Genomic DNA, 54332 nt, shown 5'->3' with positions numbered 1-54332 from the left:
TATGGGCTCCGCCCAGCGCCAGGATTGTTGGGGATGTCGGCATGCGGATATGGTAACCTTGGTTGATAGTTGGCTGCGCACACTAGGTTTCTGCGCGTCGCCCCGCAATCGGCGCCGCGATTCGGGACATGCGGATATCAAATCTCTTCTGGACCAGTGGTTCTGTTTCGCTCCAGCCCTGGTGGGACAAAGAAAGAACATATCCAGATATTGATTGTTTTTCAGCTGCTTGCCGCCCCTTGCCAAATGAGAACAAAAAAGGTACAAAACAAGCAGGGATCACGGATTGTCCGGCCTTCATTGACGACCAAGGGGTGATGTATCATGGCTCAGAATTCTTTGCGGCTTGTAGAGGATAAGGCAGTGGACAAATCAAAGGCTCTGGACGCGGCGCTGTCGCAAATCGAGCGCGCTTTCGGCAAGGGCTCGATCATGCGGCTCGGCGCCAACGAGCAGGTGGTCGAGATCGAAACCGTGCCGACCGGCTCGCTCGGTCTCGATATCGCGCTCGGCGTCGGCGGCCTGCCGCGCGGCCGCATCATCGAGATTTACGGGCCGGAAAGCTCGGGCAAGACGACGCTGGCGCTGCACACGGTGGCGGAAGCCCAGAAGAAGGGCGGTATCTGCGCCTTCGTCGATGCCGAGCACGCGCTCGATCCGGTTTATGCTCGCAAGCTTGGCGTCGACCTCGAGAACCTTTTGATCTCGCAGCCCGACACCGGTGAGCAGGCGCTGGAAATCTGCGACACGCTGGTGCGTTCGGGCGCCATCGACGTGCTGGTCGTCGACTCGGTGGCGGCGCTGACGCCGCGCGCTGAAATCGAAGGCGAGATGGGCGATTCGCTGCCCGGTCTTCAGGCTCGCCTGATGAGCCAGGCGCTGCGCAAGCTGACCGCCTCGATCTCGCGCTCCAACACAATGGTCATCTTCATCAACCAGATCCGCATGAAGATCGGCGTCATGTTCGGCTCGCCCGAGACGACCACCGGCGGCAACGCGCTGAAATTCTACGCCTCGGTGCGCCTCGACATCCGCCGCATCGGCTCGGTCAAGGACCGCGACGAGGTCGTCGGCAACCAGACCCGCGTCAAGGTGGTGAAGAACAAGCTGGCCCCGCCCTTCAAGGTGGTCGAGTTCGACATCATGTATGGTGAGGGCGTGTCGAAGACCGGCGAGCTGATCGATCTCGGCGTCAAAGCCGGCGTCATCGAGAAGTCGGGCGCCTGGTTCTCCTACAATTCGCAGCGCCTCGGCCAAGGTCGCGAGAACGCAAAACTGTTCCTGCGCGACAATCCCGATACGGCGCGTGAGGTCGAACTTGCATTGCGCCAGAATGCCGGGCTGATCGCCGAGAAATTCCTCGAGAATGGCGGCTCCGAAGGCGGCGACGACGGTTTCGAGGACGAAGCCGGCGCCTTGTAGGGCCGGTTCGTTGCAGGAAGACCGCGCAGCAGTTTCCTGTTCGGGATTGGGCGAAAGCTATTCGTCGGCTTAGCCGGAGTTCGGCCACAATCCTTGTTTATCGTCTTATGCTTATGTAAGCGAGTTCTTGAGTATTGCGTACCCGAACCGCCGGCCTTCGCGCCGGCGGTTTTGCATTTTGCGGGCGGCGCCGGGCCGTCGCTCGCCGGCGGATTGACCTAAAGCGCGTCGCGTCGAAACGGATTCACGCGACGCGCTTTAGGTCGTTGCTTGATGCATGTCGTTGTCGCAAAACCGAGGTCACTTTTGCGCGACATGCATTAACTCCGTGTTTCTGGACAGGCTCAAGAGCTACGGCTAAAAGGCCCATCTATCTTCTGGAAACACCAAAGCCCATCAGCCGCCGGCGACGCCGGCGGTTCTCGCGAAAAGGCAGTACGCAATGAGTGGCGTGAACGATATCCGGTCGACATTTCTCGACTACTTCCGCAAGGAGGGCCACGAGATCGTCGCCTCCAGCCCGTTAGTGCCGCGCAACGATCCGACACTGATGTTCACAAACGCAGGCATGGTGCAGTTCAAGAACGTCTTCACCGGCCTGGAGAAGCGTCCCTACTCGCGAGCGTCCACCGCGCAGAAGAGCGTGCGTGCAGGCGGCAAGCACAACGACCTCGACAATGTCGGCTATACCGCGCGCCATCTCACCTTCTTCGAGATGCTCGGCAATTTCTCGTTCGGCGACTATTTCAAGGAGCGCGCGATCGAGCTTGCCTGGAACCTGATCACCAAGGGTTTCGGGCTGAAGAAGGACAAGCTGCTCGTCACCGTCTATCACACCGACGACGAGGCGGCCGGTTACTGGAAGAAGATCGCCGGCTTCTCCGACGACCGCATCATCCGCATCCCGACCTCGGACAATTTCTGGGCGATGGGCGACACCGGCCCGTGCGGTCCGTGCTCGGAAATCTTCATCGATCGCGGCGAGCATATCTGGGGCGGCCCGCCCGGCAGCCCGGAAGAGGACGGCGACCGGTTCCTGGAATTCTGGAACCTGGTGTTCATGCAGTATGAGCAGGTGACGAAGGAAGAGCGCATCGACCTGCCGCGTCCCTCGATCGACACCGGCATGGGCCTGGAGCGCATGGCCTCCATCCTGCAGGGCGTCGAAAGCGTCTTCGAGACCGACCTCTTCAGGCATTTGATCGACGCGGCGTCCTCGGCGCTAGGCCAGGGGCCGAACCAGGAGAACGTCGGGTCGTATCGCGTCATCGCGGATCATCTGCGCTCGTCCTCGTTCCTGGTGGCAGATGGTGTGCTGCCGTCGAATGAGGGGCGCGGCTATGTGCTGCGCCGCATCATGCGCCGTGCCATGCGCCATGCGCAGCTGCTTGGCGCGAAGGAGCCGCTGATGTGGCAGCTGGTGCCGGCGCTGGTGCGCGAGATGGGCCAGGCCTATCCCGAGCTCGTGCGCGGAGAGGCGCTGATCACCGAAACGCTGAAGCTCGAGGAAACACGCTTCCGCAAGACGCTGGTGCGCGGCCTCGGCCTGCTTTCGGACGCTACGGAGACGCTGCATGCCGGCGACATGCTGGATGGCGAGACGGCCTTCAAGCTCTACGACACCTATGGCTTCCCGCTCGATCTGACGCAGGATGCGCTGCGCCAGCGCAGCATCTCGGTCGATATCGCCGGCTTCACCGACGCGATGGAGCGGCAGAAGGCCGAGGCGCGCGCGCATTGGACGGGCTCGGGCGAGGCCGCGACCGAGACAGTCTGGTTCTCGGTGCGCGAAAAGACCGGCGCCACCGAATTCCTCGGCTATGAGACCGAGCAGGCGGAAGGCATCGTCCAGGCCCTGGTCAGGGACGGCAAGACCATCGACAGCGCGAGCCAGGGCGATGCGGTCGCCTTGGTCGTCAACCAGACGCCGTTCTACGGCGAATCCGGCGGCCAGATGGGCGACACCGGCGTGATTTCCGGCGAGGGTTTTTCAATCGAGGTCTCGGACACGCAGAAGAAGGCCGATGGTTTGTTCGTGCATCTCGGCAAGGTGGCCAAAGGCACGGTCAAGACGGGTGATGCCGTCGAGCTGAAGGTCGATCATGCCCGCCGCTCGAGGCTGCGCGCCAACCATTCCGCGACGCATCTCATCCACGAGGCGCTGCGCGAGGTGCTGGGCACCCATGTCGCGCAGAAGGGCTCGCTGGTGGCGCCCGACCGGCTGCGCTTCGACATCTCGCACAACAAGCCGATCTCGGCCGATGAGCTCGAGGAGGTCGAGCGCATGGCCAACGAGATCGTCGTGCAGAACAGCCCGGTGACGACGCGTCTGATGTCGGTCGACGACGCGATTGCCGAGGGCGCCATGGCGCTGTTCGGCGAGAAATACGGCGATGAGGTGCGCGTCGTGTCGATGGGCACCGGCCTGCATGGCGCCAAGGCCAATCGGCCCTATTCCGTCGAGCTTTGCGGCGGCACGCATGTGAGGTCGACCGGCGATATCGGCCTGGTGCGCATCCTGTCGGACAGCGCGGTGGCGGCCGGCGTACGCCGCATCGAGGCGCTGACCGGCGAGGCGGCGCGCAGGCATCTGGACGAACAGGACAGGCGGCTGAAAGCCGCGGCGGCGACCTTGAAGATCTCGCCGGCCGACGTGCCGTTGCGCGTCGAGGCGCTGCTCGAAGAGCGCAAGAAGCTCGAAAAGGAGCTTACCGAGGCGCGCAAGAAACTGGCGCTGGGCGGCGGCTCGGCCGTTGCCGATGCTCCGGCCGCGAACGAGACCGTCGCGGGCGTCGGCTTCCTCGCCAAGGCGGTCACCGGCGTGGCGCCGAAGGACCTGAAGCCGCTGGCGGATGCCGGCAAGAAGACGCTCGGCTCCGGCGTGGTCGTGTTTGTCGGCGCGGGCGAGGACAACAAGGCAAGCGTGGTCGTCGGCGTCACCGACGATCTGACCGCTCGCTTCAGCGCCGTAGATCTCGTGCGCGTCGCGTCCGCCGCGCTTGGCGGTCAAGGCGGCGGCGGGCGTCCCGACATGGCGCAGGCCGGCGGCCCCGATGCCTCCAAGGCAAACGACGCGATCGCGGCGGTCAGGGCGGCGCTGGAAGCGGCGTGACGGTCGGGGCGATCGGCTGTAGCTCAGGCCGGCTCCCAACTCTCCGAGGGCTGCGCTGCCCCTCATCTGGCTGCCGCCATCTTCTCCCCGTTGAACGGGGAGAAGGGCGCTGTTATCGCGGCTTTCGCCAATAGTCTGCGTTGCAGAAAAGGCGCCGGCGTTGCAATCGCTTCTTTCTCCCCGTTTTACGGGGAGAAATGCCCGGCAGGGCAATGAGGGGCGGCGCCGAGGCTGAGCGAGTTACGCGACCTTTTCCGTCCGCGTAAAGCTCGGCCGTCCGGCTATTCGGGCATACCAATCCCGTATATCCGCAAAGCGCGCCAGCAGATCGCGTCCTTCTGCGACCTTGAGGAAATAGGCGACGATCGGGGCCGCATGCAGGTCCGCCAACGTCAACTGGTCCCCGAGCAACCACGGGCCCTTAGCCTTCAGCGAGGTCAGAACTTTGAGCACCGTCTCAGCCTGGCTCAGCCCGCTGGCAATCAGCGCCTCATCCGGCGCTGCCTTCTCCAGCCGCTCGACGGCGACGTCCCAGACCATCGCGCGATAACCATAGGCGTCGAGCATGCCGATGATCTGGCCCATCCTGGCGCGGCCGCGCACGTCGGCCGGCTGCAGCGCGGGACCATCGAAGGCTTCATCGACATAGCGCGCGATTGCGCCGGTCTCGAACAGGTGAAAATCGTCATGCTCGAAGGCCGGGATGCGGCCGAAGGGATGATGCTCCAGATACCAGGCCGGAATGCCCTCGGCGGCGAAGATGTCGAGCGGCACCAACTCGTAGCCGATGCCTTTCTCCTCCAGCGCCATTCGCGCGATGCGCACATAGACGCTGTAGTCGGCGCCGTAGAGAGTTGGCTTGGCCATCGATCAGCTCTCAATTTTGCCCGTCGCAGTGTCCAAAAAAGCGAAGGCTCCTCGCGGAGCCTTCTGTGTGCCGTAAGGTTGGGCTACCCCATCGCCTTCTGCAAATTCTCGTCGATCTTGTCGAGGAAGCCGGTGGTCGAGAGCCACGGCTGGTCGGGGCCGATCAGCAGCGACAGGTCCTTGGTCATGAAGCCAGACTCGACGGTCTGGATGCAGACTTTTTCCAGCGTCTCGGCGAAGCGCTTCAGCGCGGCGTTGTCGTCGAGCTTGGCGCGGTGCGCCAGGCCGCGCGTCCAGGCGAAGATCGAGGCGATCGAATTGGTCGAGGTTTCCTCGCCCTTCTGGTGCTGGCGGTAGTGGCGCGTCACGGTGCCGTGCGCGGCTTCCGCTTCCACCGTCTTGCCGTCCGGCGTCATCAGCACGGAGGTCATCAGGCCGAGCGAGCCGAAGCCTTGCGCTACGGTGTCGGATTGCACGTCGCCGTCATAGTTCTTGCAGGCCCAGACATAGCCGCCCGACCATTTCAGGCTGGAGGCGACCATGTCGTCGATCAGGCGGTGCTCGTACCAGAGTTTCCGCGCCTTGAATTCGGCCTCGAACTCCTTCTCGTAGACTTCCTGGAAGATGTCCTTGAAGCGGCCGTCATAGGCCTTGAGGATGGTGTTCTTGGTCGATAGATACACCGGAAAGTTGCGCAGCAGGCCATAGTTCAGCGAGGCGCGGGCGAACTCGCGGATCGACTCGTCGAGATTGTACATGGCCATGGCCACGCCGGCGCCCGGCGCGTCATAGACGTCATGCTCGATCACCTGGCCGTCCTCGCCGACGAACTTGATCGTCAGCTTGCCCTTGCCGGGGAAGCGGAAGTCGGTGGCGCGGTACTGGTCGCCGAAGGCATGACGGCCGACGACGATCGGCTTGGTCCAGCCCGGCACCAGGCGCGGCACGTTCTTCATGATGATCGGCTCGCGGAAGATGGTGCCGCCGAGGATGTTGCGTATGGTGCCGTTGGGCGACTTCCACATCTTCTTCAGCTTGAATTCCTCGACGCGCGCCTCGTCGGGAGTGATCGTCGCGCATTTCACGCCGACGCCGTATTTCTTGATGGCGTTGGCCGAGTCGATCGTCACCTGGTCGTTGGTGGCGTCGCGGTTTTCGATGCCAAGGTCGTAATATTCAAGCTTCAGGTCGAGATAGGGGTGGATCAGCTTGTCCTTGATGAACTGCCAGATGATGCGGGTCATCTCGTCGCCGTCGAGTTCGACGACCGGGTTCGCCACCTTGATCTTCGCCATGGAAAGAATGCCTCGTTGCTGGGGGATCTGAACGGCCTTGCCCGCATGGTTTCGGCCGGGGATGCGGAGCGTATATCAAAGGCTTTTTCAGCGCGCAAACCGCGATCCGTGCCGGAGCGGACGGGTGCCGCTGTTGTGAATGCTTCATTTTCCGGTCCGGATGTGGCAGGGGACGCCGAAACGCCGCAAACCCCGGTTACCCACAGCTATGCCAGCCATCGAAAATACAGCCAAGACCGCTTCCGCCGGACCGGCCATCATCCTGGTCGAGCCGCAGCTCGGCGAGAATATCGGCATGGTCGCCCGCGCAATGGCGAATTTCGGCCTATCCGAGCTCAGGCTGGTCAACCCGCGTGACGGCTGGCCGAGCGAGAAGGCGCGCGCGGCCGCCAGCCGGGCCGACCACGTCATCGACGCCACCAGGGTTTTCGACGATCTGGCCTCGGCGGTCGCCGACCTGAACTTCGTCTTCGCCACGACGGCGCGCGAGCGCGACGGCTTCAAGCCGGTGCGCGGTCCCGTGGAAGCGGGCAGGGCGCTGAGAGCACGTGTCGAGTTGGGCGAGCGTACCGGCATCCTGTTCGGCCGCGAGCGCTTCGGCCTCTATAATGACGAGGTCGGGCTCGCCGACGAGATCGTCACCTTCCCGGTCGATCCCGGCTTTTCCTCGCTCAACATCGCCCAGGCGGTGCTGCTGATGTCCTATGAATGGATGAAATCCGGCCTCGCCGACGAGACCCAGACCAATTTCTCCGGACCGGAGCTTGTGCCGGCGACCAAGGAGCAATTGCACAGCCTGTTCGCCTATCTGGAAAACGCGCTGGAAGCGCGAGGCTACTTCCGCCCGGAAGAAAAGAAGCCGAAGATGGTCGACAATCTGCGCGCCGTGTTGACTCGCGCGGGCTTTGCCGAGCCGGAACTGAAGGTGCTGCGCGGCATCATCTCGTCGCTCGACCGGTTCTCGCCGGTCATGCCGCGCGGCGACGGCTCGCCCGGGGACGATCCGAGACGATTGCCGGCCGGTGCACGCAGTCGCGCCAAAGACGAAGAAAGTTAAAATCGGTAAGCTGTGAGCATTTGAAGTAACCGAATTTTATTCGGTTATACGCCATCCTGGCCACAATAGTGGGGGTGGCACATGTTTACGTCCAATATTGGTCGACTGCGCTTTTTCCTTTACTCTCTCGGCCTCGCCGTGGCCGAGACCGTGGTGATCCTTATTTGCATTGTCAGTACGATCGGCTTCGAAGGGCTGATCAATTCGGGGCCTGGTCCGGTGCGGCAGGGCATGGCGGGTGCTGTCCTCATTGCCTCCCTCGTCTTTGTCGCGCTGCGCGGCAACGTCGCCTCGCGCCGCACCCGCGACGCCAACGGGCGTCGCTGGATCCTGTGGGCCTACATCGCCCTTTCCGCCGTCTACGCCCTTCTGCAGGCAGGCGTCCTGCTGGTCGTCAAATTCGGCGATCCCGCGAGCATTCCAGGCGGGCTGAACCTGCTTGGACTTTCGGTGTTCGGCCTCTGGTGCACGATCCTGTGGGCGAAGCCGGTCGCGGGCAGCAATATCGATGAATTGACCGATGTTTTCGACTTCGACGGTCCGCTGCCGGCACCGGCGCGTGCCGGACGCACCGTAACAGCCAGCGTGCCGGCCGCCCCACGTGCCGCCGCTTCCGCCGCGCGCGTCCCGCCGGCACCGCAGCCTTTCGGCAGGCCGCGCCCCGCCGGCTTCGGCAAGCGCGGGATTTGAGTAAGTCTTAGAGATAGAGCATGACGTTGTCCGAAAACCGCTTCGCACTTTTCGGCACCATGCCCTGGCGCCTGCGCAAAAGCTGCTCGCATTCGCCTCTTCAAGACCACGATCATTCGCGATAGAAGCGCCGTCGGTCCAATCATGGGCCTGACGCTTCTCATGGCCGGATGACAATGAGCGATCGATCAAGCCAACGCCCGATCCTGATGTTCGATTCCGGCGTTGGCGGGCTCACCGTGCTGCGCGAGGCGCGCGTGCTTATGCCCGATCGCCGATTCGTCTATGTCGCCGACGACGCGGCTTTTCCTTATGGCGCCTGGGAGGAACCGGCGCTCAAGGATCACATACTTACGCTGTTCCGCAAGTTGCTCGATCGGCTTCAGCCGGCGATTTCGGTCATTGCCTGCAACACCGCCTCGACCCTGGTGATCGATGCGCTGCGCGACAAATTCCCCGGCCATCCTTTCGTGGGCACCGTTCCGGCAATCAAGCCGGCCGCCGAACGCACCCGCTCGGGCCTGGTATCGGTGCTGGCGACGCCGGGCACGGTGAAGCGCCAATACACGCGCGATCTGATCAGCAAATGGGCGCAGAAATGCCATGTGCGCCTGGTCGGCAGCGACCGGCTGGCCGGGCTCGCCGAGATTTACATGCGCCAAGGTTTCGTCGACGAGGAGGCCGTGCGCGCCGAAATCGCGCCCTGCTTCATCGAGCGCGACGGCAACCGCACCGACATCGTCGTGCTGGCCTGCACGCATTATCCGTTTCTCGCCAACCGCATGCGCAAGACCGCGCCCTGGCCGGTCGACTGGATCGATCCGGCCGAGGCGATCGCGCGGCGCGCCATGTCGCTCATCGAACCGGTCGGAGAGACATCGGGCGAGAGCGAGCCCGATCTCGCCGTCTTCACTTCCGGCAAGGTGGATTTTGCCACCAGGCGACTGATCCAGGGCTTTGGACTGACCGCACGCTAAGGCGTGTCGATATTCAGGTGAGGCCGGCCCGCAAATGCCGGGTTCCTGCGCTTCCGGTGCTCACGTACCTTAAGTACGCTCCGCTCCGGTTCTCGGAACCCGCCATTTTCGACTCGGCCTGCCCTGAATCTCAACGCGCCTTCACCCAGCCGCTAAACAGGCTCGAAGACGATTCTGCGCTGATCCGGATCGGCCGAGGCCAGCTTCAGGTTGAGATTGTCGCCCTGCCTGAGCCCGGAAGCCTTCACGTTGGCGACGACGGGCATGTCGGCAAGCTGCGCGCGCACGCCATGATCGACGAAGTCGGTGACGACGGCCTTGAACGTCTCGCCCTCGCGTCCCTTGAGCATGACCGCCTCGGCAAGGTCGATGGCGGCATGGTTGATCTGCGAAGCGCGGGCATCCGCACGCCCCATCACCTTCGGCAATCTGGCGAACGCGTCGGTGACGGCCTGCGGCACGGGCTGGCCGTTGGCGATCGCCAGCGTGCAGCGCACGACATAGCGGTCGGCCAGCCGCCTGAGCGGCGCGGTGGCATGCGCATAGGTCGCAGCCATCGCCTCATGCCAGGGGACGACACCCTCGTGATAGGGTTGGTAGGACGCACCGTTGCCTGCGCGGCGGATTTCCAGCATCAGCGCGGCCTGTTTCGGATCGGCCGGATCGAGCGTGCGCTGATAGTCGCGCAGGCTGGTGGAGGCGGGCCAGGAAAGCCCAAGCGCCTGTGCCGCGTTGCGCAGTCTTTGCACCTTGGAGGCGTCCGGCCCCGACATCACCCGGAACAACCCGGTCTTGTGCGCCAGCATGGCGTCGGCAATCGCCATATTGGCGGCCAGCGAAAGTGCTGCATTGTCCTGCTCGGATTGCAGCAGCGGCCTGAACGAAAGCCGGAACGTGCCGTCGGCGACCTTCTCCACCTCCTGCTCGGGCGGATCGACGCGCGAGGCGCCGCGCCGCTCTTCGTTTGCCGCCATGCGCCGCGCCAGTTCCGCGAAGCCGGCTGGAACGTCCGAGTGCTGCACGCTGTCATAGGCGAGCTTCGCGCGGCTTTGGATAATGGCCCGTTCCGCGCCGTCCAATTTCACCGCGCCGTCGCCAGCGACCCGGACCGTGAAGATGACCGAAGGGCGCGGTCCATCGGGCAACAGGCTGGCCGCAGCCTCGGCGAGCACCGGCGGGTAGAGCCCGGCCTTGCCGTCCGGCAAATAGAGCGTTTCGCCCCGGTTCCAGGCTTCGATATCAATCGCGTCGCCGTCCTCGACGAACCAGGCGACGTCGGCAATGGCATAATGCAAGAGAAGATCGCCACCGCTGGCCTCGATCGAGAACGCCTGGTCGAGATCGGTGGAACTTGCCGGATCGAGTGTTACGAAGGGCACCGCGGTGCGATCGGCATGCTGCCCGGGCACACGCCTGGCCGCCGCTTCCGCCGCGGCAACCACAGCAGGCGGAAATCCGTCCGGCACGTGGAACTCGGTGCGGATTTTGGCGAGGCCGGTGGAGAGCGCTTGTGAGGGATCGGTCAGCGATTTCATGCAACCGTCCTACACTGGCGTTCCCGACACGGGAAGGCTTGCCAGCGAGACCGCCAAGGCCGCCCGCCCGACGGCCGGCCCCAAGCAGACCGACGGCCGAGCCACTGCCGCTGGAACTGCCGCTTCAGCGCGGCGTTTCTTCTCACAGCAAAGGAGAAACCGGAGAAATCGCCATGCCCGCCACATCACAAGCACAGCAAAAGGCCGCCGGGGCAGCACTTTCCGCCAAGCGCGGCGAGATCAAGAAAAGCGAGCTCAGGGGCGCTTCGCGCGAAATGTATGAATCGATGAGCGAGAAGCAACTCGAAGAGTTCGCCGAGACCAAACGCAAGGATCTGCCCGGCAAAAAGTCATAGATCGCAGCATCACATGAAGAAGCCCGCGGTATCGCTCGCGGGCTTGTTCAGGTTGACTCAGCTGCCCGCTATCGCCACCAGCAGCGCTTCGTCTTGTAACGGACAACGTGGCGATGGCCGTGGCGCCAGACCACTCTTTTCGTCACCACGACGCGGCATACCTGCCTGTGGCCGCTCCAATGCCTGGCCATGGCGGGTTCCGGCGTCATGACAGCCATGGATCCCGCCAGCACAGCGGCCCCGGTCAGGGTAAGGAAGAACTTTTTCATGGGAATTCGGGCTCCTCTGCTCCAGTCCCTTCATTAAGATGGCAGAGCAGCGCGTCTCCTTGAAAGCTACGCCGCTCTGCTGCCGGCGGCCTTCGCCACAACCGGCACCGCACGCAACGCGGGAAATGTTATCGGCTTGCGACCCGCGCGGCCAGCCGTAAGCTTGACAGCGGTTAAATCTGTGTTTAACAGCCCCACCAACACCGGGTGGCGACGCCCGGTGGTTTCTTTTGACGTGTCCCGTGGGTTTTCCGTCGCTTTGCGTGGAAAACCCTGTCAGGTCTCGAAAACGGAGGCCAGAGGAGGGCGCGTTTCCTTCACCCGGAGCCATGGGGTTCCGGGTATATTGTTTTGAAAGGGAATGCGATGAGCAAGCGCGAATCCGCGAAATACAAGATCGACCGCCGTCTCGGCGAAAACATCTGGGGCCGCCCGAAGTCCCCGGTCAACAAGCGTGAATACGGCCCCGGCCAGCACGGCCAGCGCCGCAAGGGCAAGCTTTCCGACTTCGGCCTGCAGCTGCGCGCCAAGCAGAAGCTGAAGGGTCACTATGGCGACGTTTCGGAAAAGCAGTTCCGCAAGGTCTATGAAGAGGCCAACCGCCGCAAGGGCGACACCTCCGAGAACCTGATCGGCCTGCTCGAGTCGCGTCTCGACGCGGTCGTCTACCGCGCCAAGTTCGTGCCGACCATTTTCGCCGCCCGTCAGTTCGTCAACCACGGCCATGTCAACGTCAACGGCAAGCGCACCAACATCGGTTCGTATCGCTGCAAGCCGGGCGACGTCATCGAGGTGCGCGAGAAGTCGAAGCAGCTCGTGATCGTGCTGGAATCGGTTGGTCTCGCCGAGCGCGACGTGCCGAACTACATCGAAGCCGACCACAACAAGATGACCGCGACCTTTGCTCGCGTTCCCGGCCTTTCGGACGTTCCGTTCGCCGTGCAGATGGAACCGAACCTGGTCGTCGAATTCTACTCGCGCTGATCGACGTCAATCAGCCGCAGCATCCAAGGCCGCCTCTCGAGGCGGCCTTTTCTTTGTCCGCTATGTCCGCTAAGCCGGGCGCCAACAGAACGCAGGGCCGGCGCCATGAATATGCTGCCAGATGTCAAAACGCTCGAGCCGATCGGCGACGAGACCGACGGCGGCTTCCATCCGCTGTTTGCCGACGTGCCGTCCTCGGTCGAATTCAACAAGCTGCGCAAGCGGCTGTTGAGGCTGACGCGCCAGGCGATCGAGGATTTCGCCATGGTGAAGCCCGGCGAGCGCTGGCTGGTGGCGCTCTCCGGCGGCAAGGATTCCTATGGCCTGCTCGCGCTGCTGCTCGATCTCAAATGGCGCGGCCTGCTGCCGGTCGAACTGCTCGCCTGCAATCTCGACCAGGGCCAGCCGAATTTCCCGAAGCATATCCTGCCCGATTATCTCAATGCCAACGGCATCGCGCACCGCATCGAATACCAGGACACCTATTCGGTGGTGACCGACAAGCTGCCGGAAGGCAGCACCTATTGCTCGCTCTGCTCGCGGCTGCGGCGCGGCCATCTCTACCGGATCGCGCGCGAGGAGGGATGCTCGGCGCTGGTGCTTGGCCACCACCGCGAGGACATACTCGAAACCTTCTTCATGAACCTGTTCCATGGCGGGCGTCTCGCCGCCATGCCGCCCAAGCTCCTCAATGACGAAGGTGACGTCTTGGTGCTGCGGCCGCTCGCCTATAGTGCTGAGGCCGACCTCGAGAAATTCGCCAACGCGATGAAATTCCCGATCATTCCGTGCGACCTCTGCGGCAGCCAGGAAGGGCTGCAGCGCAACGCCATGAAGGCGATGCTCGACGACATCGAGAAGCGCATGCCGGGCCGCAAGGACACGATGATCCGCGCCATGACCAATGTAAGGCTCTCGCATCTCCTGGACAGGAAGCTATTCGACTTCGCGGGGCTCGATGCGAATCCAGGACGAGACATTTCCGATGAAATTTGACGACCGTTCGATCGACTGGCTGGCCGAGCTTCTTGCCGCCGCCGCCAGGACTGAAATCATGCCGCGCTTCCGCCGGCTGGGCGAGGGCGACGTGCGCCAGAAGACGTCCGCCGCCGACCTCGTGACCGAGGCGGACGTCAATGCCGAGAGGCTGATCACCGCCCGGCTGCTCGAACGCTATCCCCAGGCCATGGTGGTCGGTGAAGAGGCCTGTTCCGACAACCCGGCGCTGCTATCTGGCCTTGGCGATGCCGCGCTTGCCTTCGTCATCGATCCGGTCGACGGCACCTTCAACTTCGCTTCCGGCGTGCCGCTGTTCGGCGTCATGGCCGGCGTCGTCGTCAACGGCGAGACCGTCGCCGGCATCATCCATGATCCGGTCGGCAAGGACTGGCTGATCGGCGCCAAGGGGGCGGGCAGCCATATCCGCCACGCGCATGGCGCGCTGGAGAAGGTCCGCGTCGCGGCACCGGTGCCCATGGCGCAGATGACGGGCGCCGTTTCCTGGCAGTTTCTCGAAGAGCCTGAACGCTCGCGGCTTGCCCGCAACCAGACCAAGACGCTGTCGCAATTCGCCTATCGCTGCGCGGCGCATGAATATCGGCTGCTTGCCAGCGGTCACGCCCATTTCGTGCTCTACAACAAGCTGATGCCCTGGGATCATCTCGCCGGCGCGCTGATCCATCAGGAAGCCGGCGGCCATGTCGCGCGCGTCGACGGCAGCGCCTATCTGCCATCGCATGTCGACGGCGGCCTGCTGGTCGCGCCGGACAAGCAAAGCTGGGACGAGCTGCGCCGCGAGCTCTGGGCTGAGTAGGGTAATCCTGCGCTCGGCCGGCGATCTGCCGGCCGGATAGCAATTAAAGCGCGTCGCGCTGAAGCGGATTCAGGCGACGCGCTTTAAAACCTTTGTTTTCATGCATGTCGTTATCGCAAAACCGCTGAAACTTTTGCGCGACATGCATTAGTGCAGATCGGTGACGTGTCCCGAAACAGGGGGATTGTGGGGCTGGAACATCCTGCCCTGCTCGGCGATCAGGATCATCAGCAAAGCCGCGACCGAGACGCTGCAGAAGCCGGCGGCCAGAGGCGTGACCGTGCCGTTATAGGCCTGGCCGATCGCCGCGCCGATGAGGGCACCGAGGAAGGTCTGCATGAAGCCCAGGATGGATGCCGCCGTGCCGGCGAGCTCGCCGAGCGGCTCCATGGCCAAAGCGTTGAAATTCGCGCCCAGTCCGCCGAATGGCAGCATCGCGCCGGCAAAGAAGGTGACGAAGAGCCAGAGCGGCATCCGTATCTCCAGCGAGACCACCAGCCAGGCAAGGCTGATGCACAGGAAGATGAGCAGCGCGCCTTGCGACAGGCGGCGCATGCCAATCTGTCCGACCAACCGCGAATTGAGATAGTTGGAGAAGGCAAGCACGCCGGCGACGCCGGCAAAGATCAGCGGGAACAATTCGCCGACATGAAAGATGTCGATGTAGATCTGCTGCGCCGAACTGATGAAGCCGAACATGGCGGCGAAAATGAACGTGCTGGCGAAAGCGTAGCAAAGCGTGAGCCGGTTGGTGAGCACGATGCGGAAGCCGCTGACGACGGAGCTTACCGTCAGCGGCCGGCGATATTCCGGATGCAGCGTCTCCGGCAGGCGCAGCAGAGCCCAGGTCGAAACGATCAACGCGCCGATAGCCATGGTCACGAAAATCCAGTGCCAACTGGCGAACAGCATGACGAACTGGCCGATGCCGGGCGCGATGACAGGGATGGCCATGAACACCATGAAGATCAGCGACATCACCTCGGCCATGCGCCGGCCTTCGAACGTGTCGCGCACGATCGAGACGGCGATGACGCGGGTCGCGGCCGCGCCGATACCCTGTATGAGACGCCAGGTCAGCAACAGGGTGAAACTGGGAGCTATGGCGGCGGCGGCCGCAGCCACGACATAGACGACCAGGCCAAGGACCAGTGGCGCTCGGCGCCCGAAGCGATCCGAAATAGGCCCGAACAAAAGCTGCCCGCCGCCGAAGCCGAGCATATAGGCGGTGATGACATATTGGCGGTGGTTCTCGCTCTCGACGCCGAGCGAGGCGCCGATCTGCTGCAGGGCCGGCAACATGATGTCGATGGCCAAGGAGTTGAGCGCCATGAGCGCGGCGCAGAGCGCGATGAATTCCCAGCGCGGAATGGGCAAGCTGCTTGCCCGTTGCGACGCTTCTACCTGCTTGTCCACGGCAAATTCCGATCTTTCAAACGAACAGGCGCCGGCTGGCCGGCGCGCTGGTTCGTCTCATCCCCGAGACCCGGGGGTTATGTTGCCGAGGTGGGGGCGGCCCCGAGCGATGCTTGCCGGCCGGAGGGTTAGCCTCCGCGCCGGCGAGCAAAATTGAATCAGGCGGCGCCTTTGACGCTGACGCCCTTTTCGACCAGGAAGTCCTGCAACTCGCCGGCCTGGAACATTTCGCGCACGATGTCGCAACCGCCGACGAATTCGCCCTTCACATAGAGCTGCGGGATGGTCGGCCAGTTGGAATAGTCCTTGATGCCCTGGCGCAGTTCGGCCGAGTCGAGCACGTTGACGCCTTTGTAGTCGGCCCCGATGTAATCGAGGATCTGCACCACCTGGCCGGAGAAGCCGCATTGCGGGAAGCCGGGCGTGCCCTTCATGAAGAGCACGACGTCGTTGCTCTTCACTTCATTGTCGATGTAGTCGTTGATGCCGGTCATGGACGGTCCTTTCACGCCTGTGGGAGTCAGGCTCGAAACATGTCCTTCAAATAAACCCATAGGTTGGCTGAAACAAGACGTTAGCCGCGACGCCGGCCCAATGGCGCAAGGGATAACGCGATTTTGGGCTAAGCCTGAGCGGCGCCGGCGCTCAGTCGGGAATGCTGGTCTGCAGCGCCAGCGCGTGCAGCAAGCCGCCCATATTGCCCTTCAGCGCGTTGTAGACCATCTGATGCTGCTGCACACGGCTTTTGCCCCGGAAGCTCTCGGCCACGACCTCGGCCGCGTAATGATCGCCGTCGCCGGCCAGGTCGCGGATCGTCACCTTGGCGTCCGGAATGCCTTCCTTGATCAATTTTTCGATGTCGTGGGCATCCATTGCCATGGCAAAATCCTGTTTCAAGCGGGCGGGCTGTATGGTGTGACTCGGGTGAGCCTAAAGCCTTTCCAGCCCGGATTGAAGCCGTTCCGTCGGGTGATGAGGCCCTATGGGTTATCCTGGCTCCAATGAATCACGCCGTCTTCGGTGATGTCATCGCGCGTCGAATAGGCGTGGCCGAGGCTGAAGACCAGCACGTAGAGCGGGAGGTTGATCAACAGGCTGACGATCGGAAGATAGCTCGTCATCCGCCATGCGGTTGAGAAGAAGGGCTGACCGTAGCCGTCGCAGGTCAAGGACGAGCCATAGTCCCAAATGGCCCCGATCAACGCGGCGACGGCGAAGAGCTTGATGCAGGTCGCGACGTGCCTTGCCCGCGCCGGCTCCGGAGAAAGCCTGTTCCAGAGCACCAGGCAGACGACTGGAACGGCGTAGATCAGGGTCTGCAATATCAGCATCGGCAGCGTGCCGTTGGCCGCGGCCAGGAACTCGGCGCGGGTTTCCAGCCGCGGGCAGACCTCGCTCGATGTCGTCGACAACAGGAACAGGACGAACGGCCCGAGAAACCAGAAGAAGAACAGGGACGGCCAGAAGACGACTGCAATCAGCGCCCTGGCGGTTAAATCATGTCGCATAAAAAAGGATTGCTTCTAGCCCGGTCAACTGGCCTGATCCATGAAGCGCGGGAACCAGCCCTCATGGGCGGCGGTCAACTCGCTGACGGGGATCGGTCGGGCCTCGCCGAGCTTCAATTCACGTCCGCCGGTGGTGCCGATCCAGGGCGCGAAGATGCCGAGCATGCCCTGCTCTTCGCGGATCCTGTCCCATTCGCCGCTTTGCGGGTCGATCGACAGCGTCAGCAGGTAGCGCCCCTGGTCCTCGCCGAACCAGACCGGGATCGGATGGGTGCCGGTAAGCCCCGGAACGGTGGCGCCGATGCCGGAGGCCATCGCCATTTCGGCGAGCGCTATCGCCAGGCCGCCGTCGGAGACGTCGTGCGCCGATGTCACGATGCCGGACGCGATCAGCGCGCGCACATGGTCGCCAACCCGCTTCTCATGATCGAGGTCGACCGGCGGCGGCGGGCCGTCGCCTCGACCGTGGATGTCACGCATATAGACGGACTGGCCGAGATGGCTGCCCCAGGTGGCGGGCGCGCCGACCAGCACGATCATCTGGCCTTCGGCGGCAAAACCCATACGCGCCATCTTCGACCAGTCGGCAATCAGCCCGACGCCGCCGATGGTCGGTGTCGGCAGGATGCCGCGGCCGTTCGTCTCGTTGTAGAGCGAGACATTGCCGGAGACGATCGGGAAACCGAGAGCGCGGCAGGCATCGCCGATGCCCTTAACCGCGCCGACGAACTGGCCCATGATCTCGGGCCGCTCCGGATTGCCGAAATTGAGGTTGTCGGTGGCCGCAAGCGGCAGGGCGCCGGTGGCGGTCAGATTGCGCCAGCATTCGGCCACGGCCTGCTTGCCGCCTTCGTACGGGTCGGCCTCGCAGTAGCGCGGCGTGACGTCTGAGGAGAAGGCCAGCGCCTTGGTCGGATGACCCTCGACGCGCACGACGCCGGCGTCGCCGCCCGGAAGCTGCAGCGAATTGCCCTGGATCAGCGTGTCGTACTGCTCCCACACCCAGCGGCGCGAAGAGAGATCCGGCCCGCCCAGCATTTTCAGCAGCGCGTCGGCGACATCGGCCTTCGGCGCATCGTTCGCGGCGAGCGGCGCCGGCTTCTTCGGCTCGACCCAGGGGCGGTCATATTCCGGTGCCTGGTCGCCCAGCTCCTTGATCGGCAGGTTGGCGACCTCGTCGCCCTGATGGATGACGCGGAAGCGCAGATCGTCGGTGGTCTTGCCCACAATGGCGAAGTCGAGGCCCCATTTGCGGAAGATGGCCTCGGCTTCTTCCTCCTTCTCGGGGCGCAGCACCATCAGCATGCGCTCCTGGCTTTCCGACAGCATCATCTCATAGGCGCTCATGCGCTCCTCGCGCACCGGCACCTTGTCGAGGTCGAGCTCGATGCCGAGGTCGCCCTTGGCGCCCATCTCGACGGCCGAGCAGGTGAGGCCGGCCGCGCCCATGTCCTGAATGGCGATGACGGCGCCCGACGCCATCAGCTCGAGGCAGGCTTCCAGCAGGCATTTTTCGGTGAAGGGATCGCCGACCTGCACGGTCGGACGCTTCTCCTCGATCTTGTCGTCGAATTCGGCCGAGGCCATGGTGGCGCCGCCGACGCCATCGCGCCCGGTCTTGGCGCCGAGATAGACGACCGGGAGGCCGACGCCCTTGGCCTGCGACAGGAAGATGGCGTTGGTCTTGGCGAGGCCCGCCGCGAAGGCGTTGACCAGGATGTTGCCGTTGTAGCGGGCATCGAAATTGACCTCGCCGCCGACGGTCGGCACGCCGAAGGAATTGCCGTAGCCGCCGACGCCCGAAACCACGCCGGCAACGAGATGCCGGGTTTTCGGATGATCCGGCGCGCCGAAGCGCAGCGCGTTCATGGCCGCCACCGGCCGCGCGCCCATGGTGAAGACGTCGCGCAATATGCCGCCGACTCCGGTCGCGGCGCCCTGATAGGGCTCGATGTAGGACGGGTGGTTGTGGCTCTCCATCTTGAAGACGACGCAGTCACCGTCGCCGATGTCGACCACGCCGGCATTCTCGCCTGGACCCTGGATGACCCGCGGACCGCTGGTCGGCAGCGTGCGCAGCCATTTCTTCGAGGACTTGTAGGAGCAGTGCTCGTTCCACATCGCCGAGAAGATGCCGAGCTCGGTGAAGCTTGGCTCGCGGCCGACCAGATCGAGAATGCGCTGGTATTCGTCCGGCTTCAGCCCATGCGCGGCGACGAGCTCGGGAGTGATCGGCACGGAATTGGAAATAGTCATGAGCGGCGATTTTTGTCCGTGGAAGAGGGGAGTTTCTTTGAGTCTCCTCTTATCGCAAGCTTTCGCGCGATACACCCCATCGGATGACGAAAAAAGCCGGAAAACTGCCCCTGCCGGCGGAGGTCAGGGCCTAGAGCTCGCCAGCTTGATCAGGAAAAACTGTCGTAGCCGGCGCGGCCTTCGTCGAGCAGGCGGCGGATGACGGCGACGCCGCCGGCGACATCCTCGCGCCGCCTCGGCTGCGAAATACCGAAGCGCACGCCGTGGAAGACCTGCTCGGAACGGCCGGCCTTGAATTCGTCCTCGTCGTCGATGAGCAGGCCTTGCGCTAGGCAGGCGTTCTTGAAGGTGCCGGACAGCCACGGGTCCGGTAAGGTCAGCCAGACGAAGGGCACGTTGTCCCTTGCCTTGATGTCGAACCCCGCCAGCACGTCGCGCACGATGGCGAGGCGCGCCTGGATTTCGGCGATGCCGCGCTTGCGGATCTCGCCCGCCTGGCCCGACGTCACCAGCCTTGCGCCGACCTCGGCCAGCAGGAAAGGCAGGCCGCCGGTCATCATCTTGTGGGCGACGCGGATGCGGTGGCGATAGGCCGGCGGGCAGGAAAGCCAGCCGCCGCGCACGCCTGCGGCGACGGATTTGGACAAGCCGCCGGCGACGATGGTGCGCTCCGGCGCATATTCGGCCAGCAGCGGCGTCGGGTCGTCGGTGAGCTCGCCGTAAAGATCGTCCTCGATCAGCGCGACATTGTACTCGCGCGCAATCTTCGCGATCGCCTGCCGCCGCTCCGCCGACAGGGTCACCAGCGTCGGGTTCTTCGCGGTCGGCATCAGGAACATCAGCTTTGGATGTTTCTGCGCGCAGACGCGCTCGAAATCATCCGGGTCGATACCGTTGTCGTCGGTCGAAACCAGCGCGATGCGGCGCCCGATCAGCCCCGCGCTGCGCGCGATCTGCGAATAGGTGAGGTGCTCGAAGACGACATAGTCGCCGGGCATGGTCAGCGCCGCGATCGCCGCCATGACCGCGGCGTGGGTGCCCAGCGTCGGCACGATCGAATCGGGCGAGGGGCGGAAGGCATTGCGTGCCAGCCAGCGGCTTCCGGCTTCGTACCAGCGTTCGGGAAAATCCCGCGTATAGCTCGAAATGTCGTGCGGATGCTCCTGCGCCGTGCGCGCCAGCAGGTCGGCAATCACTGCGCCCTGGCCGACATCGGGCGCGGCGGTGCTGTCGAAGCGCAGCTTGCCGCTCGGCGCGTCGATGGGGCGTGTGCCCTGGATGGCAGGTTCCAAATCCGGCTTCGGGTCTGCGGTGCGCTGACCGAGCACATAGGTGCCGCGACCGACCTCGCCACTCACCAGACCGCGTTCGCGCAGCAGCTGATAGGCCCTGCCGATGGTGCCGACGGTCGTGCCGATGTCATAGGCGAGGTCGCGCTGCGGCGGCAGTTTTGCACCGGCATCGATGACGCCCTTGTCGATATCTGACTCAATGCTGTCAGCCAGACGCTGATAGAGCGGACCGGAGCCAGAGGAAAGATCGGGGAGCCAATTTGTCATGGTGACAATTTTCTATATTGCGCCGCCCGATGAGTCAATTCATATCGATCTCGCGATTGGTAAGGTACAATCTGAACAAGGCAGAATGACAATGGATACAATCGAGACAATTCGCTACGCTCGCCCGGCCGTTGGCGCGCAGGCCGAGCCCTTGGCCCATCGCGGCTTCGTTGGTCGCCTGGTGGTTGTGCTCCGTTCCATCGCGAGGCAGATCGACCGCATGCTCGAACGTCGGCGCGGCCGCCTTGCGCTGCTGGAGATGACGGACGAGCAGCTCAAGGATATCGGCGTCTCGCGCTGCGACGCCCATCGCGAAGGCATCCGGGCGTTCTGGGAGTGATGCCTATCGGCGGCTCGATTGGATGCCGGTTGCGGGCTTTCCCCGCAACCGGCCGATGCCGTGATCGATTAGCACGGCAAGCACGCTCAATCCGATGAATAACGCCGTGACGCCCAGGGCCGAAACGGCGACGCTGGCCGCGCCGTTCTTGGCGACGTCGAGGAACGGATAAGGTACTTCGCCGGCGAAGGGCGCGCGTATCAGCGCGTAGGCGAGATAGGCGACCGGGTAGATCATCCACCAGGCGATGTCGCTCCACTGCCGCCTGCCATCGGCGCCCGCCACCAGCCACCACAGCACGAACATCGCCGGCGTCACATAGTGCAAAAGGACGTCGCAGAGCAGGAACAAACCCTGCGGCTGCCAGAGCCTCGCCAGAACCGTGGCGTAGACAATGAAAACCAGAGTTATGGCCACCGCCACGCCGGCCCGCATCCGCTGCCCGGCAAAGGCCGGAAACCAGGCATAGCCGGCGGGTGACAGCAGCGAAGCGTGCACCATCACCGCCGCGATGTTGGTCAGGATGGTGAAGAAGCTGAAATAGAAGACGATCGAGCCGAGCAAGCCACGTCCTGCGGCCATGGATGCCGGCATGGTGATGGCGAATTGCAGGACAAGCGCAATCAGCCCGACAACCAGCCCCGCGATCTGCAGGAACCGGCCCATCGCAACCTCACACGGCAGCCGCGCAGGACGGATTGCCGGCCTGCCAGCGGGCGACGTCAGAGCCGATGCGCGCGCCGAGCGGCTCATTCATCAGCGGCCCGAACACATCGACACGGTTGGAATTGCCTTGCGCCTGCACGACCAGCAGCGGTTTGCCGCCATAGTGCTTGGCGGGCACCAGCAGGAAGCGCGGCGTGCCGCTGTAGGAATTGAGCTCGTTGGCCATCTGGTAGGCCTTGAAGGCCGGATCCTTGCTGGCGATCCAGCATTTGTGCGCGGCGATCGCGACCTGCTCCATGGCAAGCAGAGAGGCGCTCTTGCCTGAGGGAACCGGCGTTGTCTTGGGGCTGGACTGGCAGGAAGCCAAGGTGAGCCCGGCGACGGCCAGGAGAGCAAGGCGAGCAATCGTCAGTCTCATGATCAGTCCGCCCCCCGCGTTCCGATAGGATGTTAAAGGATCAAGCCGCGATGCCGAGCGCGCTCTCGAACAGCGCCCGCCCGTCATTGCCGCCATGCGCCGCTTCGATCAGGTTCTCGGGATGCGGCATCAGGCCGAGCACGTTGCCGTTGTCGTTGACGATGCCGGCGATGTCGTTGATCGAGCCATTGGGATTAGTGCCTTCGGCATAGCGGAACACCACCTGGCCTTCGCCTTCGAGGCGGGCCAGCGTCTCGGCGTCGGCGAAGTAGTTGCCGTCATGGTGCGCGACCGGCGAGCGGATCACCTGACCCGGCCGGTAGCCGCGGGTGAACATGGTGTTGGCGTTGGCGATCTCAAGCTTCACCTGCCGGCAGACGAATTTCAGCGACGCATTGCGCATCAACGCGCCGGGCAGCAGCCCCGCCTCGACCAGGATCTGGAAGCCGTTGCAGACGCCGACGACGGTCACGCCCTTGGCGGCCTTTTCGGCGACCGCACGCATCACCGGCATGCGCGCCGCGATCGCGCCGCAGCGCAGATAATCACCGAAGGAGAAGCCGCCGGGGATGGCGATCAGATCGACATCGGGGATTTCCGTGTCGGTCTGCCAGACGGTCGCTGGCGCCTGGCCGGAAATCTTGGTCAGCGCCGCGATCATGTCGCGGTCGCGGTTGAGGCCAGGCAGGAGGACGACGGCTGATTTCATTTCAGGCAATCTCCACCGCGTAATTCTCGATCACCGTGTTCGCCAGAAGCTTGTCGCACATGGCCTTGAGGTCGGCTTCGGCCTTGGCCTTGTCGGCTCCGGTGAGCTCGATGTCGAACACCTTGCCCTGGCGCACCTGGCCGACGCCGTCGAAGCCAAGCCCGGAGAGCGCGTGCTCGATCGCCTTGCCCTGCGGGTCGAGGACGCCGTTCTTGAGGGTCACGGTGATACGGGCTTTCATCGATACTCCTGGGCAGGTCGTCGTTTGGCAAAAGGCCTGCCATTGTCTGGCAGGGCAGGCCCCTCAGTACTTAGTGCTTCAGGCCCTTGGGCGCCTCGGAGGAAGCGACGAGCACGGGACCCGTCGGGCGCGGCGGCTCGTTCTCGTTGATGATGCCGAGACGGCGGGCAACTTCCTGATAGGCTTCGACCAGGCCGCCCATGTCGCGGCGGAAACGGTCCTTGTCGAGCTTGTCCTGTGTGGCGACGTCCCACAGCCGGCAGGAATCCGGCGAGATCTCGTCGGCGACGACGATGCGCATCATGTCGCCCTCGAACAGGCGGCCGCATTCGATCTTGAAGTCGACGAGTTGGATGCCGACGCCGAGGAACAGGCCGGAGAGGAAGTCGTTGACGCGGATGGCCAAGGCCATGATGTCGTCGATTTCCTGCGGGCTTGCCCAGCCGAAGGCGGTGATGTGCTCTTCCGACACCATCGGGTCGTCGAGCGCGTCGGCCTTGTAGTAGAATTCGATGATCGAGCGCGGCAGCACCGTGCCTTCCTCGATGCCGAGGCGCTTGGACAGCGAGCCGGCGGCGACATTGCGCACCACGACCTCGAGCGGAATGATCTCGACTTCCTTGATCAGCTGCTCGCGCATGTTGAGCCGGCGGATGAAATGGGTCGGGATGCCCATCCGGTTCAAGTGGTTGAAGATGTGCTCGGAAATGCGGTTGTTGAGCACGCCCTTGCCATCGACCACCTCATGCTTCTTCTTGTTGAAGGCGGTGGCATCGTCCTTGAAAAACTGGATCAGCGTCCCCGGCTCAGGTCCCTCATAGAGGATCTTGGCCTTGCCTTCGTAGATGCGGCGGCGATTTTTCATCTGATTTTTTCTCTGGATCTGCGGGCAGGGGCAAAGTGACCAGTTCCTGTCCGTTTGCCTAAGTTAGTATGGCGAAGGCGGCGTTCAATGCCGGTGTTATCGCAATCGTCCTGTTTGCTCAATCGGCAAATCCCGCGAATCAACCGCTTTCGGAACCGAAATGCCGCAGCGCAGCATGCGACGAAGCATATTGACCGGCTCGCGGCCTTTTGGTTTGTGCTTGCCCATCACACATATTCATCGCCAAGCGAATCGGATTGATCGGAGGGACGTCATGAGCAGCATGAAAGACCGCGAAGAGGGCTTCGAGCGCAAATTCGCCTTCGACGAGGAACTTCGCTTCAAGGCCGCGGCGCGCCGCAACAAGGCGCTGGGGCTGTGGGCCGCCGAGAAACTCGGCAAATCCGGCGCCGATGCCGAAGCCTATGCCAAGGAAGTGGTGGTCTCCGATATCGAGGAAGCGGGCGACCATGATGTCTTCCGCAAGATCCGCAAGGATTTCGATGCCGCCGGCGTCGCTCAGTCCGACCACCAGATCCGCCGCACCATGGACGAACTGATGGCGCAGGCGATCGAGCAGATCAAGAATAGCTGAGGCTATGTGGGCATGATGTCGCCGGAAAACCGCTTCACGCCTCTCGCCATCATGCCTATCTCCTTGTTTTTACGCAATTCCGGACGGAAAACCGTTACACACTTTTCCTGGAATTTGCTCTGACTGGACCAATCGACCGCCCGGCCAAACCGGGCGGTTTTTCTTTGCCTTAGCGTCGTTTCCAGCCGAAACTGCGGATTGTTAACAAGGAAAGTTCCGATGTCGCTCAAGTCCCGCCTGGCCGCCGACGAAACGCTGTTCACCGCATGGTCGGGCGTGCCGGATGCGCTGACGGTCGAGATCATCGCCAAGCAGGGTTTCGATGCGGTCACCCTCGACATGCAGCATGGCGGCCATCATGAGGACAGCGTGCTGCGCGGCCTGGTGCCGGTGCTGGCCGCCAACAAGCCGGCGCTGGTGCGCATTCCGGTCGGGCGCTTTGACATGGCGAGCCGCGCGCTCGATTTCGGGGCCGAGGCGGTGATCGCGCCGATGGTGAACTCCGTGGCCGATGCAAGGCAGTTCGCCGCCGCGATGAAATACCCGCCGCTGGGCGAGCGTTCCTGGGGGCCGACCTATGCCTTCCCGCGCCACGGCAAGGGCGACCATGCCGAATGGCTGCGCGATACGAACCAGCGCACCATGGCTTTCGCGATGGTCGAAACGCGGGCGGCCCTCGAGGCGCTGGACGGTATTCTGGATACGCCGGGCATCGACGGCATCTTCGTCGGCCCGTCGGATTTCTCGATCGCCTGGTCGAACGGCGCCACGGTCAGTTCGACGCTGGAAAGCATGATGGAGACGGTCGCGTCGATCGCCGAGCGGACACGCAAGGCCGGCAAGCATGCCGCGATCTATGTCATCGAACCGGCGATCGCCGGGCGCGTCGTTTCGATGGGCTTCCGGCTGCTCGCCATGGGCTCGGACCACACGCTGATTTCACTCGGCGCGAAAACGCTGTTGAAGAGCATGCGGGATTCGATCGGCTCCTAGACGCCGATCAGGGTTCTTTCAGTTCCGTCAGGAATTTGGCGAAAGTCATCGAACCCTCGGGCCAGGGGCCGAAGCCCGCGTCGTGGTTGAGATGGCCGGCCTCACCGGCGTCGATGAAGAGCGATCCCCAGGCGGCGGCAATGTCCTCGGCGACCTCGAAAGCGCAAAACGGATCGTTGCGGCTGGCGATCACGATGGACGGAAAGGGCAGCGGATCGCGCGAATAAGGGCCAAAGGTCATCAGATGTTTCGGCCTGATTTCCGGATTGGAGACATCCGGCGGCGCGACGAAGAAGGCGCCCGCGACCGGCTTCTTGAATTGCGAGATGGCCTGCACCGCGGCCGCGACGCCAAGCGAGTGCGCTACGAGAACCACCGGCCGCTCGGCCTCGTTGACGGCGTTCGCTACGCTCGCCGTCCAGTCCTCGCGCACGGGCTTGGTCCATTCCGCCTGCTCGACACGGCGCGCCGTCGACAGTTTCGACTGCCAGCGGGTCTGCCAATGCTCGGGACCGGAATTGGTGTAGCCCGGCACGATCAGAATATCTGCGTCTTTGACTTTCATGGCGCCGATGTAGCGAGCGGTCTTCTCGGCTGCAACCCTGTCGCCTATATCGGCGTGATCACAATTGTGAACAACTTGTTCGACTCTTGCCCTCTTGTGTGAACGATCGCAATCGACGATTTGGAGGGGGAAGAAGAGGTGGCGGCCTGCAAATCCCATTTCGGGAAGAGGCGACGCCCGAACGGAGAGTTTGATGAGCGAACTGCCTTTTGCCGCGACCACCCCGGTCAGCGTTTCGCGTGTCGGGCTGAAGGCGCAGGACGCCGAGAGCCTTGCCTCCTATTATCGCGCGGTCGTCGGCCTGCAGGAACTGAGCCGCGCCGATGGCGCGATCACGCTCGGCGCCGCCAACCGGCCGCTGCTGGTGCTTGAACAGGATTCTTCGGCCAAGCCGGACGATCCGCGCAGCGCCGGGCTTTTCCACACCGCTTTCCTTTTGCCATCGCGCGCCGATCTTGGCCGCTGGATCAGCCACGCCGCCGCCAGCCGCATCGGTATCGAGGGCGCTTCCGACCATTTGGTCAGCGAGGCGCTTTACCTGACCGACCCGGAGGGCAATGGCATCGAGATCTATGCGGATCGCCGCCCGCAAGACTGGAAGTGGAACGGCGACAAGATCGCCATGGCGACCGAGCGGCTGAACCTGCCGGCGGTGGTGGGCAGCGTGCCGGCGGGCGATGCCGGCTGGCAGGGCGCGCCGGAAAACACCATTGTCGGCCACGTTCACCTGCGCGTCGGCCGGCCGGAAGATGCCGAAGCCTGGTGGCATGACCAGTTCGGCTTCGACACCGTCGCCAAATATGGCGGCCAGGCGGTGTTCCTGTCGTCCGGCCATTACCACCATCATATCGGCGCCAATGCCTGGCAGAGCGCTGGCGCCGGCCGCCGCGACCCCTCCCGCTCCGGCCTCGCCTGGGTAGAGATGCGCTCGGACAATGTGAAGGAAGAGACGAGCCGAGAGGACCCGTGGGGCACGGTGATCAGGGCTGTGCCAGGGAAGGCTTGATCAGGCGTTGGTGACAGCGTCTTTCTCCCCGTCACTATACGGGGAGAAATGCCCGGCAGGGCAATGAGGGGCAGCGCCGGCGTCAGGATGTTTCACGACAGACGGGTGCGATAGTCACCGAAGTCGGCGCCGCCCCTCATCCGCCCTTCGGGCACCTTCTCCCCGTATAGAGACGGGGCGAAGGAAAGATCAAGCTTCCCCGAACACCCGCTTGAAGATCGTGTCGACATGCTTGGTGTGATAGCCGAGATCGAATTTCTCGCGGATATCTGCTTCAGATAGCGCGGCCGTCACGTCCTTGTCGGCCAGCAGTTCCTCGAGGAAATCGGCGCCGTGTTCCCAGACCTTCATGGCGTTGCGCTGCACCAGGCGGTAGGAGTCCTCGCGCGACAGGCCGGCCTGGGTCAGCGCCAGCAGCACGCGCTGCGAGTGCACCAGCCCGCGGAACTTGTTGAGGTTCTTCTCCATGTTCTCGGGGTAGACGAGCAGCTTGTCGACGACGCCGGTAAGGCGCGCCAGCGCGAAGTCCAGCGTCACCGTCGCGTCCGGCCCGATCATGCGCTCGACCGAGGAATGCGAAATGTCGCGCTCGTGCCAGAGCGCCACGTCTTCCATGGCCGGCAGCGCCATCGAACGCACCATGCGGGCAAGGCCGGTGAGGTTCTCGGTCAGCACCGGGTTGCGCTTGTGCGGCATCGCCGACGAGCCCTTCTGCCCCGGCGAGAAATACTCTTCCGCTTCCAGCACTTCGGTGCGCTGCAGATGGCGGATCTCGACGGCGAGGCGTTCGACCGAGGAGGCGATGACGCCGAGCGTTGCAAAGAACATGGCGTGGCGGTCGCGCGGGATGACCTGCGTCGATACCGGCTCCGGCTTCAGCCCAAGCTTTGCCGCCACATGCTCTTCGACATAAGGCTCGATGTTGGCGAAAGTGCCGACCGCGCCGGAAATGGCGCAGGTGGCGATGTCCTCCCGCGCATGCACCAGCCGCTCGCGGCAGCGCGAGAATTCGGCATAGGCCTGCGCCAGCTTGACGCCGAAGGTGGTCGGCTCGGCATGGATGCCGTGGCTGCGGCCGATGGTGACGGTGTCCTTGTGCTCGAAAGCACGGCGCTTCAGCGCCGCGAGCAGGGCGTCGATGTCGGCAAGCAGGATGTCGCTGGCCCGCGTCAACTGCACGGCAAGACAGGTGTCGAGCACGTCCGACGACGTCATGCCCTGGTGGATGAAGCGGGCATCCGGTCCGACGAATTCGGCGAGATGGGTCAGGAAAGCGATGACGTCATGCTTGGTGACGCGCTCGATCTCGTCGATCTTGGCGACGTCGAATTTGGCCGCGCCGCCTTTCTCCCAGATGGTCCTTGCCGCTTCCTTCGGAATGACGCCTAACTCCGCCAGCGCATCGCAGGCATGCGCCTCGATCTCGAACCAGATGCGGAAGCGGGTTTCGGGCGACCAGATGGCGACCATTTCCGGCCGGGAATAGCGAGGGATCATCCGTTTTTTGAGTCCTGATGGGAAAAGCGTTGGCCGCGTCCTAACAGAGGCGGGCCCGATGCTCAACGCCGCTGCCGCGCAAACCAGATACTTGCCACGACAAGCGCTGCAAAACCCAGCGGAAAATAGAGCCGCAGGCCGAGCACGACGAACTGATAGAGCGCGGTCAGCATGGTGAAGGCGGATTCGAACGCCCAGGTCAGCGTGAACGCCGACGCGTGCCATTCGGCATAGTAGGAGCGATATTGCAGCGCGAACAGGCCGCCGGTGAAGGCGAGCGTTGCCGCCAGAAGCGACACGAATGCCGCGGCGAAGGCTGTTTCCCAAAGACGGTCGCAAGAAACCAGTCTGGCCAGCATCAATCCAACCGGGAAGGCAAGCCCGCCGCCAAGACCATAAAGCAGCGCCACGAAACGGATGCTGTCGGGCGTCTCCCAGGCGGCCAGCAGAAGATTTGCCAGCGCACTCGCACCCATGGCGGCGCCCCAGAGCAAAGTTCCAACAACAGCCTCGCTTGCCGACGGAACGGCGGCGCGCAACCGATCTGTGAGACCGCGGCGCAAGGGAACTTGCTGCAGCGGCATCATGGGCAGCAAGCCGTATCGCGCGTCGGGTGACCGGGCAGGCTAGGCGTCACCTGCATGACATCTGTCTCATCAGCGTCATGCCTATCACGACATGGTGAACGAGACGTGCCGTGCGATGCATCCAATCCGGCGTTCATTTGTTATTGTCGGCCGTCTCGCATCCGAAAGGGCAAATCGCCATCCAGTGGAGGACCAGCATGAGCACCGACATCAGCAAGATACGCGGACATATGGAAGTGATCGGCGCCGATGGCGTCCATATCGGCACCGTCGACAAGGTCGAGGGTGACCGGATCAAGCTGACCAGGGCTGACAGCGGCATGGGCTCGCACAAGGGCCATCACCACTACATTTCGCTTGCCCTGGTCGCGGAGATCGACGGGCAGAAGGTATGGCTCTCCGCGAATTCCGATGTCGCGGTCACCTTCGAGGAAGAGAAATCCGATCCGACCTGATTAGCCGTCAACGCGAAGACCAGACCGGAAACAGGTCGCCGTTCGCGGGTGTCGCGGCATATACGCCGCGGCTGATCGCGCGCGCCATGGTCGCGCCGGCCGCCGCGAACAGGTCGATCGCGGCGTCGGCGCCGAGTTCGATGCCGCTCGTGCCGGTCGCCAGCGCAAACACCAGATCGCCGTCGGCCGGCGTATGCGTCGGCCAGATGGCGCGGGCGAAGCCGTCATGCGCCGAGATCGCCAGCCGCTTGGCCGCGGCCTTGGTCATGACGGCGTCCGTGGCGATGACGGCGATGGTGGTGCTGCCGGCTTCCCCATGCCCGCCGACGCGCCTGTCGCGGTATTTCAGCAGGATCTTCCTGGCGTCGTCGGGCATGGGTTCCGGATAACCCAGGCCGCCGAACTCGTCGCCGATCTCGAAGGGTGCTGCCCAAAAATGGCGGCTGCGGCCGACCGTCACCGAGCCGGTCGGGTTGACGGCGGCGAGGGCGCCAATGGTGACGCCGCTGTCGAGCACAGTCGAGGCGGAGCCCAGCCCGCCTTTCAGCCCGGAGCTCAGCGCGCCGGTGCCGGCGCCAGCCGTGCCGATTTCGAAATCCACTGTCGCCGTCTGGACAGCCTCATAGCCGAGGTCGCGATAGGGCGGATAACGGCCCCAATCCTTGTCGCCGCCATTGCGCAGGTCGAACAGGATCGCGGCCGGCACGATCGGCACGCGGAAGCCACCCACCTCGACACCGATGTTTTTCTCGCGCAGCGCCGCCTGCACGCCGGAGGCGGCGTCGAGGCCGAAGGCGGAGCCGCCGGACAGGACGACGGCATGGATCGTCGCGATCGAATTCTGCGGCTCGAGCAGATCGGTCTCGCGCGTGCCCGGCGCGCCGCCCAGCACCTGGAAGCCGGCCACGGCGGGTTCATCGCACAGCACCACCGTGACGCCGGATTTCAACTTGCTATCGGCTGTATTGCCGACACGAAGGCCGGCAACGTCGGTGATGAGGTTGCGCGGTCCGGTGCGGAACATCACTTGTCCTCCAGCGGTACGAAATGCGTGCCGTCGAAGCGGAAGACGCGGAACGGGTTCTGGCTGAGGTCGCCCTTGCCGTCGAAGCGAACGGTGCCGATCGCGGTGGTGAAATCATGGCCGGTCAGCGCATCGGCGAGTGGCTGGCCGGAGCTTTCCGCGCCAGCCAGCGCGGCCTTGGCGACCTCGACCGCCGCATAGGCCGGCAGCGTGTAACCGTCGGGCACGATGTTCTTCGCGGCGAAAGCCTGCACCACGTTGGGATCGGCGACCTCCGACCATTCCGGTGGGGCGATCATCAGTGTGCCGACGGTGTAGGGCACATCGCCCTGCGGCGTACGCAGGTTCTCGCCGCCGGCAAAGGTGATGCCGGCATCGAGCTGGGCGGCGTCGCGGCCCATGATGGCGATGTCGTCGCCGTCGCCGCCGGCGAACACCTTTGTCGCGCCGGCCTTCTTCAGCCGGCCGACCAGTCCGATCTGGTTGTCGAGCTGCGGCCGGAACGTGTCGACGAAGGCAGGTTTCAGCGCCGCCTGCTCGGCCGCGGCGCGAAAGGTCTCGGCCATCTCGCGGCCATAGATGGTGCCGTCGTCGACGATGGCGAACAGGTCGTCGCGCCAGAGCTGGGTGAGCTTGGCGGCGACCGCGTTGCGCTCATCGTCGCCGCGCGGGCCGAGCCGGTAGACCGGCCAGCCGGTCTTGGCGCGCCGGTCGGTCAGGCTTTCGGTGCGCACGCCGACGGTGATCACCGGTATGTTGGCGTCCTTCAGGATCGGCAGCGCGGCTTCGATCGCCTCTGTGCAGAGGAAGCCGACCACGACATTGGCCTTGGCGTCGACGAATTCCCGTGCCGCCGCGGCGCCGCCCTCGGCGGTGCAGGCATCGTCGACGGCCTTGAACGCGATGCCGTTTGCCTCGGCTGCCAGGCCGGCGCCGGCCTCGACCTGCTTGCCGAGGATCGCCGATGGGCCGGAAAGCGGCGCGGCAACGCCGACCAGCGTCTCGGCGTCAGCGTTCGCTGCCAGCCAAAACAACGCGGCTATCGCCGTCGTCAGCGTGGCTATTGTCGTCGTCAGAAGGCGCATTCGGGCGAAGAGGTCCTCCGTGCCGGGCGTATGGTTCCGACACTATTCCAGGAAAGACCTAAAGGCTGGCTAAGCGCCGCGCAACACGCGAATTTGCGGATTGCAGTCAAGCACTTCGCCCGTGCTATGCAACTTGTGGCGTGCAATATGCCGCCATATATAACGAACTGGTTCCGACAGGTGGATTATCGGGTGCTGAAGATCAATGATATCGGGCCGCAGCACTATCGCGATGCGATGGCGCATTTTGCCGGCCATGTGCATGTGGTGACGACGGACGGGCCCGGCGGCAAAAGGGGCGCGACGGTGATCGCCGCCTGTTCTGTTTCGGACACGCCGCCGACGGTGCTGGTTTGCCTCAACCGCGAGAACGCCAAGAACGAAGCTTTCGTCAAGAACGGCAAGTTCGCGCTCAACACGCTCGCATCGGACCAGGAAGCCGTCTCGGTCGGCTTTTCGGGCGTCACCGGTTTGCCGGCGGAGGAGCGCTTCGCGCTTGCCGAGTGGGATGTGATCTCGACCGGCGCGCCGACGCTGAAAGGCGCCCTTGCCGTGTTCGACTGCGAGATCATCGATGCCAAGGACCTTGCCACCCACCGTGTGCTTTTTGGCAAGGTGACAGGCCTGCGCATCGGCGATAATTTGCGCCCGCTGATCTACCACAACCGCGGCTACCATTTTCTTTGAGACGGGCAAGCGGGATCCACGGAGACAAGATGACCGCGCCGCGCCCCGCGCCGAAATCGATCGACGAAACGCTCGATCTTTTGACCGGCGCGGATTATGTCGCGGACCGTTCGCTGGCGACCGTGCTGTTTTTATCGCTGCGCATGAAGCGCCCCTTGTTCCTCGAAGGCGAGGCGGGTGTCGGCAAGACCGAGATCGCCAAGGTGCTGGCCGACGCGCTCGGCCGCCGGCTGATCCGCCTGCAATGCTATGAAGGGCTCGACGTCTCCTCGGCCGTCTATGAATGGAATTATGCCGCGCAGATGATCGAGATCCGCATGGAGGAGGCGGCCGGCAAGGTCGTGCGCTCCGACATGGAGCGGAACGTCTTTTCCGAGAAATACCTGATCCGCCGTCCGGTGCTCGATGCGCTGACCGGCAAGGCGGGTGCGGCGCCGGTGTTCCTCATCGACGAGTTGGACCGTACGGACGAAGCGTTCGAGGCGTTCCTGCTCGAAATCCTGTCGGACTTCCAGGTGACTGTCCCGGAGCTCGGCACGATCAAGGCGGAAGAGCCGCCGATCGTCATCATCACAACCAACCGCACGCGCGAGATCCACGACGCGCTGAAGCGTCGCTGCCTCTATCATTGGGTCGACTACCCGAACGCCGAGCGCGAGCTGGAGATCGTGCGCCGCAAGGTGCCGCAGGCGAACCGACGGCTGTCGGCGGAGGTCGTGTCCTTCATCCAGAAGCTGCGCCAGGTCGAGCTGTTCAAGGCCCCCGGCGTCGCCGAAACCATCGATTGGGCCGGCGCGCTGACCGAGCTCGACAAGGTGGCGCTGGATCCGGAGACCGTGTCGGACACGATCGGCGTGCTTTTGAAATACCAGGACGACATCGCCCGTATCGGCGAGGGCGAGGGCCGGCGCATCCTCAATGAGGTGAAGGCCGAGCTTTCGGCGGCGGAGTAGGCACGATGCCGTCGCCGCATTCGGAACCCAGAGAGGCGATGGCGGATGGGCGCATCGCCGACAACATCGTCTATTTCGCCCGCGCCTTGCGCAAGGCCGGCATGCGCGTTGGCCCGGCCTCGGTGAAAGACGCCATCGAGGCGGTGCTCGCCGCCGGCATCGGCTCGCGCGACGATTTCTATTGGACGCTGCATGCGGTGCTCGTCTCGCGGCACGAGGATCATCCTGTCTTCGACGAGGCCTTCCGCCTGTTCTGGAAATCGCGAGAGCTGATCGAGAAGCTGCTGGCGATGTTTTCGCCTGTCGCGCCTGACGATCGCGAAAAGCAGAAGCCGCGGGCGGCCGAGAACCGCGTCAGCCAGGCGATGTTCGAAGGCCATCGGAAGAACCAGCCCGTGCGCGAAGTGCCGGAGATCGAAGTCGATGCGCGCCTCACCTTTTCCGGCAACGAGGTGCTGCGGGCCAAGGATTTTGCCCAGATGGATGCGGCGGAGATGGCCGAAGCCAAAAAGGCGATCGCGCGCTTGCGCCTGCCCTTCGATCTGATCCGCACGCGGCGCTTCAAGGCCGCCGCGCAAGGGCGCCGCATCGATCCGCGCGCCATGATGCGCTCGGCCGCCCGCACCGGCGGTGAGCTTATCCTGCCAAAATTCCGGTCGCCGCGCGAAGTGCATCCGCCACTGGTGGTGCTGGCCGACATTTCCGGCTCGATGAGCCAGTACACGCGCATCTTCCTGCATTTCCTGCACGCATTGACGGAAAAGCGCCGGCGCGTGCATGCCTTCGTCTTCGGCACGCGGCTGACCAACCTGACCCGTCAGATGCGCCATCGCGATCCGGACGAGGCGCTGGCCGATTGCTCGGCGGCGGTGAAGGACTGGTCGGGCGGCACCCGCATCGGCGACACGCTCGCCGAGTTCAACCGGTTGTGGTCGCGGCGCGTGCTCGGGCAGGGCGCGGTGGTGCTTCTCATCACCGACGGGCTGGAGCGCGACGACGTCACCGGCCTTTCGCAGGAGGTGGAGCGGCTGCATAAATCCTGCAGGCGGCTGATCTGGCTCAATCCGCTGTTGCGCTTCGGCGGGTTCGAGGCGCGCGCGCGCGGCGTCAAGGCGATGCTGCCGCATGTCGACGAGTTCCGGGCAGTGCACAATCTCGATGCGCTGGCCGATCTTTGCGCCTCTCTCGACCAGCGGCCGGCTGCTTCGGTCGATCCGCGCCGCTGGCTGCGAACTGGCGGGAGGCAGGCCGCGTAGCCATATGTTCGTGAGAGGGAAACTAACGTTTTCCTTGAAAAACAGACTTTGTGAGAAGCGACGATGGATGAGAGCATTTATCTCGATGAGGCCCGCGATCCCCTGATCATCGCGGAAGGCTGGATGAAGGACGGCAAGGATGTCGCCATCGCGACCGTGGTCGAGACCTGGGGGTCGGCGCCGCGTCCGGTCGGCAGCCATCTGGTCATCGACGCCGATGGGAATTTCCATGGCTCGGTCTCCGGCGGTTGTGTCGAGGGCGCCGTGGTGACCGAGGCGATCGACGTCATCGATTCGGGCAAGGCGAAGATGTTGGAGTTCGGCGTCGCCGACGAAACCGCCTGGCAGGTAGGCCTTTCCTGCGGCGGCCGCATCAAGGTCTATGTCGAAAGGCTGGGCTGATCACAGATGGATCCCTACGTCCTAAAGACACTGAACGAAGAACGCCGCGCCCGACGCGCCGCGGTGCTTGTCACCGACCTTGGCGACGGCCGAGACCGCATCGTGCGCGAGGGCGACCATGTTGCGGGCGATCTCGGGGCGGCCATCGCCAACGCGTTCCGCACCGGGAATTCGCGGTCGGTGGAGGCGGAAGGGCGGACCTTCTTTCTCAACGCGCATCTGCCGCGCCCACGTCTCGTGGTGATCGGCGCCGTGCATATCAGCCAGGCGCTGGCGCCGATGGCAAGGATCGCCGGCTATCCCGTCGAGATCATCGATCCGCGCACCGCCTTCGCCACCCCGGAACGCTTTCCCGACGTCGCGCTGCATGCCGAATGGCCGCAGGATGTGCTGAAGCGCGCGCCGCTCGACAGCTATACGGCGCTCGCCGCCGTCACCCACGATCCGAAGATCGACGATTTCGCGCTGAAGGCGGCGCTCGACGCGCGGTGCTTCTATGTCGGGGCGCTCGGCAGCCGCAAGACCCACGCCAAGCGTGTCGAACGCCTGCTGGCGCTCGGCGCCGGCGCCGACCAGATCGCCCGCATCCACGCGCCGATCGGCCTCGATATCGGTGCTGCCAGTCCGGCCGAGATCGCCGTCGCCGTCCTTGCGCAGACCATCCACGCCTTCCGCTCGCGCGGTCTCGAAGCGAAAGGCGCCGTGGCGTGAAATTCGGACCGGTTCCGATCGACGAGGCGGAAGGGGCGGTGCTGGCGCATGCGACCGCTGCCGGTGAAAAACGGTTCCGCAAGGCGCACCGGCTGAGCGGTGAGGACATCGCGGCGCTCAAAGCCGCGGGCATCGGTGAAGTCGTCGCGGCGGTTCTTGCCGAGGACGATCTCGGCGAGGATGCCGCCGCCGCGACGATCGCGGCCGCCATGAGCCACCGCAACATCGAGGTCAAGCCGGCCGCGACCGGGCGGGTGAATTTGCATGCGGGAGCCGCAGGCGTCTTTACCGTCGACGCCGGAATGATCGACGCCATCAATGCCGTCGACCCGGCCATCACCATCGCGACGCTGGCGCAGCATGCGCCGGTCGAGAAGGGCCAGATGGTGGCGACTGTGAAGATCATCCCCTTTGCCGTCGGCGCAAGCCTAGTGGACAACGTGGCAAGGATCTGCGCCGGCCGCGAGATCTTTGCCGTCAACGCCTATCGCCCCATCACCGTCGGCGTCATCCAGACGGTGCTTCCCGGCGTCAAGCCGAGCGTGCTCGACAAGACGCTGCGCGTCACCGAGGCGCGGCTGGCGCGTTCCGGCGGCCGGCTGACGGCCGAACGGCGCACGCCGCACGAGATTGCGCCCGTCGCGGCGGTCGCAACCCAGCTGGCGCGCGACAACGACATGGTGGTGATCTTCGGGGCATCGGCGATGAGCGACTTCGCCGATGTCGTGCCGGCCGCGATCGAGCGCGCAGGCGGTACAGTCGTCCGCGCGGGCATGCCGGTCGATCCCGGCAATCTGCTTGTATTGGGAACGCTCGACGGCAAGCGCGTCGTCGGCGCGCCGGGATGCGCGCGCAGCCCGAAGGAGAATGGCTTCGACTGGGTGCTCGATCGCCTGGTTGCCGGACTCGAGGTGACGGCAGGCGATATTGCCGGCATGGGCGTCGGCGGGCTTTTGATGGAAATCCCGACCAGGCCGCAGCCACGCGAACCGGCGCCGCAGCCGGCAAGGTCGGCGCTGAAAGTCGATATCGTGCTGCTGGCCGCCGGCCGTTCGAGCCGCATGGGCGGGCCGAACAAGCTTCTGGCGCTGTTCGACGGCGAGCCACTGGTGCGCCGCACCGCCGGGCGTGCGCTGGGCTCGAAGGCCGCCGGCACCATCGTCGTCACCGGCCATCAGCGCGACCGCGTGCGTTCGGTGCTTGGCGGTCTCAGCGTAACATTCGTGGACAATCCCGATTTCGTCGACGGCCTTGCCTCGTCGTTGAAGACAGGCATCGCGAAGGTCGCGACCGATGCGGCCGGCGCCATGATCGTGCTTGGCGATATGCCCGGCGTTTCGTCGACGGACCTCGATAGCCTGATCGATGCGTTTCGCCGCGCCGGCGGTCACGCCGTGGTCCGCGCCTCACATCAGGGCAAGCGCGGCAATCCGGTGCTTTTGCCGCGATCGCTTTTCGCGGCCGTCGCGCAACTCGAGGGCGATACCGGGGCGCGGCATCTGGTCGAAGCCGAGGGTCTCGACGTCATCGATGTCGAGATCGGGCAGGGCGCCTCGATCGACGTCGACACGCGCGAGGCGCTGGAAGGGGCGGGCGGCGTTCTGCAGGATTGACAAAGCGGAGCCGAATTTCGCATGGCTCTCGGCATGGCTTTCCGTTTCCGACTTTTCTTCGCCCTGATCGCCGCGACGGCGCTTTCCGTTTCGGCCGCCGAGGGGCAAACGCTTTCGCTGAAATCGTTCAAGGACGACCTCTTCGCTAATCCGGCGACGCTGTCGACGAGCGACAACGGCGCCTACACCGTCCTCGACTATCGCGAAATGCGCGACATCAACCAGCGCGACGAGGTGCCGGAAAGGCGCGTGCGTGCGCAATATACCGACCCCGGGGTGCGCAAGGTGCAGCAGGACCTGATGCTGAAGACCGACGCCGGCGATATCAGGCATGTCGCGGTCGGCAGGACGCAAGGCGCTTCCATCATCGTGCTCTACCTGCACGGACAGGGCGGCAGCCGCAAGCAAGGCGTCGACGACTTCACCTTCGGCGGCAATTTCAACCGCATCAAGAACCTGATGGCCGCCAACAACGGTCTCTATCTTTCGCCCGATTTCCCCGATTTCGGCGACAAGGGCGCGGCGCAGGTCGCGGCGTTGATCGATCGCTATGCGGAGCAATCGCCGGGCGCGAAAATCTTCGTCGCCTGCGGCTCGATGGGCGGCATGATCTGCTGGAAGCTCGCCGCGCGCAAGGATACGGGCAGCCGCGTCAACGGCCTGCTGCTGCTCGGTTCGCTATGGGACGACAGTTTCCTCACCAGCCCCGCCTTCAAGCGCCGCGTGCCGGTGTTCTTCGGCCAGGGCAGCCATGACGTGGTCTTCCCGGTGGAGAAGCAGGAAGCCTTCTTCCGCTCAATCCTCGCCAAGAAGTCTTATCCGACCCGCTTCGTGCGCTTCGAGACCGGCACGCACGGCACGCCGATCCGCATGGTCGACTGGCGCGGCACGCTCAACTGGATGCTGACGAAAGCGCCCTGACTCTTCCGCGAGGCTCAAGGCGCCGTGTTGTAATCGATGACGGTCTGCGGATTTTGCTCGCCGTCATAGGATGCATCGACGTCATACTGGACGAGCGAGAAATCGCCGTTGCGAAACAGGTAGGTTCCCGATGATGAGGCATCCCCCACACCACGCCATTTGTCGGATGTGGTGATGGTTTTTGTGTTGTCGTCATAGTCCGAGTTGGTCGCCCAGCCGCTGGTCTTGAACCCGATGATGTGGATCGATTCGACCTTGCCCTCGCTGTTGTTGTTCTCGTAGCGGATGTCGAGCTCCGGCTCGGTGAACTGCAACTGTGAGACGCCGTTGACGTCGTCGGCGACGTAGTAGACCGCCGTCTCGTTGTAGGCGGCCATCGAGCAGAAGAAGCGGAACAGCCGCGTCTCGCGCTCCGGGTCGTTGGGCTGGGCGTCCTTGTCCCTGTAATGGATCGAATGAGCCTCGGGCTCGCCGATCGGCTTGCCGTCCGGATCTTGCTTGTCGCACTGGTCGCCATAGGTGGCGAGGAAGGCCTTCTTGGCCTGCTCCAGCGCTTCGTCCTTCTTCGGCGGCGGCGGACCGTCGCCGCAGCTAGCCGGCACGGCGCTGTTGAAATCCTCGGTCGAGGGTTTCAGGGCGCCCTTGTCGATGAAGATCGGCTGAAAAGGCGGTTCCTGGATCTGCGCGTTGACCTGGCGGACCGTGTAGCAGCCGGCGAAAACCTTGGCGTCGCCTTTCTTGTCGGTCGCCTGGATGGCGACCGGGACGCTGTAATAGATGCTGCCGGCAGCGCCGTCCTCCGAGACGGCGCCAGTCTTGACTTCGACGCTGCCGGTGCCGTCGTAACCCTTGACGAAGGCATCGAAGTCCTTTGCCGGCTTTGTATCGCCGAAATAACCCCAGGCGCGGGCGAATTCGTGACGGTTGATGGCGCTATAAAGCGAGCGGACGACCGCATCGGCGCTTGACCGGTCATCGATATAGGGCGCATCCGCCGCGGGCGCGGAATGCGTGAAGCCGGCCAGTGAGAAAAAGACAATCGCTGCGAAAGTGGCTCTTTTCATCGAATCCTCCGCTCGGTAACGAAAATACTACCACGGCGATTGCGGCGGCGCGGTGACGCCATGGGCAGGGCCGCTTGAAGAATCGTGGCGGGAGGCGCTAGTTCACGGCCCGCGGCGCTGGGGCCGCGTGGGAGATACCCCGTGACCATTTCCATGTACGACATATCGGTGGGCGTGTTTTCGGCCAGGCTGAAAGCGCTGGCCAGCGTCTTGACGGCGGCGGAGCAGAATGCCGGCGAACGCAAGATCGATCCGCAGGTGTTCCTCACCGCGCGGCTGGCGCCCGACATGTTCGCGCTGACCAGGCAGGTCCAGATCGCCACCGACCATGCCAAGGGCGCGCCGTCGCGGCTGGCCGGCCGCGAGGTGCCGAAATACGAGGACAATGAAGCGAGCTTTGCCGAACTGCAGGCCCGGATCGCCAAGACGCTCGATCATCTTGCGACATTCGCGGCGGCCGATCTGGAAGGATCGGAAGACAGGACGGTCGAACTAAGGCTCGGCGGGCGCGAAGCCACGCTACCCGGCCTGCAGTATCTGCTGCATGTGGCGACGCCGAATTTCTATTTTCATGTCACAACCGCCTACGACATCCTGCGCCACAATGGCGTGCCGCTCGGCAAGCAAACTTTCCTCGGAAATCGCTGACCTTTGAATGGCTTGGAGGTTTCCCAGGCGTCCTGGGAAACCTCTTTTGTTCAGCTCAGCGGATCGACATCTCGCGCGCGATGCGCGGAAAATCCGCCGGCTTGATGCCGATATCGGCGCGGTCCGCATTGCTCATCGCGTTCAGAAGCGCGAGCGCCGAGCGGTAACGCTGGTGTTCCTGCGGCCGTGGCCGAGCGAACATTTCAGTGAAGAACCCCATGACTCAGTTGCCCCTGTTGGTCCTCCCGACATCACGATATAGGTGATTTGTTAAAATTGTGCAGTGCAGCAATTGCATGGCTGCCATGCCGCACGGAATTTTTTCCGCCACAATCGATTTTCCGTGAAACTTTTCGGTGGGCTCGACCGTACGCACTCGTGCCGGCACATGGCTGGCTTTTCCTCGCCACTCCTGGCGATCTTGCCGGACTGCACGAAGAGCAGTCCGGCTTTTTATTTTCCGATGTCGTCTTGCCGGGCGGAAAAGCGGCAATTGTTAGTATCGCCAGCATTCATTTTTAACGAGAGGCTCCTATGTTCGGCGGCATCAATGCATGCCGTCACGACAGGGAGGTTGAGATCGGCACCGGGAACAAGCTCGATTTCGCTTCGTTGCTCGACGACCTGATCGTCGCCTCGGAGAAAGGCGAGGACGAGGGCGCCCGGCCGTCTATCCCGTTCGACTATCTGTCCGTGGCCGATGAACTGCATTCCGGCCGCATCAAGGTCGCCGGCGAGAGCGTCGCCGCCGAATATCGCGAGCAAGGCGCCGACCTTGCGGCCGAGTTCGCGGCACTTCTCGACCAGGCGAAACTGGCTCTTGCCGGCGAAGAGCACCGGCCGGAGGAAAAGCTGCCGCCGATCGATCCCGAAGCGATTGCCGGCGAGCTCGGCCTCGACCGTCCCGCCAAGAACGCCGATCTCGGCCGCATCCGCCGTAACTTCGCCTTCGCCAACCATCCGGACCGGGTCGCGCCGCATCTGCGCCAGCGCGCCATGATCCGCATGCAGGTGGCTAATATGCTGATCGACGAGGCCAAGCGGCGGGCGCTGGCCGGAGCGCGCCGCTAGCCGCGCAATTCACTCAAAAGTCGAAGACAGCGGGCTTGGAGAAACTCCGGCCTTTGCTTTATGCTTGAACTTCCTCCCCGCGCAGCTCGCGCAAAAACTCCCGCCGGAGACATTCCATGCATAAACGCCGCCTCGGTCGGACCGATCTCCTTGTTTCGCAAATCTGTCTCGGTTCGATGACGTGGGGCCAGCAGAACAGCGAGGCCGAAGGTCATGCGCAGATGGATCTGGCGTTCTCGCGCGGGGTGAATTTCATCGACACGGCCGAGCTTTACCCGATCCCGCCCAAGGCGGAGACGCAAGGGCGAACCGAGAAGACCATCGGTAGCTGGATGAAGGCCAACGGCAACCGCGACAAGGTCATCCTCGCCTCGAAGGTGGTCGGCCGTACGGCCAACGCGTGGTTCCGGGGCAATCGTCCGTCGAAGCTGGTGCGCGCCGACATTTTCGACGCGGTCGAGAAATCGCTGGCCAAGCTCGGCACCGACTATATCGACCTCTATCAGATCCACTGGCCGGACCGAGACATTCCGTGGGGCTCGAATCCGACGCGCGTTGGAGCAGTGGCGCGGCGCGCGGATGCGGCAGGCGCTCCGGGAGACGAGACGCCGATTGCCGAAACGCTCTCCGTCTTCGAGGAACTGGTGAGGGCGGGCAAGATACGCCATCTCGGCCTCTCGAACGAAAGCTCCTGGGGCGTCATGCGCTTCGTCTTCGAAGCCGAAAAGGGGACCGGTCCGCGCGTCGCCTCGCTGCAGAACGCTTACAGTCTCGTCAACCGCACCTTCGAGGTGAACCTTGCCGAGGTCTGCGAGCGCGAGGAGATCGCGTTTCTTCCCTATTCGCCGCTTGCACAGGGCTATCTCACCGGCAAATACAATCATGGCGCGCGACCGCAGGGCTCGCGCTCGCAGCTCTTCAATCGCGGCCAGCGCTACGAGACGCCGAATGCGGCGGAAGTGCTGCTGGAATACACCGAGCTGGCGCGCTCCTTCAGCATGGAGCCAGCACTTTTCGCCAACGCCTATGTGGCGAGCCGGCCCTTCGTGACCGCGAACATCGTCGGCGCGACCACGATCGCGCAGCTCGATATGGCGCTGTCCTCGGCCGACGTCAGCTGGACGGAAGAGATGCAGAAGGCGGTCGACGCCATCCATCAGCGTGTTGGCAATCCGTGCCCGTGATCGGGAATCGTTAAAAAACAAGGGGATGGACACGATGGCAGAGTTTCCGATCGAGGCCGTGCGCGGCAGATTTCCGGCGCTTTCGCTGGCCGATGACGGGCGCCGGCGCATCTATCTCGACAATCCCGCCGGCACACAGGTGCCGCTGGCGGTGGCGGAGGCGGTGTCGCGCTGCCTGCTGTCGACCAATGCCAATCTCGGCGGTTTCTTCGCAACGACGCTCGCGGCGCAGCAAGTGGTCGACGAGGCGCATGCGGCGATGGCCGATTTCCTCAATGCCGCGAGCGCCGAGGAGATCGTCATCGGCGCCAACATGACGACGCTGACCTACCACATGTCGCGCACGCTCGGCCGCACGATGAAGGCCGGCGACGAGATCGTCGTCACGCGCATGGACCACGAGGGCAATATTTCGCCATGGCTGCAACTCGCCGAGGATCTCGGCTTGGTCGTGCGCTTCCTGCCGTTCGACGAGCGGAGCTGGCAGGTGGAGGAGGCGGCACTCAAGGCGCTGCTTTCGGACAAAACGCGCCTTGTCGCGTTGAACTATGCCTCGAACCTCACCGGCTCGATCAATCGCGTGAAAGCGCTGACGGCGATCGCCAGGCAGGCCGGCGCGCTGGTCTATGTCGATGCCGTGCAGTTCGCTCCGCACGGGCTGATCGACGTGCAGGAACTCGGCTGCGATTTCCTGATCTGCTCGGCCTATAAATTCTTCGGGCCGCATATGGGCATATTGTGGGGCCGCCGCGACGTCCTCGACGGCCTCGAGCCCTACAAATGCCGCTGCTCTTCGAACGTCCTGCCCGAGCGGTTCGAGCTTGGCACGCCGCAGATCGAGCTGATGGCCGGGCTGACGGCGGCAATCGACTATTTTGCAGATCTCGGCGCTGCCGCCGGCGAGGACGGCTCGCGGCGGCAGCGGATCGTCAAGGCGTTCGAGGTGTCGATAACTTACGAGAACACGCTGGCCCGGCAACTGATCGAAGGCCTGTCCGATATCGAAGGCCTGATCATCCATGGCATCACCGATCCGGAACGGCTTACCGAGCGGGTGCCGACCATTTCCTTCACCGTCGAAGGCATCGAGCCGGAAACGATCGTGCGGCAGATGAATACCGAAAACATCTTCCTGTGGTCAGGCCACAACTATGCGTGGGAGGTCGTCCACCAGCTCGGCATACCCGCCGAGCAGGGCGTCGTGCGCATCGGCATCGCGCATTACAACACGGCGGCCGAGATCGAAGAGACGCTGGAAAGCGTGCACCGCGTGATCGCGATGCTGCGGCAACAGCATTCCTAAGGCTGTCTAACCCTGCTTGTCGCCGAAGCCGGTCAGGAAAGCGGTGAGGTTGTCGCCAAGCGCGTCGCAGAGATAGCCGCCTTCCTGGACGATGACCGTCGGCAGGCCAAGTCCGGCTATCGCTTCGCCGATGCGCGAGAAGCCCGGCGTCGTCACCGACAGGCCGCCGAACGGATCGCCCTCGAATGCGTCGAGGCCGAGTGCGACGACCAGCGCTTCCGGCGCGAAGGCGCGGATGCGCTGGAATGCTATCACCAGCGCTTCGAGAAAGGCCGCATCGCCGGATTTGCGCGGCAGCGGCAGGTTGAGATTGTAGCCGAGGCCGGGGCCTTCGCCGCGCTCGTCGGCATGCCCCCAGAAGAACGGGTAGAAGCGCACCGGATCGGCGTGCAGCGAGACGGTCAGCACGTCGGGGCGGGCGTAGAAGATGCCTTGCGTGCCGTTGCCGTGGTGCAGGTCGACATCGAGGATGGCGACGCGGGCGGCGCTCTTGCGCAGCACCTGTGCGGCCACGGCCGAATTGTTGATGAAGCAGAAGCCGCCGGCGACTTCGGCGAAGGCGTGATGGCCCGGCGGACGGCACAGCGCATAGGCCGACCGTGCTCCGGCCATCACCGCTTCAGCGGCCTCCACCGCGCTCCAGCCGCTCCACAGCGCGCTGTTCCAGGTCTCGGCCGAGATCGGGCAGGCGGTGTCGGCCATGTGGTAGCCGGCCTGGCCGACAGCCGAGGCCGGATAGGAGCCGTCGCGGGCGATCGGGTGGATGTTCGGGATGACTTCCGCTGAGGCGCCTTCGATGCGCTGCCAGCGCGCAAAAATGTGCTCGAGGAAGTCGAGATATTCGGGCGTATGCACCGCCGCTATCGGGCCAAGCCCATGATTCCCTGGACGTTCGACCGTCAACCCGGCAGATATTGCGCCGGCTAATAATCTCTCGACCCGTTCCGGCTTTTCCGGGTTGGGCTGCGGCGCGCCGCTGGAGAGGAAAGCCTTGGGATCGTGGCGTTTCTGCTCTTCGGCGTAGAAGGTTTTCATCGTCATTCCTCCGGCATATCGGCAAAGGCGAAAAAGGCGTCGCCGACGATCTTCTGCACCTGCTCGTAGCTCGACCAGCCGATGCCCAGTCTTTCGTAGAAGGCCCTGGCGGTCTCGTTGTCGGTATCGACGGACAGCCTCAGATAGACCCCGCCCGCCACGCGGCACTCTTTCGCGACGCGGCGCAGCAGTCTTTCGCCGACCCGGCGCCCGCGAAAACGATCCTCGACGTAAAGGTCCTGCACATAGACGCCCGGCCGGCCCATCCAGGTCGAGAAGATCGGGAAATGCAGGCAAAGCCCGGCGAATTCGCCGTCTATCTCGGCGATCATGGTCGAGAAGGCGGGGCTTGCGCCGAAGCCATAGCGGCGCAGGTCGTCCGGCTTCGAGGTGATTTCCTGATGCGCGCCGATATGGCTGCCGAGGCGCAGCAGGGCGGCATGGATGGTTTCGACATCTTCGATGCGGCCGGGGCGGAGGGTGACTGATGCCGGCATCAAGACACCTTCTCAGCCTTCCACCGGCAGGTCGAGTTCCTCCGCCAGCGCCTCCAGCGAGTCGCCGATGATGGAAATCATCTCGCCGATCTGCTCGGCTGTAATGATCATCGGCGGCGCCACCATGAAATTGTCGCCGTCGATACCGCCCTTGACCTTACGGCCATAGATGATGAGGCCGCGCGCATAGGCGTGGTCGAGCAGGCGCTGCGTCGCCTTGCTGGCCGGATCGATCGGCTTCAGCGTCTCCGGATCGGCGACCATTTCGGCGCCGGTGAGCAGGCCCTTGCCGCGCACGTCGGCGATGAAGGGGAAGCGCTTTTGCAAGCCCTTCAACTCCGCCATCAGCACGTCACCCATGGCGGCGGCGTTGGCGATGAGATCGAGCCGGTCCATCTCGCCAAGCACGGCGAGGCCGGCGGCGCAGGCGAGCGGATTGCCGGCATAGGTGTGCCCATGCTGGAAGCCGCCCGAGGCAAGCAGCGGCTCGACCAGGCGCATGGGTGCTGCCAGAGCGCCGAGCGGCGCGTAGCCCGAGCCCAGTCCCTTCGAGAGTGCGACGATGTCGGGCCTGCAGTTCCAGTGGTCGCCGCCGAGGAACTTGCCTGTCCTGCCGGCGCCGCTCATCACCTCGTCATGGATCAGAAGGATGCCGTAGCGGTCGCAGATTTCGCGGATGCGCGGATAATAGCTGTCGGGCGCGACCAGGGCAGCGGTTGCGGCACCGCCGATCGGCTCCATGATGAAGGCCAAAACGCTTTCCGGGCCTTCGGCGAGAATCTTCTCCTCCAGCATGTCGGCGTAGCGGATGCCGCGCTGTTCCATCGTCAGGTTGTCGCGGTCGCGCCAGGCGGTCGGCGCCGGCACGGTGGGCATGACCCGCATCATCGGCGTGAAGGTCTCGGCGAGCGCGTCGTCGCCGGTGATGGAAAGCGAGCCCAGCGTGCCGCCATGATAGGACGGGAAGCGGGTGATCACCTTCCAGCGCTTCGGCTGGCCGGTGGCGACCGCCCATTGCCGGGCGAGCTTGATGCAGGATTCGGTCGCTTCCGAGCCGCCGGAAACGAAGAAGATGCGGTCCATGCCTTCGGGAAGCTTTCCGGCCAGTTCCCGTGCCAGGTCCTCGGCCGGCTCGTTCTCGAAATGCAGCCGGTAGGCAAAGGTGGTCTTGTCCATCTGCCGCTTCATAGCGTCGAGCACGTTGCGGTTGGAATGACCGATATTGGCGACCATCGGCCCGCTCGAGCCGTCGATGAAGCGGCGCCCATCCTGCGTCCAGAAATAGATGCCCTCGGCGCGATCGACGAGCGGCCGGCGCAGACTGGACAGATAGAACAGATTCGATGGCGGCCGGGTTTCGATTTCGGGCGAGGACTTGGCTTGCAACTTCGACATGTCAGGACTTTCCGAGATAGCGGTCGAGAACATTTTTGGTCACGCGTTCGACCATCGCGTCCTGCCTTAGCAGGCCGGCGACCCATTCGCAGCTTCCGGCGTGAAACACCTCGCCCTTGCCGCGCGGGAAATTGACGATCATGCCGTTGCCGCGCTTGACCTTGTCGAGATTGGCGTCGCTGGCCTCGCCGAACAAGGTTTCGGCGGTGAAGCGCCCATCCTCGTCGGTGAGGAACTGGTCCTCGATCGGGATGTCGGCGCTCTCCTCGACCTGGCTCGCCATGCCGACAGCCAGCACCTGCAAGCCATCCGGCGCGCCGCTGGTTTCAGTCGGGTAGGGCAGGCCGCCGCGGATCTCGAAATCGAGACCGTCGACTTCATAGCCATAGACATGGCTGTCGGCGCCGAGCAGGTCGCCATAATAGATGCCGGTGCCGGCGAAGGCCCAGTGCTCCGGCCGGTAGATCGGAAAGCCGCGCACTCCGCGCGGCGCGCAGCCGCCCCAGCCGGCATAGACGCCCCGCGTCGCATTGAGGCCGAAGGTGGCGCTGCCCGGACGGCCGATCTCGGGCGCTTCCCAGGAATTGGTGGCGCGGGTGACATCGCCGCCGCGATAGGCGGGATCTTGCGCGCGCGCCTTGTATTTATAGCAAACCTGGCGGCGGCCTTCGTCCTCCAGCCGCGTCTGCCACATGAAATTGCCGGCGAAGCGCGCCGCATGGCCCCCGCGCTCGACGTAGTTGTCGACCGCGTCTCGCATCTCCCAGGTCCAGTATTCGTCATGGCCGACGAAGACGACGCAGTCATAGCCATCGAGGATTTCGGGCGAGAAATGCAATTCGTGCTGGCTGGCGAGGTCGACCGCATAGCCGGCGCGCTCGGCGAAGCGGAAGAAATGGCTGTCATAGCTCGCCCAGCCGGACGAGGCGTATTTCTTCGAATGTCCGGTGGCGAAAGCCCATTCCATATGCGGGTAACGCGGCACGGTCTTCGGCGGCACCGCGACTTCGAGCGGCACGCGCGGCGCATCCTTGGGCAGCACGACGAAGCCGCGGCACCAGGGACGCTGCGTCGACACCATCGTCGCGTATTGGTCGCGGTTCGGGCCGGTGATGCCCTGATAGTGGTTCGAGCCGCCCCATGTGTTGTAGGCGAGCCACGTGCCGGTGGCGGCGACCTGCAGCAGGCGGCCGGGCTTGCGTCCGGGCAGGGGTGTGACGATGAAGAGATGATGGCTGTGGATCGGCTTGCCGCCACGGCCCTCGGCCGAGAGCGTCACGCGATAGGCGCCTGACGGCCAATCGTCGCCGACACGGAATTCGAACGACGCCTCCCAGCCGCAGCCTTGGACCGAGCATTGGTCGGGCGTGTCCTGCCAGCGCGCCGACAGGCCTGTCTTCTCGAAGACCTTGGTCTCGCTGCCGCCATCGCGGACGATGACCATGCCGAATTGCGGCGCCGTCGAACTCACATGCAACGTCACCGTTTCGCCCGGGCGATAGGAAAAGCGGCCGCTGTAGCACCAGATCTCGCCGCTCGAGCCATCCATGCCCGGCCATTCGTAGTAATGGCCGCGCACCGCCTCGCGGCGCTGCTCGGGCGTCAGCCCGAAATCGGGGAATTCGGTGGGCAGTTGCGTCAAGGAACACCTGAGATCACGAGGCCGTCATTGAGACCATCGGCCGGCCAAGCGTCAAATGGAAAGCATCGGGCCAGTCCGCACTTGCGCTTGGCGATGTCCGGCAAACGGACTATCTCATCCTAGGGTCCATCGATACTCAGGTGAGGCCGGCCTGCAAATGGCAATTTCCTGCGCTTCCGGTGCTCAGGTACTTCAAGTACGCTCCGCTCCGGTTCTCGGGAACCGCCTTTCCCGGCTCGGCCTGACCTGAATCTCGACAGACCCTGGCGCAAGATTTCCCACGGGGAGCCGACATGCTGCGTGTGCAAAAGGTCAAGGTCGACGACATCTACGTGCCGACGGCGCGCCGCAAGACGCTGCACCCCGAAACCGTGCGCCATCTCGCCGAGGATATTCTCGAAAACGGTATGAAGACGCCGATCCAGGTGCGGCACGACGGCAAGCGTCACGTCCTGGTCGAGGGGCTGCACCGGCTCGAAGCCGCCAAATGGCTGGGCGAGACCACGATCGATGCCTATCTCGTCCAGGCCAAGCGCCATTGATCTCTCGTCCGGGACTGGCCTATCACCGTTAGCGATCGCGTCCCATCAAAGCTTTTTGATTGACGCCGCCATGCCGGCGGCTAGAGCGTTCCGATACTCGCGAACAGGATACTTATCATGGCGAAGTATGAGGGCGGTTGCTTGTGCGGCGCGGTGCGGTATCGGGCCGATGCCGAGCCGGTCAACGAACGGGTTTGCCATTGCCGGATCTGCCAGAAGGCGATCGGCGCCGCCTTCAACGCGCGGCTTCTGTTCCGCATCGACGATGTGACCGTCGAAGGGCTGGTGGCGACGATCAATTCCACGCCCGACCTCCAGCGCGGCTTCTGTCCGGTGTGCGGCACGACGATGTTTTCGCGCCGCGACTCCAGGGGCATTCTCGGCGTCACGTCCGGCTCGCTCGACGATCCGTCGCTGTTCAAGCCCGACATGCATTTCTGGACGGCTTCGAAGCAGCCCTGGCTGATGCTTGACGATGGCCTGCCGCAACATGAAGGCGCGCCGCCGGCCTGAGTCATTGCGACGCAGGCCTGCACAAAAATTTCATCTTGGATTCACGAGATAGCCGGCAAAGCGTCATTGGCGGGCCATCATTGGCTGCCTATCTAAGCGCCATGCGGGAAGGCATCGAGGAGGCGACGGATGAGCGAGAGCATCAACACCCTGGACGAGCTTTTGAACGACCCGATGGTCCAGCTCGTGATGGCGCGCGACCGCGTGCGCCCCGCCGAGCTTCGCCTGCTTCTGGAAAAGGCTCGCGACAGGGCGGGCGAGGATTCTCGCATCGACCAGGCTTCGGTGCCGCCAGCGCATGTTGTGGCAAGAAGCTGCCTGAAGCAGTGGTTGTACCGTTGAGGCAACTCCGCCGAAATGGTCAGCTCGAATTCGCGGGTAAGTAACTGTAGTGGCTGCGCAAATAAGCGAGCCTGAAGCCGAGCCGGTCGTAGTTGCGATAGGCCGGTCCATCGCGGTCGGGGCGCGGCGCCTCGATGTCGGCGACAAACAGTTTCGCGCCGGCGGCGATGCCGTCGCGAACCAGCCTTTCGCCGAGCATGGCATCAAGATCGAAGCTCGGTGCCATGATTCCCGGCACCGGGGCGTCGATGCCGCTCCAGGCCGTGCTGTTTGAAATGAACAGCGAGCGCACGGCGGCGACCGCGCCCTTGCGTTTCAGCATGTAATGACGCCAGCCCTTACGACCGACAAGCGCCGTGAGCCAGGGCGAGGTGGGAAGCCTGTATTTGGCATCGATGAAAGAAGCCCATTCCGAAGCTGTCTTGGGTGTGACCTCCTCGATCGCCAGATCGTCGACCGGGATCAGCGGGTCGCCCGGGAAAAGCGGTTCGTCCGGCAGCGGCGTCGCGTCGCGATAGATGCGCTCCCAGCCGCTTTGCTGCTGCATCCCGCGCGCTTCCAGCCAGCATCTCAGCCGCGACGGCTCGGTGTGCGGATTGGTATAGAACCACGGTCGCATGATGCCGGCCGCGCGGTAGTGCGCGAGCAGCGCATCGACCTGTTCTTCCGTCGCCGGGCCATCGACGCCGATATTCTTCACGCAGTTGAAATGGATGAAAGGGATCGTCGTGCAGGTGGTCCAGACAAGGTCGCCGTCCTTGGCGATCGACAAGCCTTGCCGTGCCGCGAAATCCGCGGGCGCCGCCTCGTAAAGGTCGAGCCAGGCAGCAACTTCGGCGCGTTCGATGGCACGGCTGAAATCGCGCGACACCGCCTCGATCGCGATGTCCGGGACGTGCGTTTGCGGCACGACTGGCTGCAGTTCCGAGAGGGCGGCGGTCGACATGGGATGCTCCTCCGATTTGCCTTACAGTGTAAGATTAGCGGAGAATAATATGATGTCGCCTGTTGTCAAGCAGGATTAGCGGCACCTTACAAATCCGTGAGTTGGAATCACGCTATTGTGAGGCTAAGCCTGTCCCCGATGGGCTTTCGATGACGATTCACTTTTTGCCCCCCGATGACGGCCGGGGCACGGGGAAAGGACCGGGATGACCGACGTCTGCACGCAAGGACTGGATACCGGCTTTGTCGGCCTGGGTTACGCCAAGGTGGCGTTCCTCGGCATCGTGCAAGGCATCACCGAATTGCTGCCGATCTCATCCACGGCGCACATGCGCATCGTGCCGGCCGTGCTGGGCTGGCAGGACCCCGGCTCGGCCTTCTCCGCCGCCATGCAGCTGGCGGCGCTGGCGGCGGTGATCAGCTATTTCTGGAGCGATGTCAGGGACGTGCTGTTCGGATCGCTGTCGGCGATCTCGCGCCGCGATTTCGGCGACCGCTATTTCCGCCTCGCGATCAGCATCGTGCTTGCGACCGTTCCGATCGTCATTGCGGGCCTTGCGCTTTCCGGCGTGCTCAACGCCTGCAATTCGCCCTTGCGCGGGCTCGCCGTCATCGGCTGGGCCTGCATCGCCATGGCGATCCTTTTGGCGCTCGCCGAAATCTTCGCCAGCCACAAGCTCGTGCTGCGCCAGGCATCGATCCTCGACGCGCTGCTGGTGGGCATCGCCCAGGTCGGCGCGCTCATTCCCGGCGTCTCGCGCTCGGGCTCGACGCTGACGGCGGCGATGGGGCTGGGCTTTGCCCGGCCGGAGGCGGCGCGCCTGTCGTTCCTGCTCGGCTTGCCGGCCATCGCGCTGGCCGGCCTCAAGGAGCTCTATGAACTGCACAAGGTGCATCTCGACGCGCATGGCTGGTCGATCCTGGCCGTCGGCCTTGTCGTCGCCTCGATCTCGGCCTTCTTCGCGATATGGGGGCTGATGCGGGTGCTCGAGCGCTTCTCCGCCTGGCCGTTCGTCATCTATCGCGGCCTGCTCGGCGTGGTGCTGCTGATCGGGATCGCCACTGGCTGGCTTGTCTAAAGCGCGTCGCGTCGAAACGGATTCACGCGACGCTTTAGGTCGTTGCTTGATGCATGTCGTTGTCGCAAAACCGAGGCCACTTTTGCGCGACATGCATTAGAGGTCTCGACCCAATCCGCTGTATCGACGCCGACGCTCGGGTGCGCTGATGGATCTTGTGACTCTGCTGCAATCCGTGCCGTTGCTGGCGACGCTGGTGAAATCGGCGGCGCCGGCGGCAATCGGTGCCGGCATGGGCCTTGGCCAATGGCTGGCGGCGCTGCCGCCCTGCCGCGACCAGACCTTCGAGAACGCGGCCTATCTGGTCTGCGAAGCCGATCCGGAGCATTTTTCCATCGAGCTGTTCTGGAAGAACAAGGACGGCGATTTCTACCGGTCGCTGCACAATCTGCGCAGCGCGCAGCAAGCGACCGGGCGCACCCTGCTTTTCGGCATCAATGCGGGCATGTATCATCCGAACCTCGCGCCGGTCGGGCTCTATGTCGAACGCGGCGAGCAGATCACGTCGGCGAAGACCGGATCGGGGTCCGGCAATTTCTCCATGCAGCCCAACGGCATCTTCTATCTCAGCGCCGGCAAGGCCGGCGTTCGCGCGACCAAGGATTACCTCAAGCGTCCGCCGCGCGTGGATTACGCGACGCAGTCCGGGCCGATGCTGGTCATCGACGGCAAGCTGCATCCGAAATTCCGTTACGACGGCACCTCGCGCAAGATCCGCGACGGCGTGGGCGTGCGCGCCGACGGGGTCGCGGTCTTCGCGATCTCGGACGATGTCGTGACCTTTCACGAATTCGCGCGGCTTTTCCGCGACCAGCTCGGCTGCCCGAACGCGCTCTTCCTCGACGGCTCGATCTCGAGCCTCTATGCGCCCGCGATCGGCCGCAACGACGATTTCTGGAATCTCGGACCGATGATCGGCGTGTTCAGGCGCTAGCCGAGAACCGCTTCGGCGCCACTCCGAATCATCCGCTCGCGCCAAAAGTAAATTTTGATTCAAACTTTGTTGGTAATTTCTCATTAGGAATGGGGGTTCCGGCGGCGCTGTCCCTGCCTTCGGTCTGTTTTGTTTTGCGTACAGGTCAAGATGCGGATTTTTGGCGTCGTCAGTTTCGTGCTCGCATCGCTATGCCTTGCCGGCTGCTCGTCCACGTCGGGCGTCGATGCCTTGCAGATGCCGTCCAACGAGACGACGAGCTCGGTCGTGCGGCCGAGCGCGCCGGTGTCGAAGGGCGTAAGGACCGCCGTCACCGAAAGAACCGTCGAGACCGCGTCGATGTCGGGCGCCGCGCGCATCAAGCCGCCGGCGCCGTTGCTCGACGAGGGTAACGCGAGCCCTGACGACGAGGACACTCGCCCCTTCGGCCTTGCCGAGGAGGAGACGGTGAATTTTCCCGCGACCGAATTGCCGGACAGCGTCGAGCCGCCGGTGCAGGAGGCAGCGCTCGTCTCGCCGCCGAAGCGGCTGTCGCGCGCGGCGCCTGCTATGCTCGCCGGTCCGGTCACCCGTTACGCGTTCCGCGACGCCAAGCCGATCAATTTCGGCCGCTCCTCGCCGCGCCATCTGGCCGTCCACGGCGTCGACGTGTCGCGCTGGCAGGGCAACATCAACTGGCAGAAGCTGCGCGCCCAGGGCGCCAACTTCGCTTATATCAAGGCGACCGACGGCGGCGACCATCTCGACCCGATGTTCATGAAGAATTGGCGCAACGCCGATGCCGCCGGGCTGAAGCGCGGCGCCTATCATTTCTTCTACTGGTGCCGCACCGCCGGCGAGCAGGCCGACTGGTTCATCCGCAACGTGCCGAAAGTCGACGGCGCGCTGCCGCCGGTCATCGACGTCGAGTGGAACGGCGATTCCTCCTGCAAGCGCCGGCCATCGCGCGAAAAGGTGCTGGAAAAAATGCAGGTGTTCATGGACAAGCTGGAGCGCCATTACGGCCAGCGGCCCATCATCTACACCAGCCCCGACTTCTATCGCGACAACCTGCGCGGCGCCTTCCAGGATTATCCGTTCTGGCTGCGCGCGGTGGCGGCGCATCCGACGAAGGTTTATCCTGGCCGCAGGTGGCTGTTCTGGCAGTATTCGGGCTCCGGCCTGTCGCATGGCGTCAGCGGCCGCATCGACCTCAACGTCTTCCATGGCGACGAGCGCCAGTGGCGCGCCTGGCTGGGCGGCGGGCAGATGGTGGCCGACGCGGATTAGGATTTCTTCTGGAGGCGGCCGGAGAGGAGTGCTCCAGGGAAGGCCGCTCCGTTGAAGAATCGGGCATCGCACGCCTTCGTCATCCACGGGCGGAGCAAGGAGCGAAGCGACGCGCGCAGACCCAGGAATCCATTCCGTTACATCGAGGCGTTGCAACGGTTCAG

The 54332-nt window shown here is 64.0% G+C and carries 60 protein-coding genes (1 of these 60 running past the window's edge); 31 read left to right on the top strand and 29 right to left on the bottom strand.

Annotated features, from left to right (window positions below; all coding sequences use genetic code 11):
* A protein-coding gene (locus FJ414_RS27565) for a carbohydrate kinase family protein (RefSeq protein WP_140647521.1) crosses the window boundary here: on the bottom strand, positions 1-43 show its 5' end (the start). Its footprint begins 896 nt before the window's first position; the window shows 43 of its 939 coding nt (coding positions 1-43); its start codon is at positions 41-43; the stop codon falls past the left edge of the window.
* A gap of 281 nt (positions 44-324) precedes the next feature.
* Here FJ414_RS27565 and recA point away from each other — a divergent pair, with 281 nt between their 5' ends.
* On the top strand, positions 325-1422 hold the full coding sequence (gene recA, locus FJ414_RS27560) for a recombinase RecA (protein ID WP_095765184.1): 1098 nt from the start codon (positions 325-327) through the stop codon (positions 1420-1422).
* A gap of 442 nt (positions 1423-1864) precedes the next feature.
* Positions 1865-4534 (top strand): alanine--tRNA ligase, encoded by a 2670-nt coding sequence (gene alaS, locus FJ414_RS27555; protein ID WP_140647520.1) that lies wholly within the window; start codon positions 1865-1867, stop codon positions 4532-4534.
* 240 nt (positions 4535-4774) lie between these two features.
* On the opposite strand, the gene FJ414_RS27545 is transcribed toward alaS, so the two are convergent.
* Complete coding sequence (locus FJ414_RS27545; RefSeq protein ID WP_140647519.1) at positions 4775-5401, bottom strand: glutathione S-transferase family protein; 627 nt, start codon at positions 5399-5401, stop codon at positions 4775-4777.
* An 83-nt stretch (positions 5402-5484) separates the two neighbouring features.
* Positions 5485-6696, bottom strand: a complete 1212-nt coding sequence (locus FJ414_RS27540; RefSeq protein WP_140647518.1) for an NADP-dependent isocitrate dehydrogenase — start codon at positions 6694-6696, stop codon at positions 5485-5487.
* A gap of 208 nt (positions 6697-6904) precedes the next feature.
* On the opposite strand from FJ414_RS27540, the gene FJ414_RS27535 reads away from it, so the two are divergent.
* From FJ414_RS27535 to murI, 3 genes are all read left to right on the top strand, one after another.
* Positions 6905-7753 (top strand): RNA methyltransferase, encoded by an 849-nt coding sequence (locus FJ414_RS27535; RefSeq protein WP_140647517.1) that lies wholly within the window; start codon positions 6905-6907, stop codon positions 7751-7753.
* An 81-nt stretch (positions 7754-7834) separates the two neighbouring features.
* Positions 7835-8443 carry a hypothetical protein gene (locus FJ414_RS27530; protein ID WP_140647516.1) on the top strand — a complete coding sequence of 203 codons (609 nt, stop codon included), beginning with the start codon at positions 7835-7837 and terminating at the stop codon, positions 8441-8443.
* Between the two features lie 176 nt (positions 8444-8619).
* Positions 8620-9420 carry a glutamate racemase gene (gene murI / locus FJ414_RS27525; protein ID WP_140647515.1) on the top strand — a complete coding sequence of 267 codons (801 nt, stop codon included), beginning with the start codon at positions 8620-8622 and terminating at the stop codon, positions 9418-9420.
* 152 nt (positions 9421-9572) lie between these two features.
* Here the strand turns inward: murI and FJ414_RS27520 are convergent, their stop codons facing one another.
* Positions 9573-10955, bottom strand: a complete 1383-nt coding sequence (locus tag FJ414_RS27520) for an RNB domain-containing ribonuclease (protein ID WP_140647514.1) — start codon at positions 10953-10955, stop codon at positions 9573-9575.
* Positions 10956-11128: 173 nt separating this feature from the next.
* Between FJ414_RS27520 and FJ414_RS27515 the strand changes: the two genes are divergently transcribed.
* Positions 11129-11311, top strand: coding sequence for a DUF3008 family protein (locus tag FJ414_RS27515; protein ID WP_140647513.1), 183 nt, complete (start codon positions 11129-11131; stop codon positions 11309-11311).
* Between the two features lie 68 nt (positions 11312-11379).
* Here FJ414_RS27515 and FJ414_RS27510 read toward each other — a convergent pair whose 3' ends face one another.
* A complete protein-coding gene (locus FJ414_RS27510) occupies positions 11380-11580 on the bottom strand; it encodes a hypothetical protein (RefSeq protein ID WP_140647512.1) in 201 nt (66 codons plus the stop codon).
* A gap of 366 nt (positions 11581-11946) precedes the next feature.
* Between FJ414_RS27510 and rpsD the strand changes: the two genes are divergently transcribed.
* The 3 genes from rpsD (at position 11947) to FJ414_RS27495 (ending at position 14377) form a co-directional block, all read left to right on the top strand.
* A complete protein-coding gene (rpsD, locus tag FJ414_RS27505; RefSeq protein ID WP_140647511.1) occupies positions 11947-12564 on the top strand; it encodes a 30S ribosomal protein S4 in 618 nt (205 codons plus the stop codon).
* Positions 12565-12675: 111 nt separating this feature from the next.
* Positions 12676-13560 carry a tRNA 2-thiocytidine(32) synthetase TtcA gene (ttcA, locus tag FJ414_RS27500; protein ID WP_181181733.1) on the top strand — a complete coding sequence of 295 codons (885 nt, stop codon included), beginning with the start codon at positions 12676-12678 and terminating at the stop codon, positions 13558-13560.
* Positions 13550-14377, top strand: coding sequence for an inositol monophosphatase family protein (locus FJ414_RS27495; RefSeq protein WP_140647509.1), 828 nt, complete (start codon positions 13550-13552; stop codon positions 14375-14377). The genes ttcA and FJ414_RS27495 overlap by 11 nt, the downstream gene beginning before the upstream one ends.
* Positions 14378-14524: 147 nt before the next feature.
* On the opposite strand, the gene FJ414_RS27490 is transcribed toward FJ414_RS27495, so the two are convergent.
* The 6 genes from FJ414_RS27490 to FJ414_RS27465 all read right to left on the bottom strand — a co-directional run bounded on the left by FJ414_RS27490 (position 14525) and on the right by FJ414_RS27465 (position 21116).
* On the bottom strand, positions 14525-15793 hold the full coding sequence (locus FJ414_RS27490) for a multidrug effflux MFS transporter (RefSeq protein ID WP_140647508.1): 1269 nt from the start codon (positions 15791-15793) through the stop codon (positions 14525-14527).
* 158 nt (positions 15794-15951) lie between these two features.
* Positions 15952-16287 (bottom strand): Grx4 family monothiol glutaredoxin, encoded by a 336-nt coding sequence (gene grxD, locus FJ414_RS27485; protein WP_059185116.1) that lies wholly within the window; start codon positions 16285-16287, stop codon positions 15952-15954.
* Positions 16288-16438: 151 nt separating this feature from the next.
* A complete protein-coding gene (locus tag FJ414_RS27480; RefSeq protein WP_140647507.1) occupies positions 16439-16672 on the bottom strand; it encodes a BolA family transcriptional regulator in 234 nt (77 codons plus the stop codon).
* A gap of 101 nt (positions 16673-16773) precedes the next feature.
* Entirely contained in the window at positions 16774-17301 is a 528-nt protein-coding gene (locus FJ414_RS27475) for a hypothetical protein (protein ID WP_140647506.1), read from the bottom strand.
* 24 nt (positions 17302-17325) lie between these two features.
* Positions 17326-19557, bottom strand: coding sequence for a phosphoribosylformylglycinamidine synthase subunit PurL (gene purL / locus FJ414_RS27470; protein WP_140647505.1), 2232 nt, complete (start codon positions 19555-19557; stop codon positions 17326-17328).
* A 149-nt stretch (positions 19558-19706) separates the two neighbouring features.
* A complete protein-coding gene (locus FJ414_RS27465; RefSeq protein ID WP_140647504.1) occupies positions 19707-21116 on the bottom strand; it encodes a PLP-dependent aminotransferase family protein in 1410 nt (469 codons plus the stop codon).
* A gap of 91 nt (positions 21117-21207) precedes the next feature.
* On the opposite strand from FJ414_RS27465, the gene FJ414_RS27460 reads away from it, so the two are divergent.
* Positions 21208-21456 (top strand): DUF1127 domain-containing protein, encoded by a 249-nt coding sequence (locus FJ414_RS27460; RefSeq protein ID WP_140647525.1) that lies wholly within the window; start codon positions 21208-21210, stop codon positions 21454-21456.
* 3 nt (positions 21457-21459) lie between these two features.
* Here FJ414_RS27460 and FJ414_RS27455 read toward each other — a convergent pair whose 3' ends face one another.
* The 5 genes from FJ414_RS27455 to purC form a co-directional block, all read right to left on the bottom strand.
* Positions 21460-22122: a Pr6Pr family membrane protein gene (locus FJ414_RS27455; RefSeq protein ID WP_140647503.1), complete on the bottom strand. Its 663-nt coding sequence runs from the start codon at positions 22120-22122 to the stop codon at positions 21460-21462.
* 7 nt (positions 22123-22129) lie between these two features.
* Positions 22130-22540 (bottom strand): hypothetical protein, encoded by a 411-nt coding sequence (locus tag FJ414_RS27450; protein ID WP_140647502.1) that lies wholly within the window; start codon positions 22538-22540, stop codon positions 22130-22132.
* A 40-nt stretch (positions 22541-22580) separates the two neighbouring features.
* Positions 22581-23249, bottom strand: a complete 669-nt coding sequence (gene purQ, locus FJ414_RS27445; RefSeq protein ID WP_140647501.1) for a phosphoribosylformylglycinamidine synthase subunit PurQ — start codon at positions 23247-23249, stop codon at positions 22581-22583.
* A 1-nt stretch (position 23250) separates the two neighbouring features.
* On the bottom strand, positions 23251-23490 hold the full coding sequence (gene purS, locus FJ414_RS27440; RefSeq protein WP_140647500.1) for a phosphoribosylformylglycinamidine synthase subunit PurS: 240 nt from the start codon (positions 23488-23490) through the stop codon (positions 23251-23253).
* A 70-nt stretch (positions 23491-23560) separates the two neighbouring features.
* Complete coding sequence (purC, locus tag FJ414_RS27435; protein ID WP_040995384.1) at positions 23561-24355, bottom strand: phosphoribosylaminoimidazolesuccinocarboxamide synthase; 795 nt, start codon at positions 24353-24355, stop codon at positions 23561-23563.
* 274 nt (positions 24356-24629) lie between these two features.
* Here purC and FJ414_RS27430 point away from each other — a divergent pair, with 274 nt between their 5' ends.
* On the top strand, positions 24630-24950 hold the full coding sequence (locus FJ414_RS27430) for a DUF1476 domain-containing protein (protein ID WP_140647499.1): 321 nt from the start codon (positions 24630-24632) through the stop codon (positions 24948-24950).
* Between the two features lie 2 nt (positions 24951-24952).
* On the opposite strand, the gene FJ414_RS27425 is transcribed toward FJ414_RS27430, so the two are convergent.
* Entirely contained in the window at positions 24953-25180 is a 228-nt protein-coding gene (locus FJ414_RS27425) for a hypothetical protein (RefSeq protein WP_140647498.1), read from the bottom strand.
* Between FJ414_RS27425 and FJ414_RS27420 the strand changes: the two genes are divergently transcribed.
* The gene (locus FJ414_RS27420) at positions 25170-25943 is read left to right on the top strand and encodes an HpcH/HpaI aldolase/citrate lyase family protein (RefSeq protein WP_040981238.1); all 774 of its coding nucleotides are present in this window, start codon (positions 25170-25172) and stop codon (positions 25941-25943) included. The two genes, FJ414_RS27425 and FJ414_RS27420, sit on opposite strands and share 11 nt — an antisense overlap.
* Before the next feature lie 7 nt (positions 25944-25950).
* On the opposite strand, the gene FJ414_RS27415 is transcribed toward FJ414_RS27420, so the two are convergent.
* Entirely contained in the window at positions 25951-26508 is a 558-nt protein-coding gene (locus FJ414_RS27415; protein ID WP_140647497.1) for an alpha/beta hydrolase, read from the bottom strand.
* Positions 26509-26701: 193 nt separating this feature from the next.
* Here FJ414_RS27415 and FJ414_RS27410 point away from each other — a divergent pair, with 193 nt between their 5' ends.
* Positions 26702-27514, top strand: coding sequence for a VOC family protein (locus FJ414_RS27410; protein ID WP_140647496.1), 813 nt, complete (start codon positions 26702-26704; stop codon positions 27512-27514).
* Positions 27515-27703: 189 nt separating this feature from the next.
* Here FJ414_RS27410 and purB read toward each other — a convergent pair whose 3' ends face one another.
* Together purB and FJ414_RS27400 are read right to left on the bottom strand one after the other, a co-directional pair.
* Entirely contained in the window at positions 27704-29011 is a 1308-nt protein-coding gene (purB, locus tag FJ414_RS27405) for an adenylosuccinate lyase (RefSeq protein ID WP_140647495.1), read from the bottom strand.
* A gap of 62 nt (positions 29012-29073) precedes the next feature.
* Positions 29074-29487 (bottom strand): hypothetical protein, encoded by a 414-nt coding sequence (locus FJ414_RS27400; RefSeq protein ID WP_140647494.1) that lies wholly within the window; start codon positions 29485-29487, stop codon positions 29074-29076.
* A gap of 308 nt (positions 29488-29795) precedes the next feature.
* Between FJ414_RS27400 and FJ414_RS27395 the strand changes: the two genes are divergently transcribed.
* Positions 29796-30053, top strand: coding sequence for a DUF2171 domain-containing protein (locus FJ414_RS27395; protein ID WP_140647493.1), 258 nt, complete (start codon positions 29796-29798; stop codon positions 30051-30053).
* A gap of 7 nt (positions 30054-30060) precedes the next feature.
* On the opposite strand, the gene FJ414_RS27390 is transcribed toward FJ414_RS27395, so the two are convergent.
* Entirely contained in the window at positions 30061-31077 is a 1017-nt protein-coding gene (locus tag FJ414_RS27390) for a P1 family peptidase (protein WP_140647492.1), read from the bottom strand.
* The gene (locus FJ414_RS27385) at positions 31077-32162 is read right to left on the bottom strand and encodes an ABC transporter substrate-binding protein (protein ID WP_140647491.1); all 1086 of its coding nucleotides are present in this window, start codon (positions 32160-32162) and stop codon (positions 31077-31079) included. The genes FJ414_RS27390 and FJ414_RS27385 overlap by 1 nt, the downstream gene beginning before the upstream one ends.
* Positions 32163-32354: 192 nt before the next feature.
* On the opposite strand from FJ414_RS27385, the gene FJ414_RS27380 reads away from it, so the two are divergent.
* The 7 genes from FJ414_RS27380 (at position 32355) to FJ414_RS27350 (ending at position 38705) form a co-directional block, all read left to right on the top strand.
* A complete protein-coding gene (locus FJ414_RS27380) occupies positions 32355-32849 on the top strand; it encodes a flavin reductase (protein ID WP_140647490.1) in 495 nt (164 codons plus the stop codon).
* A 29-nt stretch (positions 32850-32878) separates the two neighbouring features.
* The gene (locus FJ414_RS27375) at positions 32879-33802 is read left to right on the top strand and encodes a MoxR family ATPase (protein WP_041008673.1); all 924 of its coding nucleotides are present in this window, start codon (positions 32879-32881) and stop codon (positions 33800-33802) included.
* Between the two features lie 5 nt (positions 33803-33807).
* Positions 33808-35058: a VWA domain-containing protein gene (locus FJ414_RS27370; protein WP_140647489.1), complete on the top strand. Its 1251-nt coding sequence runs from the start codon at positions 33808-33810 to the stop codon at positions 35056-35058.
* A 63-nt stretch (positions 35059-35121) separates the two neighbouring features.
* The gene (locus FJ414_RS27365; protein ID WP_140647488.1) at positions 35122-35460 is read left to right on the top strand and encodes an XdhC family protein; all 339 of its coding nucleotides are present in this window, start codon (positions 35122-35124) and stop codon (positions 35458-35460) included.
* A gap of 6 nt (positions 35461-35466) precedes the next feature.
* On the top strand, positions 35467-36171 hold the full coding sequence (locus FJ414_RS27360) for an XdhC family protein (protein ID WP_140647487.1): 705 nt from the start codon (positions 35467-35469) through the stop codon (positions 36169-36171).
* Complete coding sequence (locus FJ414_RS27355) at positions 36168-37784, top strand: molybdopterin-binding/glycosyltransferase family 2 protein (protein ID WP_140647486.1); 1617 nt, start codon at positions 36168-36170, stop codon at positions 37782-37784. The genes FJ414_RS27360 and FJ414_RS27355 overlap by 4 nt, the downstream gene beginning before the upstream one ends.
* Positions 37785-37817: 33 nt before the next feature.
* Entirely contained in the window at positions 37818-38705 is an 888-nt protein-coding gene (locus FJ414_RS27350) for an alpha/beta fold hydrolase (protein WP_140647524.1), read from the top strand.
* Between the two features lie 14 nt (positions 38706-38719).
* On the opposite strand, the gene FJ414_RS27345 is transcribed toward FJ414_RS27350, so the two are convergent.
* The gene (locus FJ414_RS27345; RefSeq protein WP_140647485.1) at positions 38720-39769 is read right to left on the bottom strand and encodes a DUF1176 domain-containing protein; all 1050 of its coding nucleotides are present in this window, start codon (positions 39767-39769) and stop codon (positions 38720-38722) included.
* A gap of 141 nt (positions 39770-39910) precedes the next feature.
* On the opposite strand from FJ414_RS27345, the gene FJ414_RS27340 reads away from it, so the two are divergent.
* Entirely contained in the window at positions 39911-40417 is a 507-nt protein-coding gene (locus tag FJ414_RS27340) for a DUF1993 family protein (RefSeq protein WP_140647484.1), read from the top strand.
* 55 nt (positions 40418-40472) lie between these two features.
* Here FJ414_RS27340 and FJ414_RS27335 read toward each other — a convergent pair whose 3' ends face one another.
* Positions 40473-40637, bottom strand: a complete 165-nt coding sequence (locus tag FJ414_RS27335) for a DUF1127 domain-containing protein (protein ID WP_095765222.1) — start codon at positions 40635-40637, stop codon at positions 40473-40475.
* Positions 40638-41029: 392 nt separating this feature from the next.
* Here FJ414_RS27335 and FJ414_RS27330 point away from each other — a divergent pair, with 392 nt between their 5' ends.
* The 3 genes from FJ414_RS27330 (at position 41030) to FJ414_RS27320 (ending at position 43975) form a co-directional block, all read left to right on the top strand.
* Complete coding sequence (locus FJ414_RS27330; protein WP_140647523.1) at positions 41030-41488, top strand: hypothetical protein; 459 nt, start codon at positions 41030-41032, stop codon at positions 41486-41488.
* 116 nt (positions 41489-41604) lie between these two features.
* Positions 41605-42672 (top strand): aldo/keto reductase, encoded by a 1068-nt coding sequence (locus tag FJ414_RS27325; RefSeq protein WP_140647483.1) that lies wholly within the window; start codon positions 41605-41607, stop codon positions 42670-42672.
* A 34-nt stretch (positions 42673-42706) separates the two neighbouring features.
* Positions 42707-43975, top strand: a complete 1269-nt coding sequence (locus FJ414_RS27320) for a cysteine desulfurase-like protein (RefSeq protein WP_140647482.1) — start codon at positions 42707-42709, stop codon at positions 43973-43975.
* 6 nt (positions 43976-43981) lie between these two features.
* On the opposite strand, the gene FJ414_RS27315 is transcribed toward FJ414_RS27320, so the two are convergent.
* Genes FJ414_RS27315 through FJ414_RS27300 form a run of 4 tightly spaced genes read right to left on the bottom strand, consistent with a single transcriptional unit; the run spans position 43982 to position 48544 of the window.
* Entirely contained in the window at positions 43982-45010 is a 1029-nt protein-coding gene (locus FJ414_RS27315) for a histone deacetylase family protein (protein ID WP_140647481.1), read from the bottom strand.
* A 2-nt stretch (positions 45011-45012) separates the two neighbouring features.
* On the bottom strand, positions 45013-45507 hold the full coding sequence (locus tag FJ414_RS27310; protein WP_140647480.1) for a GNAT family N-acetyltransferase: 495 nt from the start codon (positions 45505-45507) through the stop codon (positions 45013-45015).
* 12 nt (positions 45508-45519) lie between these two features.
* Positions 45520-46902 carry an aspartate aminotransferase family protein gene (locus tag FJ414_RS27305; protein WP_140647479.1) on the bottom strand — a complete coding sequence of 461 codons (1383 nt, stop codon included), beginning with the start codon at positions 46900-46902 and terminating at the stop codon, positions 45520-45522.
* Between the two features lies 1 nt (position 46903).
* Complete coding sequence (locus tag FJ414_RS27300) at positions 46904-48544, bottom strand: N,N-dimethylformamidase beta subunit family domain-containing protein (RefSeq protein WP_140647478.1); 1641 nt, start codon at positions 48542-48544, stop codon at positions 46904-46906.
* Positions 48545-48837: 293 nt separating this feature from the next.
* Here FJ414_RS27300 and FJ414_RS27295 point away from each other — a divergent pair, with 293 nt between their 5' ends.
* From FJ414_RS27295 to FJ414_RS27285, 3 genes are all read left to right on the top strand, one after another.
* The gene (locus tag FJ414_RS27295) at positions 48838-49086 is read left to right on the top strand and encodes a ParB N-terminal domain-containing protein (RefSeq protein ID WP_140647477.1); all 249 of its coding nucleotides are present in this window, start codon (positions 48838-48840) and stop codon (positions 49084-49086) included.
* A gap of 117 nt (positions 49087-49203) precedes the next feature.
* Positions 49204-49599: a GFA family protein gene (locus FJ414_RS27290; RefSeq protein ID WP_140647476.1), complete on the top strand. Its 396-nt coding sequence runs from the start codon at positions 49204-49206 to the stop codon at positions 49597-49599.
* Between the two features lie 129 nt (positions 49600-49728).
* Positions 49729-49941, top strand: coding sequence for a hypothetical protein (locus FJ414_RS27285; protein WP_140647475.1), 213 nt, complete (start codon positions 49729-49731; stop codon positions 49939-49941).
* Positions 49942-49960: 19 nt separating this feature from the next.
* On the opposite strand, the gene FJ414_RS27280 is transcribed toward FJ414_RS27285, so the two are convergent.
* Positions 49961-50887 (bottom strand): hypothetical protein, encoded by a 927-nt coding sequence (locus tag FJ414_RS27280; protein WP_140647474.1) that lies wholly within the window; start codon positions 50885-50887, stop codon positions 49961-49963.
* A gap of 205 nt (positions 50888-51092) precedes the next feature.
* Here FJ414_RS27280 and FJ414_RS27275 point away from each other — a divergent pair, with 205 nt between their 5' ends.
* The 3 genes from FJ414_RS27275 (at position 51093) to FJ414_RS27265 (ending at position 54168) form a co-directional block, all read left to right on the top strand.
* Positions 51093-51965, top strand: a complete 873-nt coding sequence (locus FJ414_RS27275) for an undecaprenyl-diphosphate phosphatase (RefSeq protein WP_140647473.1) — start codon at positions 51093-51095, stop codon at positions 51963-51965.
* A gap of 148 nt (positions 51966-52113) precedes the next feature.
* Positions 52114-52899, top strand: a complete 786-nt coding sequence (locus FJ414_RS27270) for a phosphodiester glycosidase family protein (RefSeq protein ID WP_140647472.1) — start codon at positions 52114-52116, stop codon at positions 52897-52899.
* Between the two features lie 150 nt (positions 52900-53049).
* Positions 53050-54168 (top strand): GH25 family lysozyme, encoded by a 1119-nt coding sequence (locus FJ414_RS27265; protein WP_140647471.1) that lies wholly within the window; start codon positions 53050-53052, stop codon positions 54166-54168.
* The last annotated feature ends 164 nt before the right edge of the window (positions 54169-54332 follow it).

It is taken from the genome of Mesorhizobium sp. B3-1-6 (assembly GCF_006439555.1).
GTDB lineage: Bacteria > Pseudomonadota > Alphaproteobacteria > Rhizobiales > Rhizobiaceae > Mesorhizobium.
Note: the sequence above shows the minus strand (reverse complement) of the source record. Positions and strands in the feature narration are given on the sequence as shown.

Excerpts from the sequence above, each read along its gene's own strand:
- alaS (WP_140647520.1), top strand. The coding sequence starts at position 1,865 with ATGAGTGGCGTGAACGATATCCGGTCGACATTTCTCGACTACTTCCGC.
- purL (WP_140647505.1), bottom strand. The coding sequence starts at position 19,557 with ATGACTATTTCCAATTCCGTGCCGATCACTCCCGAGCTCGTCGCCGCG.
- rpsD (WP_140647511.1), top strand. The coding sequence starts at position 11,947 with ATGAGCAAGCGCGAATCCGCGAAATACAAGATCGACCGCCGTCTCGGC.
- FJ414_RS27365 (WP_140647488.1), top strand. The coding sequence starts at position 35,122 with ATGGATGAGAGCATTTATCTCGATGAGGCCCGCGATCCCCTGATCATC.
- purQ (WP_140647501.1), bottom strand. The coding sequence starts at position 23,249 with ATGAAATCAGCCGTCGTCCTCCTGCCTGGCCTCAACCGCGACCGCGAC.
- FJ414_RS27515 (WP_140647513.1), top strand. The coding sequence starts at position 11,129 with ATGCCCGCCACATCACAAGCACAGCAAAAGGCCGCCGGGGCAGCACTT.
- FJ414_RS27530 (WP_140647516.1), top strand. The coding sequence starts at position 7,835 with ATGTTTACGTCCAATATTGGTCGACTGCGCTTTTTCCTTTACTCTCTC.
- grxD (WP_059185116.1), bottom strand. The coding sequence starts at position 16,287 with ATGACCGGCATCAACGACTACATCGACAATGAAGTGAAGAGCAACGAC.
- FJ414_RS27460 (WP_140647525.1), top strand. The coding sequence starts at position 21,208 with ATGGATACAATCGAGACAATTCGCTACGCTCGCCCGGCCGTTGGCGCG.
- FJ414_RS27475 (WP_140647506.1), bottom strand. The coding sequence starts at position 17,301 with ATGCGACATGATTTAACCGCCAGGGCGCTGATTGCAGTCGTCTTCTGG.
- FJ414_RS27415 (WP_140647497.1), bottom strand. The coding sequence starts at position 26,508 with ATGAAAGTCAAAGACGCAGATATTCTGATCGTGCCGGGCTACACCAAT.
- FJ414_RS27450 (WP_140647502.1), bottom strand. The coding sequence starts at position 22,540 with ATGAGACTGACGATTGCTCGCCTTGCTCTCCTGGCCGTCGCCGGGCTC.
- FJ414_RS27520 (WP_140647514.1), bottom strand. The coding sequence starts at position 10,955 with ATGAAATCGCTGACCGATCCCTCACAAGCGCTCTCCACCGGCCTCGCC.
- purB (WP_140647495.1), bottom strand. The coding sequence starts at position 29,011 with ATGATCCCTCGCTATTCCCGGCCGGAAATGGTCGCCATCTGGTCGCCC.
- FJ414_RS27270 (WP_140647472.1), top strand. The coding sequence starts at position 52,114 with ATGGATCTTGTGACTCTGCTGCAATCCGTGCCGTTGCTGGCGACGCTG.
- FJ414_RS27320 (WP_140647482.1), top strand. The coding sequence starts at position 42,707 with ATGGCAGAGTTTCCGATCGAGGCCGTGCGCGGCAGATTTCCGGCGCTT.
- FJ414_RS27280 (WP_140647474.1), bottom strand. The coding sequence starts at position 50,887 with ATGTCGACCGCCGCCCTCTCGGAACTGCAGCCAGTCGTGCCGCAAACG.
- FJ414_RS27290 (WP_140647476.1), top strand. The coding sequence starts at position 49,204 with ATGGCGAAGTATGAGGGCGGTTGCTTGTGCGGCGCGGTGCGGTATCGG.
- FJ414_RS27410 (WP_140647496.1), top strand. The coding sequence starts at position 26,702 with ATGAGCGAACTGCCTTTTGCCGCGACCACCCCGGTCAGCGTTTCGCGT.
- FJ414_RS27400 (WP_140647494.1), bottom strand. The coding sequence starts at position 29,487 with ATGGGTGCGAGTGCGCTGGCAAATCTTCTGCTGGCCGCCTGGGAGACG.
- purC (WP_040995384.1), bottom strand. The coding sequence starts at position 24,355 with ATGAAAAATCGCCGCCGCATCTACGAAGGCAAGGCCAAGATCCTCTAT.
- FJ414_RS27480 (WP_140647507.1), bottom strand. The coding sequence starts at position 16,672 with ATGGCAATGGATGCCCACGACATCGAAAAATTGATCAAGGAAGGCATT.
- ttcA (WP_181181733.1), top strand. The coding sequence starts at position 12,676 with ATGCTGCCAGATGTCAAAACGCTCGAGCCGATCGGCGACGAGACCGAC.
- FJ414_RS27375 (WP_041008673.1), top strand. The coding sequence starts at position 32,879 with ATGACCGCGCCGCGCCCCGCGCCGAAATCGATCGACGAAACGCTCGAT.
- FJ414_RS27370 (WP_140647489.1), top strand. The coding sequence starts at position 33,808 with ATGCCGTCGCCGCATTCGGAACCCAGAGAGGCGATGGCGGATGGGCGC.
- FJ414_RS27545 (WP_140647519.1), bottom strand. The coding sequence starts at position 5,401 with ATGGCCAAGCCAACTCTCTACGGCGCCGACTACAGCGTCTATGTGCGC.
- FJ414_RS27540 (WP_140647518.1), bottom strand. The coding sequence starts at position 6,696 with ATGGCGAAGATCAAGGTGGCGAACCCGGTCGTCGAACTCGACGGCGAC.
- FJ414_RS27315 (WP_140647481.1), bottom strand. The coding sequence starts at position 45,010 with ATGAAAACCTTCTACGCCGAAGAGCAGAAACGCCACGATCCCAAGGCT.
- FJ414_RS27385 (WP_140647491.1), bottom strand. The coding sequence starts at position 32,162 with ATGCGCCTTCTGACGACGACAATAGCCACGCTGACGACGGCGATAGCC.
- FJ414_RS27455 (WP_140647503.1), bottom strand. The coding sequence starts at position 22,122 with ATGGGCCGGTTCCTGCAGATCGCGGGGCTGGTTGTCGGGCTGATTGCG.
- FJ414_RS27275 (WP_140647473.1), top strand. The coding sequence starts at position 51,093 with ATGACCGACGTCTGCACGCAAGGACTGGATACCGGCTTTGTCGGCCTG.
- FJ414_RS27535 (WP_140647517.1), top strand. The coding sequence starts at position 6,905 with ATGCCAGCCATCGAAAATACAGCCAAGACCGCTTCCGCCGGACCGGCC.
- FJ414_RS27390 (WP_140647492.1), bottom strand. The coding sequence starts at position 31,077 with ATGTTCCGCACCGGACCGCGCAACCTCATCACCGACGTTGCCGGCCTT.
- FJ414_RS27295 (WP_140647477.1), top strand. The coding sequence starts at position 48,838 with ATGCTGCGTGTGCAAAAGGTCAAGGTCGACGACATCTACGTGCCGACG.
- FJ414_RS27350 (WP_140647524.1), top strand. The coding sequence starts at position 37,818 with ATGGCTTTCCGTTTCCGACTTTTCTTCGCCCTGATCGCCGCGACGGCG.
- recA (WP_095765184.1), top strand. The coding sequence starts at position 325 with ATGGCTCAGAATTCTTTGCGGCTTGTAGAGGATAAGGCAGTGGACAAA.
- FJ414_RS27420 (WP_040981238.1), top strand. The coding sequence starts at position 25,170 with ATGTCGCTCAAGTCCCGCCTGGCCGCCGACGAAACGCTGTTCACCGCA.
- FJ414_RS27310 (WP_140647480.1), bottom strand. The coding sequence starts at position 45,507 with ATGCCGGCATCAGTCACCCTCCGCCCCGGCCGCATCGAAGATGTCGAA.
- FJ414_RS27465 (WP_140647504.1), bottom strand. The coding sequence starts at position 21,116 with ATGACAAATTGGCTCCCCGATCTTTCCTCTGGCTCCGGTCCGCTCTAT.
- FJ414_RS27360 (WP_140647487.1), top strand. The coding sequence starts at position 35,467 with ATGGATCCCTACGTCCTAAAGACACTGAACGAAGAACGCCGCGCCCGA.
- purS (WP_140647500.1), bottom strand. The coding sequence starts at position 23,490 with ATGAAAGCCCGTATCACCGTGACCCTCAAGAACGGCGTCCTCGACCCG.
- murI (WP_140647515.1), top strand. The coding sequence starts at position 8,620 with ATGAGCGATCGATCAAGCCAACGCCCGATCCTGATGTTCGATTCCGGC.
- FJ414_RS27345 (WP_140647485.1), bottom strand. The coding sequence starts at position 39,769 with ATGAAAAGAGCCACTTTCGCAGCGATTGTCTTTTTCTCACTGGCCGGC.
- FJ414_RS27335 (WP_095765222.1), bottom strand. The coding sequence starts at position 40,637 with ATGGGGTTCTTCACTGAAATGTTCGCTCGGCCACGGCCGCAGGAACAC.
- FJ414_RS27325 (WP_140647483.1), top strand. The coding sequence starts at position 41,605 with ATGCATAAACGCCGCCTCGGTCGGACCGATCTCCTTGTTTCGCAAATC.
- FJ414_RS27495 (WP_140647509.1), top strand. The coding sequence starts at position 13,550 with ATGAAATTTGACGACCGTTCGATCGACTGGCTGGCCGAGCTTCTTGCC.
- FJ414_RS27305 (WP_140647479.1), bottom strand. The coding sequence starts at position 46,902 with ATGTCGAAGTTGCAAGCCAAGTCCTCGCCCGAAATCGAAACCCGGCCG.
- FJ414_RS27265 (WP_140647471.1), top strand. The coding sequence starts at position 53,050 with ATGCGGATTTTTGGCGTCGTCAGTTTCGTGCTCGCATCGCTATGCCTT.
- FJ414_RS27285 (WP_140647475.1), top strand. The coding sequence starts at position 49,729 with ATGAGCGAGAGCATCAACACCCTGGACGAGCTTTTGAACGACCCGATG.
- FJ414_RS27395 (WP_140647493.1), top strand. The coding sequence starts at position 29,796 with ATGAGCACCGACATCAGCAAGATACGCGGACATATGGAAGTGATCGGC.
- FJ414_RS27430 (WP_140647499.1), top strand. The coding sequence starts at position 24,630 with ATGAGCAGCATGAAAGACCGCGAAGAGGGCTTCGAGCGCAAATTCGCC.
- FJ414_RS27510 (WP_140647512.1), bottom strand. The coding sequence starts at position 11,580 with ATGAAAAAGTTCTTCCTTACCCTGACCGGGGCCGCTGTGCTGGCGGGA.